We start from the raw sequence: 57,671 nt of genomic DNA on the forward strand, positions 1-57,671 counted from the left end.
GCTGCTCGCCGCGCCGAATTCCTCGACGCCATCGCCGATGAACTCGACGCTTTGGGCGATGATTTTGTCGCCGTGGTCTGCCGCGAAACCGCATTGCCAGCCGGGCGTATCCAGGGTGAACGTGGTCGCACCAGCGGCCAGATGCGTCTGTTTGCCAAGGTCCTGCGTCGTGGTGATTTCTACGGCGCACGCATCGATCAGGCACTGCCGGATCGCCAGCCGCTGCCACGTCCGGATCTGCGTCAGTACCGCATTGGCCTCGGCCCGGTGGCGGTGTTTGGCGCCAGTAACTTCCCGCTGGCGTTCTCCACCGCCGGTGGCGATACCGCGTCGGCCCTGGCCGCCGGTTGCCCGGTGGTGTTCAAGGCCCACGGCGGGCACATGGCAACTGCCGAGCAGGTCGCTGATGCCATCCTGCGTGCGGCGAAAAAAACCGCGATGCCGGACGGTGTGTTCAACATGATCTATGGTGACCGCGTTGGCGCGGCACTGGTCCAGCATCCCGCGATTCAAGCAGTGGGCTTTACCGGTTCGTTGCGCGGCGGTCGTGCTTTGTGCGACATGGCGGCGGCCCGTCCGCAGCCGATCCCGGTGTTTGCCGAGATGTCGAGCATCAACCCGGTGATCGTCCTTCCGCAAGCCCTGGCTGCACGCGCGGAAAGCGTCGCCCGCGACCTGACTGCTTCGGTGGTTCAGGGCTGTGGCCAGTTCTGCACCAATCCGGGCCTGGTGATCGGCATTCGCTCGGCGGAATTCAGCGCGTTCGTGGCGCTGGTCAGTGGCCTGATCAACGACCAGCCGCCGCAGACCATGCTCAACGCCGGTGGCCTGGACAACTACGGCAACGGCCTCAAAAAACTCCTCGGGCATCCGGGCATCGAGCATCTGGCGGGTCATCCACAACAAGGCAAGCAAGCGCAGCCGCAGTTGTTCAAGGCTGATGCCAGCCTGTTGATCGACGGCGATGCGGTGCTGCAAGACGAAGTCTTCGGCCCGACCACGGTGTTTGTCGAAGTGGCCGATCAGGCGCAACTCAGCGCCGCGCTGCACGGCCTGCACGGGCAACTGACTGCGACCATCATCGGCGAGCCGGCGGACTTCGAACAGTTCGGCGAACTGACACCGTTGCTGGAACAAAAAGTCGGGCGGATTCTGCTTAACGGTTACCCGACCGGCGTCGAAGTCTGTGATTCGATGGTGCATGGCGGGCCATACCCGGCCACCTCCGATGCCCGTGGTACTTCGGTCGGCACCCTGGCCATCGATCGTTTCCTGCGCCCGGTGTGCTTCCAGAACTACCCCGACAGCCTGCTGCCGGACGCTCTGAAAAACGCCAACCCGCTGCAGATTCAGCGTCTGGTGGACGGCCTGCCGTCGCGCGAAGCGCTGTAAGCAACCCCGTAAAACCTGTGGGAGCGAGCCTGCTCGCGAAGACGGATTGTCAGCCAACTCTGATGTTGAGCGGATGACCCCTTTGCGCGCAGGCTCGCTCCCACAGTGGTTTGTGGCGATCGGAAAATCGGGGAGAGCGGTCGGATGCGCTATCATTCCGGCTTTCCCGCCAAACGACTGATCGCCATGACCGCCGAAACCAATACCCTACTCAATGCCCTCGAAACCGCCACCATGGTGGAAATCGACGGGTTGCACGCCTTCGAGTTCGAGCTCGATGAACAGGACAACCTGCACATCGAATGCATGGACGGCCGTGCGGCGAAACATTGGGAGTTCACCATGGTCGAGATACTCGACGCGACGTTCGATGAGACGTTGCACAGCTGGCTGATCACTGGGACGTCCGGCGAACACCGTTTGGTGTGCATGGACGCCTTCAGCGGCAGCAACGACGAGGATGACACGGATGAGGATGCGTAATTTCTGGCCATTGTTGATGGCCGGCAGCGTGGGGGCGATGGGGGTGCAAGCGGCGCCCGTCGACAGTCATGAGTTGCTGGTCGGCTCGTACACGGCGGGGCAGAGCCAAGGGATTTATCGCCTGAGTTTCGACAGCCGTACCGGGCAGATCGCGAGCCAGCCCTTGCAAGTGATCAAGAGTGAAAACCCGTCCTGGTTGACGTTATCGAAAGACCAGCGCCGGGTGTTCGTGGTCAATGAAAACGGCCCCGGACAAACCGACCCGGTCGGTAAAGTCAGCAGCTACGCCATCGACCCCAAGACCCACTCCCTGAGCCTGATCAACCAGGTGCAGTCGCTGGGCAACGAGCCCACCCATTCCAGCCTGAGCGCCGATGCCTCGCATCTGTTCGTCAGCAACTATTCGGTAACGGAAGATCCGGGCGGATCCCTGGCGGTCATCCCGGTCGGCAGCGACGGCAAGTTGCTCCCGGTGGTGCAGATCAGCAGCCACCCGGCGAGTCGCGTTAACGCCGAGCGGCAAAGTTCGGCGCATGTGCATTCGACGGTGTCCTCCCCTGATGGCCGCTTTGTGTTCTCCAATGACCTGGGCGCCGACAAGATCTTTGTCTACCGCTACGATCCCAAGGCCAATCCGCAGTTGCCGCTGACACCGGCCGATCCGCCGTCGGTGCCATTGCCGGCGGGCGGCGGTCCGCGTCATCTATTGTTCAGTGCCGATGGCAAACACGCCTGGCTGACCATGGAAATGAGCGCACAGGTGGCGGTGTTCGACTACCGGGACGGCAAGCTGACGCGAAAGCAGTTGGTCGATCTCGCGGTCGATCAGCCGCAATCGGACAAGGCCGGAGCGGCGTTGCATGCGTCCGCGGACGGCAAGTTTCTATACGTCAGCAACCGTGGCACCGCCAATCAACTGCTGGTGTTTGCCATCGACGCCCAGACCGGTGAGCTGAAGGAGCTGCAGCGGCGCTCGGTGGAAGGGGATCATCCGCGAGAATTGGCCCTCGACCCGAGTGGCAAATTCGTCTTGATCGCCAACCAGAAGAGCAACCAGATTGTGGTCGTCGAGCGTGACCCCAGCAGCGGTATGCTGGGCAAGACTGTGCAAAAACTGCCGATGGACGCGCCGAGCGACCTCAAGTTTCTGCTGCGTCAATAGGCCGCAGGCCCCGGTTGCCGGGGCCTTTACCACAGTATTAATGAAGTTGATATTCGCTAATGCTACAAAGCATTTCAGCGTGCGCAGTCTCGAAGGTTAAGTTTGCTCCACGGCCCAACCGGGCAAGCAAGCCAACTGAATACGAGGACTACCGCTATGAACTTCAATCTCTTCTCCATCATCGCCGCTTCCGCCATCTCGGCGACCGTTGCCCTGCCAGCCAGCGCCAACGTCGAAATCAACAGCAAAAAATCCGGCACCCAGAGCTACACCCAGAAATACCTGCAACAGAGCGCCAACTTCTACGCCGCACTGGATCACAAAAGCCAACACTGAAAGCTACAGGCCCTGACTTTATGCAGGAGCGAAGTCACTTAGGACATCGGCCCGCCCCAGGTCGAAAACCCAAGTGATGTCGCTCCTGCATAACGTATGTACGACCGCGCAAAACCTCCCCGCTGTGTTGCTGCATTCCCCCTGATTCGTTCGCTGCCGCCCCCGTATTTGCTGGGCCGCATGCCGTACGCCTTAAGTTTTCCCGATCAATAAATCTGATGGTCACTATGGATTTTCACCGCTAACTGGCGACCGGGCATTTGAGGGATTCTGTGCCAACTGAAACACGCCCACGGAGTCTCCCCAATGGCCAGTGCAATCCTTCAATCCGCCAAACACGGCGCCTACCTGGCCATCGGTCTCTATGTAGCCATGGTTCTGGTCGTCACCCTTGGCGTGCAAGCCCAATCGTCCGTCGAAGCACCGATCGAGGTCGCCCAACCCGGCATTCAGTTCGAACACCGCGCACAAACCGTAGTGGTCGATCACAGCGAAATATCAGGAGTGGCCGGAGCATGAAAGGGCGCAGATTATGGGCGGTCGGCTTTCTCGCCTTCATGACCAATGGTGCATCGTTGCTGGGCTGCGGTGCTGGTTCGGCCGGCGCGGTGGCACGCTCGATCGAGTTCAATCACAACCTGGTGCGCAGCATCGAATTGGCCAAGGCCATCGAAGCAGCGCAACTGGCCGGCAACCCGCCTGCTCGGGAAGAGAGTGAAGCGTATTTCGGCCCGTTCGAAGTGGATTGCTCGGCATTGAACATGTGCAGCGTGTTGGCCTGACGGTTTACTTGGCCATGACCGCAACGAACAGTTCCGAACTGAGAAAACCCTGCAGCCACGCCTGCAACCGTGGATACGGCGCCTGCCCAAACCACTCGCGATCGACATGCGCAAACTGCCGCACAAACGGCAGCAGTGCCACGTCCGCCAGGCTCGGGTGATCGCCCAGCAAGTACCCGCGATGCGTCAGTAACTGCTCAAGCTTGCCGAGAAACACTTCGCCTTGCGTGCGATAGAACGGCATCGGGTGCTCGGGGTAGCGTTCAGCGTATTTGTAGCGGTTGAGGTGCAGCTTGAACACCTGATCATTCTCTTCCAGCAACGCTTCGATCAGCACCTGAGCGGCAGGATCGTCCTTGCGCAGCCAATCCTCGGGATCGTTCTGGGCCAGGGCCCAACGCATGATCTCGAGGCTTTCGTCGATCACCTGATCGCCTTCAAGGCTCAACACCGGCACCGTGCCTTTGCTCGACAGTGCGAGCATTTCCGGCGGCTTGGCCTTCAAGCTGACTTCCACCACGTTCACCGGCACCCCGCTGTAGCGCAAGGCCATTCGCGCGCGCATCGCATAGGGGCAGCGGCGGAAAGAATACAGCGTGGTCATTTCACCTCCACGGTGCTCAGGCCGTTGCCTTGGCGGCGGACCTGGATCTGCACCGGAATCCGCTCGTGCATTTCCTGCACGTGGGAAATCACCGCGACCTTGCGCCCCTGAGCCTGCAAGCCGTCGAGGGCATCCATGGCCAGTTGCAAAGATTCCGGGTCGAGGCTGCCGAAGCCTTCGTCGATGAAGAGCGATTCGATTTTCAAGGTGCTGGACGCCATCGACGCCAGCCCCAATGCGAGGGCCAGCGACACCAGGAAGGTCTCGCCGCCGGACAGCGAATGCACCGAGCGCAGTTCGTCGCCCATTTCCGTGTCCATCACCAGCAAACCCAGCATGCTGCCGCCGCGCTTCAACCGATAACGTCGCACCAGTTGCCGCAGTTGCGCATTGGCATGGTGCACCAGCAAATCGAGGTTGTAGGCCTGGGCGATCTTGCGGAAGGTGTCGCCGGTGGCGGAGCCGATCAAGGCATTGAGCCGCGCCCAGCGCTGAAACTCGTTATAAGCCTGGTCAATTTGTTGTGCGAGCGCCTGATTGGCGTTTTGCCGGCGCTGGTCTTCGGCTTGTTCGGCGCGCAGTTCGGCGCAGCGCTGTTCGCTGCTGGCGCAATGGTTTTGCGCTTCGAGTAAGGCTTCGGCCAAGGCGTCAGCGGCGAGCGGTTCGTTGTGCAACGCCTGGTGATCCGCCAGACGCTGCTCACGCTCCTGCAAACGAATCCGCGCTTCTTCAACGGCTTTTTCGCTGTGCTGCAGTTGCTGCCGAAGCTGGCTAAATCCTTGCTCGTCGATGGCCAGCAAACTGTCCAGGCCCACATCGTCGAGTTCCGGATGCTGCGCGCGCCACTCGCTGATCCGCACCGCCAGTGCTCGGTGTTCGATGTCGAGAGCTTGCTGGCGCTCGTTCGCCGCTTTCAGTTCGGCGACCAGTTGCACCAGCCGATCGCGCACGTCTTGCAGCTCCTGTTGGGCGCCGGTCAACGCCGTGCGGGCCTGCTCGACGGCATTGTCGAGTTGTTGCTGCCATTGCTCGGCGCTGCTGTGTTCGCCGAGCAAAGTCGCGAGGTTTTCCTGCGCGGCCTGCTGCTGCGCGGTAAGGGCGGTGAAGTGCTGCTCGGCCTGCTGTTGCTGTTGCACGCGGGTGAGTTGCCGGTCCTGTTCTTTATCCAGGGTTTGCTGGCGTTGTTGCTGTTCTTCGTGCTCGTCCTTTTGCTGGTCGAGTTGCTCGCGGCGCTGGCCGATTTGCTGGTCGAGTTCCATAAAGGTCGCCGCAGGTTCGGCGCGCAATGCTTGCAAAGTCGCCGCCGGCAACAGACTGGCGAAGGCATTCAGTTCCTCGTCGAGGCGCTGGCGATCGCTCTCCAGCGCCTGTTGCTGCTGCTCCAGTTGCTGGGTGCTCTGCTGCACGGCGGTTTCGGCGGCGCGCAGTTGTTGCTGCAACCGCGCAGCGTCTTGCTGCAAGGTCAGCAATACCGATTGCCGCTGTTCGTCCTGGCTGATGTTCTGCGCCAATTGGCTGTTTTGCTGGGCCAGCCAGGCGTCGCGCTTGGCCGCGTCCTGGGCCAGCAGTGCACTTGCTTGCGGGTGGGCGTCGAGGATTGGCGTCAGCGTGGTTTGCTCAGCCTGGAGTTGTTCCTGCTGTTGCAGCAGTTCCTTTTGCTGGGCGATCACGCCACCGACGTCGGTGCGCAGTTCGGTGAGTTTTTCCTTGAGCAGGTCCACGGCTTTTTGCGCGTTGGCCTGTTCGCTCTCATCGTGTTTGCCGAGACTGTGCAGCAAGGCTTCCGGTTGATGATAAGGATGCTCGGCGCTGCCGCAGACCGGGCACGGCTGGTCGTCCTGCAACTGCCCGCGCAGTTCTTCGACGCTGGCACTGCGGGCCAGGCGTTGACGCTCCAGCAGTTCACGGGTGACGCTGAGGGTTTGTTCGGCGATCGCCAGCTCAGCCTTGGCCTGCACCCCTTCGGCGGTCAGCCGTTCGCGGGCCTGCTGGGCGTCGAGCAAGCGCTGTTGCAGATCGCCGCCGCGCTGATCGAGTTGCTGCTGTTGCGCCCACAACCGCGCCAGCTCTTCCATGGCGCGCTGGTGCTTGCGGTTGTCTTGCAGCAAATCGCCAAGCAACTTGATCTGCTCAGTGACCGCTTCCGGTTCGGCGCCGGCCTCTTTGTACAACACTTCCAGTTGCTGACGTTGCGCGCTCAGTTGCGCGGCGGCCTCGTTGGCCCGTTGTTGCAGCGATGGTAACTCGCTGGCGCCTTTATTCAGACGGTTGCCGATCAGCATCAACTGCTGCAAGCGGTCGCGATAGGCCTGCCAGGCGTCGCTCAACGTGGCGAGGTCGGCACTGTGCTCCAACTGGCTGGCGATGCGCTCAAGGCGTTCGGCGACGGCTTTTTGCTGGTCAAGCAGGTTTTGAATCACTGCCTGACCGTCACGGCACGCCTGTTCGGCTTGCTGCTTGAGCGCAGCGCTGTCGCTGGCGTCCTTGACGAGGCGGGCGAGGGTGGTCTGCTGCTCAAAGGCCTGGCGCAACGGCAAGGCATTGGCGCTCTGCTGGTTTTGCGCCTCGAGCAACGCCGCTTGGGTGGTGCGTCGGCTGTCTTCCAGCGGCGTCTGGCGGCTCAGCAATTCCTGCTGCTGTGCCTGCTGTTGCTGGATCTGCGCGGCCAGCGGCGTCAATTGCGAAGCCAGCTCCCGCTGCCGGGCGAACTGATGGCGCTGCGGTGCCAATTGCTCCAGACGACTAGCCTGCAATCGCTTGGCGGCCTGGGCGTCCCACGCCTGTTGCGCGGTTTGCAGTTGCTCGGCGGCGCCGTGTTGCTGGTCCTGCAACTGGTGCAGTTCCTTAAGCCAGGTGTGCTGCAACTCCAGTTGCTTGAGTTGTGCTTGCTCAGTCTTGAGTTGTTGCTGCGCCGCGCTGAAACGCTCGTCCAGTTCAGCGCGCGCCTCCGGGGCCAGTGGCGTGACGCCAGTGGCCTGATCCTGAAACAGCTTGTGGGCTTCGCGGGCTTCCTTGGTCTTGTCGAAGGCGCGTTTGCCCAGGCGCGTGTAGAGCGCAGTGTCAGTGAGTTTTTCCAGCAGTTCGCTGCGGTCGTTGTCGTCAGCCTTGAGGAAGGCGCTGAACTCGCTTTGCGCGAGCATCACCGCGCGGGTGAACTGCTCGAAATTCAGCCCCAACGCGGCTTCCAGTTGGGTCCTGTATTCGCCTTTCTGGCTGGCGAGCAATTGATCCTGATCGATATCGCGCAGGCTCTGGCGACTGGCTTGCAACTTGCCACTGGCTTTGTCCCTGGCGCGATTGGCTTCCCAGCGCGCGCGATAGCGGCGACCGTCGACGCCGACGAAATCCACTTCGGCATACCCTTCACCGGTGCCGCGCCGCAGCAGGGTACGCGGGTCGCCGGTGCCGATTTCGCCATCGGCGTCCGGTACTTTGGCGTCGCGTCCGGTGTTGTTGAGCCGTGGCACTGCGCCGAACAGCGCCAGGCACAGGGCGTCGAGCAGGGTGCTTTTACCGGCGCCGGTCGGCCCGGTGATCGCGAACAGCCCGGCACTGGCCAGGGGTTCGGCGGTGAAATCAATCTCGAACGGCCCGGCCAGGGAAGCGAGGTTTTTCAGGCGGATGGCGAGAATCTTCATGGCTGCTCGCCCTCCATTTGCACGTCCTGCAGCAGCAAGGCGAAGTCCTTCAGTGTCTGTTCGTCGACTTCGCTGCCGTAGTTGTCGTGCCAGGCTCGGCTGAACAGTTCTTCCGGGCTGAGCTGGTCGAGTTCGATCAGCGCGCTGCCGTCGGCGCTGCCATCGCGCCTGCCGTTGCCCGCGTATTCGGCGGCGATCCGCACCAGTCGAACGGCTTTGCCTTGCAGAGCGATTTCCACTTGATTGCGCAAGTCCGGTTGCGGCTCGTCGAGCTTGACCCGTACTTCCAGCCACGGCTGGCGCTGGATATCCGCCAGCAAGTCGATGTTCGGCAACTCGGCCAATTGCAACAGCACCTCGGCCAGTGGCGCCGGGCCGAGGCGCTGCAGGTTGACCGCGCGGGGGATCAGTTTTGGTTCAACGCTGAGCAGGGTTTCGCCGTCGAGCTGGATATCGAGAATCTGGTGTTGGTAGCCGATTTCCGAGAACGACAAGGGAATCGGCGAACCGCTGTAGCGAATGCGTTCCTCGCCATTGACCTTCTGCGGCTTGTGCAGGTGACCGAGGGCGACGTAACTGATCGTCGAACCGAACAGGCTGGCGGGCAGCGCCTCGGCGTTGCCGATGATCAGGCTGCGTTCGGAGTCTTCCGAGACCGATCCGCCGGCCATGTGTGCATGGCTGATGGCGATCAGCGCCTGGCCCGGTTGGCGCTTGGCGTTGGCCGCCGCGATCAGCCACTCATGCACCTGGCCGATGCCGCGCAAATAGTCGTCACCCAAGTGTGCGCCAGTGACTTCCGCTGGGCGCAGAAACGGCAGCGCCAGGCACCAGGCGGCGATCTTGCCGTTGGCATCGGGCAACGGCAGCAACAGCCGCTCGGCATCCAGTTGTCCATCGTCGAGCCACAACACCCGGCCCAGCGCATGGGTGCGCAAACGCCTCATCAACGGCGCCGGCAGTTCGATCCGCGAGCCGGAATCGTGGTTGCCGGCGATCATCACGATGGTCAACAGCGGCTGCTGCTCGTGGGCACTGACGATGAAATCGTACAGCCGCTCCTGGGCTTTGACCGGCGGATTGACCGTGTCGAAGATATCGCCGGCAATCAGCAATACGTCCGGTTGGTCCAGCTTGAGCTGGCGCAACAACCAGTCGAGAAAACAGGCGTGCTCGAAATCACGCTCCTGGCCATGGAGGTTTTGCCCCAGGTGCCAGTCGGAGGTGTGAAACAGGCGCAAGGCAGACTCCGCTACTTGAAAAGGTGATGGCCGCGTGGACATGAAGGTGCGGCGAAAAGGGGGGAGTTTACTGGCAAAACCCGCTTTGTACTGCCTTTGTGGCGAGGGACTTTGCGCCTGCTCGGGCATTGTGGCCAGGGAGCTTGCCCTGCTCGAGCCTTTGTGGCGAGGGAGCTTGCCCCGGCTCGAGCTTTTGTGGCGAGGGAGCTTGCTCCCGCTCGGGTGCGTAGCAGCCGCTAACCGCGTGCTGTATCAGGTTTTAGGGCGGCTGCGCCACCCAGCGGGAGCAAGCTCCCTCGCCACAGAGATTTACCTATGAGCGGTGTGCCAGCCTGGATTGCGGCGTCAATTGCACCTCAGCAAAAATCTCAGTAATCGGCCGGCGTGGCTGGCGTTTGTGCAGGGCGCGGACGTATTCGCTGAGGCGTAGCAGTTCTGCGCTGGGCTTTGCCCATTGGTCTTTCGGCAGTGGCTCTGACCACTGCTGCATTACTTCAGGCAGTGCTCGTTGGCCCATAGTGTGGATGCGCCGCACTTCCCATTCGGTGATGTGGTTGGGCAGGGTCCAGAAGGTCATGACGTGGTACAGGTACCAGAAAAATCCAGAGATGCGGCTACGCGAGCCGTCGCGGATTTGTTGGTGCATGCGCGCGCGGGCGTTGTGGAACGTGTGCACGCCTTCATGGGGCGGGTCGTCGGGGCCTTGCAGGTCTTGCGGATCCTGGATTGATTTGAGGTCGTGGATTTCGTACTCCATGTAACCGCGAATCGCCTCCCAATGGCTGATCGCCAATGACAGGCCAAAGCAGGGAAACTCCACACTGGTCAGTGTTTCGCCGTGCTGAAACCCAATGCCCATGCCGTATTGGCGGTGTATGCCGTATTGAGTGGCGCCCTGGGCTTCGACGATCCAGGCCGAGAGCGATTCCCATGGCACGAACAAGGGTTCGGTGGCGCCTTCAGGCATGAAGCAGACTTCGCGGCGTTGGCGGTTGAAGCGGGTGGGGATGATGTTGATGCGTTTTTTGTGGACGTGGTGCCAGACGGCTAGGCAGATGAGTAAAGACCAAACACCTGCTATTGCTGATAATTCATAGGACTCCAAAAAAATTCCAATGACCGAATCTTTCACATCTACCCAGTCGTACCCTAATAGAACGCCCAAAATCCCGCCAATTAATGGAAATAAAAAAGCGACAATAAATGTTCCATTTAAAGGCAACCCCAATGTTACTTGCCACATAAAAATTTTGGGCGATCCCAGTGCGAAATCCATAACAACATCATTCATCTTGCCAATATGTGAACCGTGAGGCGGGAGCGGCGTAGGCAATGGTAGCGGCGCAAGGTAAGTGATTTTCCCGCTCGAAAACTGCTCCACATCACCGGCCTTTCGTAGCTGCTCAAGGTAAGGAGCCGGTAAAGGCTGATCAAGATTGTTGGGCATGGTCGGCCAGCTCCAGCAGATGGATTTCAACCCGCAACATGGGCGGATGTTTTCTCAATCCGTTCATACGCTGCGCTTTCCGCCTGATTTCAACTTCCGCACCTCAGCAAAAATCTCAGTAATCGGCCGGCGTGGCTGGCGTTTGTGCAGAGCGCGGACGTGTTCGCTGAGGCGTAGCAGTTCTGCGCTGGGCTTTGCCCATTGGGCTTTTGGCAGTGGCTCTGACCAGCGTTGCATCACCCCGGGCAGCGCTCGTCGGCCCATTGTGTGAATGCGCCGCACTTCCCATTCGGTGATGTGGTTGGGCAGGGTCCAGAACGTCATGACGTGGTACAGGTACCAGAAAAATCCAGAGACGCGGCTGCGCGAGCCGTCGCGGATTTGCTGGTGCATGCGCGCGCGGGCGTTGTGGAAAGTGTGCACGCCTTCGTGGGGTGGGTCGTCGGGGCCTTGCAGGTCTTGCGGGTCCTGAATCGACTTGAGGTCGTGGATTTCGTACTCCATGTAACCGCGAATGGCCTCCCAATGGCTGATCGCCAAAGACAGGCCAAAGCAGGGGAACTCGACGCTGGTCAGTGTTTCGCCGTGCTGAAAACCGATGCCCATACCGTACTGGCGGTGTATGCCGTATTGAGTGGCGCCTTGGGCTTCGACGACCCAGGCCGAGAGCGATTCCCATGGCACGAACAAAGGCTCGGTGGCGCCTTCGGGCATGAAGCAGACTTCGCGGCGTTGGCGGTTGAAGCGGGTAGGGATGATGTGGATGCGTTTTTTGTGGACGTGGTGCCAGACGCCTAGGCAGATGAGAAATGCAAAAAAACTTGTTTTTAACGCTAGCGGGTGTGCTTCTTGAAAAACACCACTGATGGCGTGAGCGATATCCGTCCAGTCCATCCCGAAGATAAAAAACATAAACCCTACAAATAGCGGAATTAAAATCGCAATAAAAAACGCGCCATTGAACGGTAGCCCCAAAGTTACCTGCCACATAAATACCTGTGGTGAACCCAACCCGAAATCCATAAACGCGTCATTCATCTCGCCAATATGCGGACCATGAGGTGGCAACGGTGTCGGCAGTGGTAATGGCGCCAAGTAGGTGATTTTTCCGCTCGGAAACGGCTCTACATCACCGGCCGTTCGCGGTTGCTCAAGGTCGGGAGTTGGCAAAGGCAGATCAAGGTTGTTGGGCATGGTCGGCCAGCTCCAGCAGATGGATTTCAACCCGCAACATGGGCGGATGTTTTCTCAATCCGTTCATACGCTGCGCTTTCCGCCTGATTTCAACTTCCGCACCTCAGCAAAAATCTCAGTAATCGGCCTGCGTGGCTGGCGTTTGTGCAGAGCGCGGACTTGTTCGCTGAGGCGTAGCAGTTCTGCGCTGGGCTTGGCCCATTGGGCTTTTGGCAGTGGCTCTGACCACTGCTGCATTACTTCAGGCAGTGCTCGTTGGCCCATAGTGTGGATGCGCCGCACTTCCCATTCGGTGATGTGGTTGGGCAGGGTCCAGAAGGTCATGACGTGGTACAGGTACCAAAAAAATCCGGAAATTCGGCTGCGCGAGCCGTCGCGGATTTGCTGGTGCATGCGCGCGCGGGCGTTGTGAAAAGTGTGCACGCCTTCGTGGGGCGGGTCGTCGGGGCCTTGCAGGTCTTGCGGGTCTTGGATTGATTTGAGGTCGTGGATCTCGTACTCCATGTAACCGCGAATCGCCTCCCAATGGCTGATCGCCAAAGACAGGCCAAAGCAGGGGAACTCGACGCTGGTCAGTGTATCGCCGTGCTGAAAACCGATGCCCATACCGTACTGGCGGTGTATGCCGTATTGAGTGGCGCCCTGGGCTTCGACGATCCAGGCCGAGAGCGATTCCCATGGCACGAACAAAGGCTCGGTGGCGCCTTCGGGCATGAAACAGACTTCACGGCGTTGGCGGTTGAAGCGGGTAGGGATGATGTGGATGCGTTTTTTGTGGACGTGGTGCCAGACTGCTAGGCAGATGAGCAAGGCCCAGATGCCGCCCTTAACGGCGTAGCCATAAATGGCAAAAAAAAAGTCGACGACAAATTCCCATGTGTAAAACGGGTCATACCCGAGTATCAGCCCAATGAGGCCAATAATAGGGGGGAATAAAAAGGCGACCATGAATGCGCAGCTAAAAGGTAAGCCTATTGTGACCTGCCACATAAATACCTGCGGTGAGCCCAACCCGAAGTCCATGAACACATCGTTCATTTCACCAATATGCGGACCATGAGGTGGAAGCGGCGTAGGCAGTGGCAGCGGCGCTAGATAAGTAATTTTCCCACTTGGAAACGGCTCAACATCACCGGCCTTTCGTGGCTTTTCAAGGTATGGAGCTGGCAAAGGCTGATCAAGGTTGTTGGGCATGATCGGCCAACTCCAGCAGATGGGTTTCAACTCGCAACATGGGCGGATGTTTTCTCAATCCGTTCATGCGCCGCGTTTCCCGCCTGAGTTCAAATTACGCACCTCAGCAAAAATCTCAGTAATCGGCCGGCGTGGCTGGCGTTTGTGCAGAGCGCGGACTTGTTGGCTGAGGCGTAGCAATTCTGCGCTGGGCTTGGCCCATTGGTCTTTCGGCAGTGGCTCTGACCACTGCTGCATTACTTCAGGCAGCGCTCGTTGGCCCATAGCGTGGATGCGCCGCACTTCCCATTCGGTGATGTGATTGGGCAGGGTCCAGAAGGTCATGACGTGGTACAGGTACCAGAAAAATCCAGAGACGCGGCTGCGCGAGCCGTCGCGGATTTGTTGGTGCATGCGGGCGCGGGCGTTGTGGAAGGTGTGCACGCCTTCGTGGGGCGGGTCGTCGGGGCCTTGCAGGTCTTGCGGGTCCTGAATTGATTTGAGGTCGTGGATTTCGTACTCCATGTAACCGCGAATCGCCTCCCAATGGCTGATCGCCAATGACAGACCAAAGCAGGGAAGCTCCACGCTGGTCAGTGTTTCGCCGTGCTGAAACCCGATGCCCATGCCGTACTGGCGGTGAATCCCGTATTGAGTGGCGCCTTGGGCTTCGACGACCCAGGCCGAGAGCGATTCCCATGGCACGAACAAAGGCTCGGTGGCGCCTTCGGGCATGAAGCAGACTTCGCGGCGTTGGCGGTTGAAGCGGGTGGGGATGATGTGGATGCGTTTTTTGTGGTTGTGGTGCCAGACGGTTAGGCAGATGGCGAGAGCCCAAAAACCAATAAATGACGCATAACCATAGGCTTCGTAAAAAATACCCATCACCGACTCCCAGATGTCATTCCAATCGTGACCAAAAATAATGCCGAGTACACCGGTAAATAATGGGAACAGAAACGCCATCATGAATGCGCCGCAGAAAGGCCCGCCTAGTACAACCTGCCATGAAAATACTTGCGGGGAACCTACCCCGAAATCCATATGCACGTCGTTCATTTCGCCAATGTGTGGGGCGTTAGGAGGCAGAAGTGTTGGCAGGGGGAGAGGCGCGAGATAAGTGGTTTTTCCGCTCGGAAAGGACTCAATGTCGCCCGTGTTTCGACGTTTTTTAAGGAATGACTCAGGCAACGAATGTTCAAGGTTGTTCGGCATGGTCGGCCAGCTCCAGCATAAGAGTTCCAACTCGCAACATCGTTGAATGCTCACTGACCCTGTTCATGCGCCGCGTTTCCCGCCTGAGTTCAAATTACGCACCTCAGCAAAAATCTCAGTAATCGGCCTGCGTGGCTGGCGTTTGTGCAGGGCGCGGACGTGTTCGCTGAGGCGTAGCAGTTCTGCGCTGGGCTTGGCCCATTGGTCTTTCAGCAGTGGCTCTGACCACTGCTGCATTACTTCAGGCAGTGCTCGTTGGCCCATAGTGTGGATGCGCCGCACTTCCCATTCGGTGATGTGGTTGGGCAGGGTCCAGAAGGTCATGACGTGGTACAGGTACCAGAAAAATCCAGAGATGCGGCTACGCGAGCCGTCGCGGATTTGTTGGTGCATGCGCGCGCGGGCGTTGTGGAACGTGTGCACGCCTTCGTGGGGCGGGTCGTCGGGGCCTTGCAGGTCTTGCGGGTCCTGGATTGATTTGAGGTCGTGGATTTCGTACTCCATGTAACCGCGAATCGCCTCCCAGTGGCTGATCGCCAAAGACAGGCCAAAGCAGGGAAACTCCACACTGGTCAGTGTTTCGCCGTGCTGAAACCCGATGCCCATACCGTACTGGCGGTGGATGCCGTATTGAGTGGCACCTTGTGCTTCGACGACCCAGGCCGAGAGTGATTCCCACGGCACGAACAAGGGTTCGTTGGCGCCTTCGGGCATGAAACAGACTTCGCGGCGTTGGCGGTTGAAGCGGGTAGGGATGATGTGGATGCGTTTTTTGTGGTTGTGGTGCCAGACGGCCAAGAGGATCAGTTGTACGCATAGTCCGGTTATTAGCGCATTCCCATGAGCCTCTGCGAATACGCCTACCATGGAGTCCATTATGTCCTGCCAGGAGTATCCAAAAACAACTCCTAAAAACCCCGTAAAAATGGGAAACAAGAATGCAATTGTAAAAGCGACGTTGAACGGTCCGCCAAGCGTCATTTGCCACATAAAAATTTGCGGTGGCCCCACTCCGAAGTCCATAAACACTGCGTTCATCTCGCCAATATGTGGCGCATGGGGTGGTAACGGAGTCGGCAGCGGTAATGGCGCCAAGTAGGTGATTTTTCCGCTCGGAAACGGCTCTACATCACCGGCCGTTCGCGGTTGCTCAAGGTCGGGAGCTGGCAAACGCAGATCAAGGTTGTTGGGCATGGTCGGCCAGCTCCAGCAGATGGGTTTCAACCCGCAATATGGGCGGATGCTCGGTGACAGCGTCTCGCGGCGACACCGGGTAATGGCCTTGTCCGCGAGGGTCCAAGCGAACTACGTGGATTCGAGAGACCCAGACGCCGCTGGCATTCATAGTTTGAATGCAAACCGTCAGTTCCAGGGTTTCGGTGCCAGAGTTATATTGACTGTCGAGGTCCAAGGGGGAGCGCAGGCATAACACCAGTTTATTGGGTTCGGTTTCGGCGATGCGCAGGCTTTCGACGATTTCATCGCTAATGACGGTCTTACGTTCTCGCGGAATGCTTCTACTATGCAGTGGCACGCTGATCCGGTGGGCGCCGATGCCCAGGCGCATACTCGGTTGGCCGCTTAGCGGCGGCTGGAAGTCACTGAGTGAGTATCCAGGCAATACCAGATGGATATCACTGGGCTTGGCCTTCAACAGCAGGTTTTTCAACCATGAGTCATGTTCGTTGGGCCCTAGTTGCGCATAAGGAGCCTCGACGAGGCGGGCAAGGTAATCGCGATACTTCTCCAGGGAATGGTCCCCGCGTTCTTCCCCATCTCGACTCCACGGCGTAGTCCTCAGCCATTTGTCGTGGGCGCTGAGGTTGTAGCGATTGAAGAGCCAGGTGCCGCTTAGTTCCAGTACCGTGAACAATGCGCCGGCAAGGTTGAAGCGAAAGAAGACGGTGGAAAGGCGCGTGCCGGCGGCGGCCCAAGCGGCGGTTCTGGCTGCGCTGTTATTTGCACTAAACAGGGTGTAGCCCACGTGGCCGGTGTGCCCCAATCCAAAAGCGCTAACTGTTGTCATTCCAGCTGCACCGACCGCAGCCAATGCGGCACTTCTTTGCGCTAAGTGATTGGCACTGCGTGTTGCTTGCTGCCAGTCGCGCACCTTATCGACGAGGTTTACGATTGAAGCGGAAAAACCGAAGCTGTACGTGAAAATACCTAATCCAAAATGCAACTTCCCCATCTGCACATGCACACTTTGCAGAGCATGATGCTGAAGTCCCGCAGTTAAAACCGAGCTCCGCGCCTTCAAAGCGGTATCGGCCAAACTTTGAGCCGCCGTAAACCCGGCAGCCCCGGTCGAGGCAAGTGCCGCAAAGAACTCAGCTCGTTTCTTTTGATTTTTAGTCTGTTTCATCGTTTCCCGATAAACCGCAACCAAATTCACCCCCTGCACCAACACCACCAACAACCCCATCCCCTCGCTTTTCACCAACCCAGCCTTCGGCACCTCATAAATCCCCAGCCGGATATTGCTCAGCAAACTCCTGACTTCCTGTTGCTGCGCCGGCGGAAACAGCACCGTCACACCCGCGCGGGCCGGTGTCGCGCCGTAGAGGCGCATTGATTGATCCGGCAGTTCGGCAATCGGGCTCAGTGCTCCCGCCAATCGGCCTTCGAGCTGCGTCAACTGGGCGCGGACGCGGGTGATTTCTTCATGGAGTTCCACCGCTCTCGGGGTTTTGTGGCCTTGGCGGTTTTTGTTGTGGGTGAGGCGTCCGCGTTCGCGGTTCAGACCCGTGAGGTACTCGCGTTCACTCAGCAGTTCCTTGATAGTGCTTTGTAGCGCGCTCTGTTCTGCGGCGCTGGCGACGGTGAAAGTTGCGCCGCTGGTGCGCGCGGCGTCGAGGATGCGCGCCGGCAGGGCTTTGGGCAGCTGTCGGAACAGTTGCTCAAGGTCGGGGATTTTTTCGCCGCCGAGGTCGAAGCCTTCCAGCGCACGGCTCAGGCCCAGGTTCAGCGCCGGGCTGAGGCTGTGTTGCGCGGCGTCGGCGACGGCGCGGGTGTGTTCGGGCAAGTCATCGAGCGCCGGCAAGTGGGGTTGTTCGAGGCGCCGCAGGGTGGCAAGCCAGTGGGGCAGGTTGTTGAACAGCGCCATGCCAGCGTTGGACAGCGTGCTGTATTGCGCGATCAGCTCTGGCCGCAGGCGCAGGGGCAAGGTGTAGAACAGCGGCCGGGTCAGTTCCGGGTGGGCTTCCAGATAGCCGAGCAGCTCCAGGCTGGCCCAGTCGCTGCGGCAGATGTCCTTGAAACAGGCGTACTCGGCGGTGAAAGTGTGGCCCAGTTGCTGCGTATCGTTGCCGTCGTAGTACCACGCCGAGCGGTGATAACGCCCGGCACACACCAGTTGCGTGCGGTCGGCGGTGATGCGCTCGAGCACGCGGTTCCAGCGTCCGACATCGTCGCGGTGCCGTGCCAGTACCTCGTCCATGGCCGGACGATCAATCAAGCCGTTGATGCCGCGTTTACCGCTCAATAACGAGCCATCAAGCAGGTCGAGGACGCGTTGGTCATGTTGCCTGCCCAGATTGACCAGGGTCTGCAGGTGGCGCTCGACGAATTCGGTGGGGGAGGCGTGAAAGTATTCGCGGGTGTAGTAACGCCGATCCGCCTCGGCACTGGCGCGCTCATAGGCCGAGAAGTCAGCGGTGGCGCCGTCGAAGCGGTTCAGCTCATAGGCTTTGTCGACGGCCTCCTGCCGCTCTCGCTCCAATTGCGGCGTAGGCTCGATCACCGACGGCTCGACCTTGCCACCCCGGTTCAAGTATTCGCGCAACCGGTCGCGGGTGAGTTGCCGCTGCGGTTCCGGGAGTTGTTCAAGGTCGGTAAACAAGGCGTTGGTTGCCGGGCCGTGATCGGCCTTGGCGAGTTCGGCCATGTCCTCGCCGCTGAGCTGGCTGAGGGATTCGATGTAACAGGCCAGCAGATAATCGCGTTCGTTATGACCGGTGTTGCTCCAGTCGTCGACCCACTTCACGACGCAATCCTGATACTCAGCCAGGTCGCGGAGTACACCGAGATCATCCTGCACCAGCAGAAACAGCGTGTCGTCCTGATACGCCGGGCGCACCTGCCCCAGCCATTCGCCGATGTGCGCCTGGCGAAAACGCGGCGGTTGCTCCCATAGATAGGGTTCGCGTTCATGTTCCGGGGCGTCGCTGACATGCACTGTCGGCAACAGCACGGCGTCACCCTCGGCAGCCGCTACCGGTTCAGCACCTGCGGCTAGCTCCGCCGACCAGCGTTTGGCTTGCTCGACCGTAAGTAAGTGCTCGCCACCGACCAGGCAATCGACCGGGCGAAGATCGACGCGCTGCATGAAGTATTCGCGATCCGCGACGCTGTCCAGCACTTGCGCGCATTTGGCGGCGGTCCATTGCACCTCGGCGAAGGTCACATGCAGCACGGCCTGGCGCGAGAACACCAGCGCCGGGCGTTCTTCAATGGCGCTGCGTTGATCACTGTCGACCTTTTTGCCTCGGTGCAGCAATGCGACGACCAGGCCGTCGAGGATTCGATATTCGTGCAACTCGGCACTGATGCTGTCGATGATGTACAGCCAACCATCGCGTAACAGGCGGACTCCCACCGGGCGACTGGTTAGGGCGTAGGGCACCGTCAGCTCGGCACTCGGGTCGAGGGGCTTTTCCACCAGCCCATAAGATAACGGCAGCAATTGCACATGGGTGTGCCGCAACTGGCAGGCGCCGGGTGAACCAATGGCGGTTTTCGAGGCGGCGGCAGCGGCGAGGTTGGCGGGATGGGTCATGGCTGGCCTCGTTGGGTGGCCCAGCGATGGGCGCGTTCGGCGGCCAGCGCAACGCGCTCGCCGGGTGATTGCAGGGAGGGCGTCTTGAGCAGTCGTGCGATGTCGGGGTGCTGGTCGAGCGGTGCACCGTCCAGCCAGGCCATGATGTTGGCGAAATACAGCCAATCCGACTGGCTGGCGAGGCCAAGCGCGTTGGCGTGTTCTGCCAGTTGCTCAAGCCTTGGCCAGCGCTCGGTCAAGGTTGAATGACCCAAGAAGTCGGGGAAATGTGTCCGCAAATGGCTATCGAGATCGAGCAGCGCACGACGACGATCCACGCGGTCCAGCGCCTCATTCTGCTCGGGGCTCAGGCGATAGGGCGTCGGCAAGTCTGGACAATCGGCGCCGCGTGGTCGCTGGCAGCACCAATCGGCACTGAGGCCGTCGGCGGTTACGACACAGGACAGCGGACCAAACAGCCGCTGATCGCCGCTATCGAAGAGGGCCCGCGCCACGGCAGCGTCCGCCAGGCGCAGCAGGATGGTTTGGCCCTCCGGCAGCTCAACGGTCAAGAGCTTGCGCAAGTGCCGGGCCAAGTCGTGCAGCGGCTGCGGACTGAACAACAGCAGCATGGATTCTTCATGGGCCTGTCGCATGAAGAACTGGAAGATCGGCCCGTCCGGCTGCTCGATCGGCACCAGCAGCGGTGAAATATCCCGCAGCGCGGCGAACGGAGGAACGTCGAACAGGGCCGTGGCAGTCACTGCGGGATCAAGGCTTCGCAACTGCTGCGGCAAATGTTCGAGGGTTGTGCCGTCGAACAATACATAGGCCGCGTGGTCGTTCCATGGCAGGTGCTCGGGTAAAGGGAGTACTGAATTCATGCGCGGGCCGCCTCGCAAATCAGGCACCGTGAGGCGCGGTTCGATACTAGCGCCTGCCGCTGCTGCACCGGGTCGAACGTCAGCGGTATCAGCGGCAATTCACCGGGCATCAGGGGCTCGGCGAGCATGCCGACCCCGGGTGCGCCACCTTGCTGAATCGCCACGCTACTAAAAATGCCCGCCGGCCCGAGGGTCAGCCAATGCCCGCTAGCCTTGAGCGTGAGGTTTGCGCCGCCATCGATCACCACTTGCTGACCGGCACTCAGGTTGATTTGCACGGCGGCCGTCAGTAGATGATTGGCGCTGCGGATATGCTGGTCGCCCTGCACCAGCAGATGGTCATGCTGTTTGATTTCGGTGAGGCGCTGGCCGTGGGTCAAGCGATGTTCATCGCCGTGCAACTCGTGGCTGGCCGTGCCGCCGACCACTACCGTACGTTGGTTGTCGACCTGGACGCGCTCATCGTTGCGCACCCACTGGACAAAATCGCGCTCGGCGCGCAAGGCGATTTCCTCGGCGCCCTTACGGTCCTCGATGCGTAATTCGTTATAGCCGCCGCCACCCGGACTGCTTTGGCTGCGAAACATACTTTGGGTGTGCTCGGCAGGCAGATCGAGCGGCACGGGCGTTGAGGCATTGGGCAGGCAGCCGAGAACGAACGGCTTATCGGGATCGCCCTCGGTGAACCCTACCAGTACTTCCATGCCAACCCGAGGAATTAGCACCGAGCCATAGCGATCATGAGCCCAGCCGGCGGCGACGCGCAGCCAGCAGCTGGATTTTTCGTCCAGTTCACCGTCCCGGTCCCAGCGCATTTGCACTTTGACGCGACCGTAACGATCGCAATAAATCTCTTCGCCGGGTGGCCCGGTGACCACCGCGTGCTGGTGACCGCAGATGCGTGGTTTGCGGTGTTCTAGCGCCGGGCGGAAGACTGCGTCCCACGGCGTGGCGACAAAGGTATTGCGGTAGCCCTGAGAAAAATCTCCATCACCCGGCGCATCGATCATGGCCTCTTCAAGCACTTGCGGTTGCTTCGCAAAATGTTCGATGCGGTTCAGCAGCCACAACCCATTGAAGTCTTGCCGTGGGTGGCCGCGCATATCGAGGAAGGTGCCGCTGCGCAGCAGGCGTTGATCGCTGCATCCGTGAGCCTGGCGGTAGTCGACACGGTGACGCTCCAAAGCGCGGCGTGCCAGATGCTTACCCCGTTCGCGATCCATGAACTGCCCCGGGAACGCGTAGTCTTCAAGGCGCGGAAGTTGCGCACTGCGGCTGTCGCTGTCGAGTTGCAGCCTAGGTGTCTCGAAGTTGTAATCGCGCCGACTGACGTGCGTGGTCCGGGTTTGCAAGTCGACCGTGAAACGCTGGATCACCGGTTCTTCGGCGACCATGCCGCTGTCCTGGACGTATGGGGTCGCGGCGGCGGGCCGGCTGAATACCGTCTGGTCGTCTCCGAAAACCAGGACGTGGCCCGTTGGGCTGTGTCGGAAATGAAAATGCAGGCCTTCCTCTTCACACAGGCGCTGGATGAAGGTGAGGTCAGATTCTTCGAATTGAACGCAGTAGGGGCGGGCTGGATAGGTCGCGCCGAGATGGAAACGCCACAGGTCGGCCGGCAAGCCATGGTCGGTCAGGACTTTGGCGATGATTTGCGGCACGCTGAGGTGCTGGAAAATGCGCTGGTTGTGGCGGTGACGCAGGTAAGCCAGGTGAGGCGCCAGCACCAGCGAGTAACGCGTCAGGCGCTTGCCGGAGTCACCTTGGGCGGCACGATAGACCTGCCCATGGATACCGCTGCCGTCAGGTCCGAAAGACAGATAGGCACAGCGATGCAACAGGCTTTCAAGGTCGAGTTGGGGAAGTTCGCTGACCAGTTCGAGCCTGACTTCGAATGGGTGGTTGAGCGCTTCGGTAGCGTGGAACTCGAGGACTTGGAGGTCGTAGGCAAACTCGGCGATATCGAGTTTGAAAACGACCTGATTGCCTTGGCTGAACATGCACCGGTCCCTGTGTCTTTCTGAAGGCACAGGACTTTGCGCGGATTGCCTGACGATCGCAGTCAGCCGATTCGATGTTTGCTGTAGGACATATCCTTGAAGTTAAGGCTTCCTACCGGCCTGAGTGCATTCTTTCGAGGCTACTTCGGATACAACGGCGGCAAGCCGCTGTCACCCACTGGATCCTGCACGGTCTCGGCAGTCGGAATGGCGCGGATCGCTCGCCACAGGTCCTCGCCTTGCCAGTGCTGGCCGGTTTCGCTGTACAGCGCGCCGTTGAGGCCGTCGAGGGCGTCGGACAGCGGGATGAAGCGCGCGGCCATGTCGGCCAGGGTTTCCGGTTGTTGCCGTGCCCAGGCGTCGAGCGCCTGGCGGGTGGCGTGCGGATCGTTGGCCAGACTGGCGCGTTTGATGTCGTCGAGCAAGGTCCGCGGGCTAGGGCCGGTTTGTGCGGCGCGCAGGATCGCCGGTTGCCAGCGCGCGCGCCACCACAGGCCGAAGCCGAGCAGGGTGGTGCAGGCCAGGATCAAGGTGCTGAGCTGCCACCACCACAACGACTCGTTGTCGGCGGTCACCGTCGGCGTGACGCCGGCCGGGGTGTCGACCATCAGGCTCGGATTGTTGCTCACCTGTAGCGTGCGGGCCGGCAAGTTGCTGTGTTCCAGATGATCTTCGAAGGTATTCCACCACACCACTTCCACCGGCGGCAGGTCGATCGCGCCGCTACGGTTGGGCACCAGCGCTTCACGGTCTTCACGGCTGCCGAGCACACCGCGTTCGGTGGTCTGGTTGCTCAGCACCGGTTGGTCCGGGTAACGCCGCAGGCCGGCGATTTCGGTGGCCGGCAGCGGTGGCAATTGCGCACTGGCGAGGCCTTCGGCCTTGAGCGTCAGATTTCGGGTCAGCGAGTCGCCGACCTGGCTGTGATCCGGCTCCGGGTTCCAGCTTTCGCTCAGGCTCAGGCTGCGCGCCGGCAGCCAAGGCGCGTCGGCGGGGTAGTCGGCGGGTTTGCCCTTGACCCGCAGTGACATCGCGGCAGAGCTGACGCGCATCAACTTGCCGGGTTTCGGCCCCAGTGAGGTGGTGGCGTCTGCGGCCGGTTTAGCGTCGACCAGGGTCGCGCTGAACACCTGCGCCGGAATACTCAAGGCGCCGCTTTGCTGCGGGAATATCCCGTAGCGCATTTCAATCACGCCGTGACGCACGCCGTTGATGACCTTCTCGTAGGTGCGCGACTCGCCGAGCTGTTCGATGCGCGCGTCGGGCACTTGCAAGGGGGTGAGGCTGCTGTCGTCGTACAGTGACACCGAATGGTAAATGCGCAAGGTCAGGATCGCCTGAGCCTGCACATAAACCGACTCCTGATCGAGACTGGCTTCGATAAACACCGGCGCCAGGGCGTTTTCGTTTTCCTGGCTGTCGCTCTGCACCACTTGCAAGCTGATCGGCTGGCTTTCGACCTCGCCGATTCTCAGCGCCGGGATCTCCACGCTGCCGTTGGCCCGTGGCAGCAGAGTAATGATCCAGCGGGTGGTGGCGCGGTTGTCGCCATTGATGGTGGTCAACTGGTTGACCTGCCGCGTGCCGCGCACTTCGAACAGCGGCTCGAGCGGTGCCAGGTCAGGCTTGCCGAACAGGGTAACGTCGCTGGATTCTAGGGTCAGCTCGACGGTTTCGCCGGAATTCACGCGGCTGCGGTCGACACTGGCAATCAGCCCCGAGGCTTGGGCCTGGACGGTCCACAGCAGCAGTGTGAGCAAGTAAGCGGTGCAGCGGGTCATCGCGTTTTTCCCTGATCCTGATGTTGTTGCTGTTCGTACCAGAATTTACGTCGGAGCAGTTCGCCGGGATCGTCCGGGATCTCCCGCAGCCATTGCTCCAGCGCTTGCCGGCGCTCGCCGTCGAGTGGCTGGTCGAGCCGGTGCGGCGGCGTGGTGCTCTGCTCATCCTTGAGTTCGCTGCCGGGCACTTGATTGGCGCCGGGCGCTGGCGGGGCGGTCGGCGGTGGCGCGTCCTGCCCCGGTGCCGCTGAATCGTCGCTGTTGCCGTCGTCGCTGTCGGCCGAATGCGCCGGGGTTTCAGCGGGCGGTGGCGTGGTAGGGGCGGCAGTTTCGTCGCTGTCGTCGGTGTCGGCCGGGGCGTTCGGGGGGGGCGCGTTTTGCTGTTTCAGCAGGCTTTCCACTAGCGCTTTGTTTAACAGCGCCGGACGCAGGTCAGGTTGCAGCTCCAGCGCTTGCTCATAGGCGTCGATCGCCGCGTCCAGTTCACCACTGTTGGCCAAGGCATTGCCTCGATTGTAGTGGGCGCGGGCGTCATTGCCTTCGGCGAAGCGCTGAGCGGCAGCCGCGTAGTCGCCAGCCTCATACAACGCGACGCCTTGCCACTGCCGATCCTCGAAGTGCTGCGCGGCCTCGGCGGGTTTTTGCTGTTTGAGCAGATGCAGGCCTTGTTGGTCGGGGCGCAGCCACAGATCTTCGAAACCAAAGGCGTAGCTCGGTTGCGGCAGCGCTAATAGCAGCGGCAGGCAGAACAACCAGCCACGCCGTCCGGCGCACGCGGCCAGCAGTAACAGCGGCAGCAGCAGCCAGTAACCCTGATCGGCCCAGGTGTCGAGGCGCAAGGTCTCGCCGTCGTTGCGCAACGCGCGCGGGCCGTCGAGCAAGCCGAGGCCGCGCAGGTCGCGGTCGTCCAGGCGGGCGGCGCGGTAGCGGCCATCCAGGTCGGTGACGAAGGCTTTCAGGCTCGAGCCGTCGAGGTGCGGCACCAGGATCGCGCCTTGGGCATCCTTGAGGAAACTGCCATCCTCTTGCCGCACCGGTGCGCCCTGGGCAGTGCCGACACCCAGCATCAACAACTGCGGCGCCTGGCCATTGAGTGCGCGGCGGATGCCTTGCTGTTCCTGCTCACTGAGGGACGAGCCGATCAGCAGAATCCGGCCCTGGCCCAGCGCGCCTTGTTCCAGCAGTTGGCGCGCCTTGACCACCGCCAGATCGGCACGATGACCGACCTCGGGCATGAGCGACGGCTTCAACGCTTCCAGCAGGTTGTGGCTGGTCGACAGGTCGTCGGACAGCGGCACCAGAGTGTGTGCGCTGCCGGCGTAGACGACGATGGCGGTCTGCGCATCGCTGCGTTGCTGCAACAGATCAAACAGCTTGCGTCGCGCCTGCTCCAGTCGGGTTGGCGGCGAGTCGGTGGCGAGCATCTCCGGGGTCAGCTCCAGCAGCACCACCAACGGATCGGCGGGTTTCTGGCTGGTTTGCTCGACCCGTTCCCAACTCGGGCCGAGCAATGCCAGGATCGTCAGCACCCAGGCGATACCGAGCGCCACCCACGGCAATTTGCTCTCGCGACCGCTGCCGCCACTGAGTAGCGCGGCGTGAAAGGCCGGCGGCAAAATCATCTGCCAACGCCCGGCGCGCTTCTGTCGGTGCCAGAGTTGCCAGAGCAACCAGCCCAGCAGTGGCAGGAGCATCAAGGCCCAAGGACGGAACCAGTGCGGCCAGAGGTCGGCGATCATCGACGCCTCCGCAAGCGCAGGCGCTTCAGGCGTTCGCCCCAGTCCGGGTGTTGTTTTTGCAGGAACAGTTCTTTGGTAAAGAAACGCTGCACCGGGTTGTCCGGCCAGCGCTCGCGCACCACCAGCAAGATGCTCAGCAGCAGCGCCAGGCTCAGCGGCCAGTGATACAACGCCTGGGCCGGACGGGCCTGGGTCGGTTGCTGGCTGACTGGCTCCAGTTGATCGAGGGTTTCGCGGATCGCCTGCAGTTCCTCGCCGTCGTGGGCACGGAAATAGCGACCGCCGGTGGCCTCGGCAATGGCTTTGAGCGCCGGTTCGTCGAGGTCCAGGCTCGGGTTGACCCCGAGGAACCCGGTGCTGCCGGATTGTTCCGGGTCGGCGCCGATGCCGATCGGGTAGATTGTCACGCCTTCTTCGGCGGCCAGGCGCGCGGCGGTCAGGGGGTCGATTTCGCCGCCATTGTTGGCGCCGTCGGTGACCAGAATCAGCACGCGACTTTGCGCCGGGCGCTGGCGCAGACGTTTGAGCGCCAGGCCGATGGCGTCGCCAATCGCGGTGTTCTTGCCGGCAATGCCGATCCGCGCTTCGTCGAGCCAGACGCGCACGGTACGGCGGTCGAAGGTCAGCGGCGCCTGCACGTAGGCCTGGCTGCCGAACAGGATCAGGCCCACTCGGTCGCCAGTACGTTGTTCAAGAAAGTCGCCGAGCAAATGCTGCACCAGGCTCAAGCGACTGACCTCGTCGCTCTGCCACTGCATGTCGGGAAAGTCCATGGAGCCGGACACGTCCACCGCCACCAGCAAATCCCGGCCGCTGGCGGCGATCGGCAGCGGTTCGCCGAGCCACTGCGGGCGTGCGGTGGCGATCAGCAGCAACAGCCATAAAAGAATGAACGGTGATTGCTGGCGCCATGCCGGCAGATTGGCCCGGGCACGGCGCCGCGCCAGACCCTCGAGGTCGCTAAGGAAACTGATCTTCAGCGCTGGCTCGCCGCTGTCCGCCACCGGCAGCAGCACGCGCATCAACCATGGCAGCGGCAGCAGGAGAAATATCCACGGCCAGGCGAATTCAAACATGCTTGCGAATCCAGGTATCGACGGCTTGTGTCAGGCCGGCAATGGCCTTGTCGTCGAGTTTGCATTCGGGTTTGTAGGCGCCTTCCACCAGTACCATCCACCGCGTCAGGCCCGCAGCGGGGCAGCGATTGTCAAGAAAGGCCAGCCATTTACGACCGTTGAGGGTGTGGCTCTGGCTGTAGGGATAGTGGTTGCGGCACAGCCGTTTGAGCAGTCCATTGAGCTGTTGCAACCAGGCACCGGCCGGCGCGCCGTCGTAAGGCTTGGGCATCAGCGCCAGCTCGGCCAGGGCCGCCACACGCACCGGGTCCAGAGGCTGCTCGGCGCGCACCAGCGGCCGCTTGTTCGGGATAAAACGTTTGAGCTGCCACAGCCCGAAGCCCAGCAGCGGCAGCAGCACCAGCAGCAACCACCAGCCGGGCGCGGGCGGCCAGAAAGCGATGGGCGGCGGCGTCATCAAGGGCTGTAATTGGTCGAGGCTGCTCATCGACTTTTACCCGGCTTCTGCGGATTCAGGTAATCGCGCAATTGTTCGACCATTTCCCCCTGCGTGCTCAGCGGCATCAACAGCACCCGTAACTTCTGCGCGAGCAATTCCCAGCGAGCGATGCGCGCGTCGGCCTGGGCGCGGTAGGTCTGGCGCAAATCGTAATTGAGCGTGTCGATTTCCAGTTGCGCACCGCGCTCGGCGAAACGCAGCAGGCCGGCGGCGGGCAGGGCGTGGTCGAGCGGGTCGGACACCGGCAACAACAGCAAATCGGTGTGGCGCGATAGCAGGCTCAGTTGTTGCTCGGCGCCTTCGGTCAGCGCGCGCTCGTCGCAGATGACGATGACCAGGCTGCCTGGGCGCAACACTTCACGGGCACGGCGCAGGGCCATGCCGAAGGCGTCGCGATCGGGCTCGCTTTCGGTGTGCAGCGATTGATTGACCCGCACCAAGCGGTTGAGCAACTGCAGCAGGCTTTGTTTACTGCGGCGTGGTTTGATCTCGTAATGCTCGTTGTCCCCGAACACCAGGCCGCCGACCCGGTCGTTGTGGCCCAGCGCCGCCCAGCCGATTAGCGCCGCCGCTTGTGCCGCGAGCACCGATTTGAACATCAGCCCGGAACCGAAAAACAATCGGCGACTTTGCTCGACCATGATGAAAATCGGCCGTTCGCGTTCTTCATGGAACAGCTTGGTGTGCGGCTCCTGGGTGCGCGCGGTGACACGCCAGTCGATGGTGCGCACATCGTCACCCGTCTGATAGACCCGCACCTGATCGAAATCGACGCCACGTCCGCGCAGCTTGGAGTGGTGCAAACCAATCAGCGGGCTGCGCTGGCTCGGCGTGGAAAACAACTGTACTTCGCGCACGCGATGGCGCATCTCGATCAACTCGGCGAGCGTGATGCGGATGCCCGGTTCGGGCGCGAGGCTGGCGTTCATGGGGGTCAAGCGACGGCTACGACGTCGAGAATCCGCTGGACCACCCGGTCCTGGTCGATCCCTGCGGCCTCGGCTTCGAACGACAGAATGATGCGGTGGCGCAACACGTCGAACAGCACCGCTTGAATGTCTTCCGGGCTGACGAAGTCGCGACCGGCCAGCCAGGCATGAGCCCTTGCACAGCGGTCGAGGGCAATCGAGCCACGCGGACTGGCACCGTAGGCGATCCACTCGGCCATTTCCGGGTCGAACTTGGCCGGCGTGCGGGTCGCCATCACCAGTTGCACCAGGTATTCCTCCACGGCGTCGGCCATGTACAAACCGAGGATTTCCTTGCGCGCGGCGAAAATCGCCTGCTGGCTGACCCGACGCTCGGGTTTGGTCTCGCCGTTCAGCGCCTCTCCGCGGGCCTGCTGCAGAATCCGGCGTTCGACGGCAGCATCGGGAAAACCGATTTTGACGTGCATCAGGAAACGGTCGAGCTGGGCCTCTGGCAGCGGATAGGTGCCTTCCTGCTCGATCGGGTTTTGCGTGGCCATCACCAGAAACAGCGGCGACAGCTCATAGGTGCTGCGCCCGACACTGACCTGGCGCTCGGCCATGGCTTCAAGCAAGGCCGACTGCACTTTGGCCGGCGCCCGGTTGATTTCGTCCGCCAGCACCAGGTTGTGGAAGATCGGCCCTTGCTGGAATACGAAACTGCCGGTTTCCGGACGATAAATTTCCGTGCCAGTGATGTCGGCGGGCAGCAGGTCGGGGGTGAACTGGATACGGTGAAACTGCGCTTCGATGCCTTCGGCAAGCTCTTTGATGGCCTTGGTCTTGGCCAGCCCCGGCGCCCCTTCGACCAGCATGTGACCGTCGGCCAGCAAGGCAATGAGCAACCGCTCGATGAGTTTTTCCTGGCCGAGAATCTGCGTTGAAAGAAAGGTTCGCAGCGCCAGCAGCGCTTCACGATGTTCCATCGATGACTGTTCCTGGAAAGGGTGGCCCGGCGCATTTGCACGACGCCACGGCTGGGGGCGTTACTTTAATCCATGACAGGGGGTGGCGACTAACGGCATTTTGTGGAAAAAGTGCGTTGTGGCGCTCGTTCTTGACCGTCCGGACCGTGCACGTCCACTGCTCCCTTGAAGCTATAGGCCAATGCAGCATCAATTCAACTCACTCAATACTCGCTGAATCGGCGCACGAGTCAGCAGCTCAGTCCAAGGTCCGTCGTCAATGATTTCGCCGTTGTGCATGACGATTACCCGGTCAAAGCGGTGTAAATGCTGAACGTCGTGGGTGACACAAATCAGCCCGCGGCCGGCAAAGGTTTCGAACAACAGGTCCCAAACGGGATCGGCGAGTTTCGGTTCGATCGAGGCCGTGGGCTCATCGAACAAATTAAAGCGTCCCGGGCGATTGATTAGCCTTAGGAGGGATAAGCGCTTGGCTTCGCCGCCGGAAATGTTCGAGGCGTTTTCACTGATATTGCGTTGAGCGACTACCTCAACAAGCAGCAGTTGCCGTATGGCTTCTTCAAGATGGGGTGAAGATTCGCTGCCAAACAGAACCGATTGCTCGAACGTGCCTTCCAGAAAGCGAGGTTGCTGGGGGCAGTACCTCAAGGCACTCAAGTGTGCGCGCGGCTCCAACACTGAAATCGGTATCCCATTAATGCTCAACTCACTTCGATTGAGCTCATCTAGTCCGGCGAGCATTTCAAGCAAAGTGGACTTACCGGCGCCACTTGGGCCGGTAATTGCCACGGAGTGATCTTGACTGAACATCAGCGTTTGTTTGATGGACAGTTGACGCGCTCCATCCTCCATCAATACGCAAGGCGCAAGCGCGAGAGTTGAATTAGCTTGAGAAGTGACGTTCTGTTGTCGAGCGCAATGATCGAAGTCGGGTAGCGACAACAGGCCATCCAGCCTGCTCTGGTCCGCCAGGAATTGGTCCAAGACACGATAGCCCTCGGTTAATGCGGCGATGTTGAGTAAATAGCTGCCAGCGATCGAGAAAATGGCGACCAGCTGCCCAACGCTGATAGAGGGCTGGCTCGACAATTGATCCAGCACGCCCCATCCAAGCAATCCGGCCGTGGATAGGCCGACGAATAGAATCCTGGCCGCGGTCAAAAGGCCACCCGAGGTAGTCGCGGCTATAGCTGAATCGGCGTAACGTCTAAAAGCCTCGTTCAATGGCTCCATTGCCGTGGATTCGGCACTTTCAAGTTTTATCGCTTTGCCCGCATTAAGCGTGTTGTAGAGAAGCGCGCTTAACTCGTCTTCTTGTTCGTTGACTGCATCGATGTGTTTTCTACGCCACTTGATAATTTTGTGGGTGAGGAACAGATAGATGATTCCCAGGCTTGTAATGCCGATAAAAATCTCACTGCCACCCATATAAAAAAAAGCACCGCCAACGATTAGAATTTCAAGACACATTGGCAGGCCAGCGGTGACCAGAAATGTGAGCAGTTGTTCATGAGCGGTAATTCCGCGCTCGACCGACTTTATGAAGTAACCCATTCGCCACACATTGAATTGCGCGAACTCCTTCCTCATCAAGGTAGCCAACCATTCGATAGAGGCGTTCATGACAATATGCTGAACCAATCTGGACAGGAAGTGGATTTGCACAGGAGTCATGATTGCCTGAATCACGCCTGCCGCAACCAGGCCGGCCGTTAGCATGAGGAATACGGTAGGCGCTGCAGTTTTATCACTACTCAAGGCGTCGACGATTGCTCCCAGTAAAAAGGGTGGTGCTAGCACTATGAGTTTGAGCGCTATGACTGTGGTAATGGTGAGGATCAAAAGTTTCGTATGTTTCCTGCATGCAGTGCTAATTAAGATTTTCATCGTGCCCATGCAATCACCTGTCGGGATCCGGCTGTTTGAGGAGTTTAATTGCTGCGCAGAATGTGCTGAGGAACAAGTGTCGCGAAGCGATCACCTGACTTGCGCGTTTTCGCAAGTGATTAAATTAATAGCAGCAACTTTATGGGTGGGCTATAGCGCAACTACCTACACAGGTGTGGGCCTATTCTTTGCATCCGGTAGGAAGGATGAGTGGGGCAGTGCGTTATTTGTTTAATTGTGGTGCTTCGTCTTTCTGGATCGATACTTCCAAGCGTTTAGCCTCTCCGGCAGATGGACCGGAAGGGAGCATAGTGAGCGGAGTCAGTGACTTCAGGGCGGGTAAAGCGGCAATCGCCCCTGTCTTCTTACAATTCGCTGATATAGGTCCCGATCCCCGCAAGAATATTCTTCAACGTCAACTCCACCTCCGCCAAGTCACTGGCATCAGTGCTGTGGCTGATTTCCAGCATGTCGTCGCCATTCAATGCATCGGCATCCGTGGCGGCGATTTCGATCAGGAGGCGGGTAGGGCTGAGGGTGACTTTGACGCCATCGAGGGTCGAGGGCTCGCCGTCGAGAGTGATTTCCAGTTCGTCTTCGTCGGGGTAACGGGTCATCAGGAACATTTCGCCTTCGTCGCTATGGCAGCAGAGCATGGCCATGTTGTCTTCTTCGTCATCGCACGGATTGACGATCAAGAGGGCGGTGGTCATATGCATGGCGAAAATCCTGGCTCGGTGAGCGTGGTTGAGACAATAAGGGTCGATTCTGCCAGCCTCGGTCGAATTATGCTTGGTCGCGTGTCGGACATGCGGAGTCCGTCGCGTAGCATTTTGTGCAACACGGCTGCGCCAAATACGGTCTGAAAAGCCCCAATTCCCCGCCTGCCTGCTAGTGTTGTCCGTTGCACGCGCAAGGAGTTACGTGCCGATGACCGAATATGTCGCAGCACCGCAAGCACACGCCTTGCCGCACTCGTTAAGCTGCGCAACGGACTGATACTCGCAAGGACGGTGCGGCAGAGGGTTCTACCGTCAAGTTTTTGCAGATGTTTCCTCATGGAAGGTCGATGTGACCTGAGGCTCTCGTCCAGCTTCACCCACCTGTCACCCTGTTTCCTCTGCCCGAGAATCAGGAACAGGCTGACGGGATCCCCGACAGGGGTTTGCACGCGACGCTTCCATCAATAACAAGCCCAAGCGGAGTACCACAGATGGCGTTCTTCACCGCAGCCAGCAAAGCCGACTTCCAGCACCAACTGCAAGCGGCACTGGCGCAGCACATCAGTGAACAGGCACTGCCACAAGTGGCGCTGTTCGCTGAACAATTCTTCGGCATCATTTCCCTGGACGAACTGACTCAACGTCGGTTGTCCGACCTCGCTGGCTGTACTCTTTCTGCGTGGCGCCTGCTTGAGCGCTTCGATCACACGCAACCGCAAGTGCGTGTCTACAACCCCGATTACGAACGTCATGGCTGGCAGTCGACCCACACCGCCGTCGAAGTGCTGCACCATGACTTGCCGTTCCTGGTGGACTCGGTCCGTACCGAGCTGAACCGTCGCGGCTACAGCATCCATACCCTGCAAACCACTGTGCTGAGTGTGCGTCGCGGCAGCAAGGGCGAGTTGCTGGAAATCCTGCCCAAGGGCGCCCAGGGCGAAGGCATTCTGCAAGAATCGCTGATGTACCTGGAAATCGACCGTTGCGCCAACGCCGCTGAATTGAACGTCCTGAGCAAAGAGCTGGAACAAGTGCTCGGCGAAGTGCGCGTTGCGGTGGCCGATTTCGAACCGATGAAAGTCAAGGTCCGGGAAATTCTCGCCGGCCTGGATAACAGCCAGTTCGCCGCCGATCCTGAAGAAAAAGCCGAAATCAAAAGCTTCCTGGAATGGCTGGTGGGTAACCACTTCACCTTCCTTGGCTACGAAGAATTCGTGGTCCGCGATGAAATTGATGGCGGCCACATCGTCTATGACCAGGATTCATTCCTGGGCCTGACCAAGTTGTTGCGCGCCGGCCTGACCTTTGATGACCTGCGCATCGAAGACTACGCCGTGAACTACCTGCGCGAACCGACCCTGCTGTCGTTCGCCAAAGCCGCGCACCCAAGCCGCGTACACCGTCCGGCGTACCCGGACTATGTGTCGATCCGTGAAATCGACGCCGACGGCAACGTCATCAAGGAATGCCGTTTCATGGGCCTGTACACCTCGTCGGTGTATGGCGAGAGCGTGCGGGTCATCCCGTACATCCGCCGCAAGGTCGAAGAAATCGAGCGCCGCTCCGGCTTCCAGTCCAAGGCTCACCTGGGCAAGGAACTGGCGCAGGTGGTCGAAGTGCTGCCCCGCGATGACTTGTTCCAGACCCCGGTGGACGAGCTGTTCAGCACCGTGATGTCGATCGTGCAGATCCAGGAACGCAACAAGATCCGCGTGTTCCTGCGCAAAGATCCGTACGGCCGTTTCTGCTACTGCCTGGCCTACGTGCCGCGCGACATTTACTCCACCGAAGTGCGGCAGAAGATCCAACAAGTGTTGATGGATCGCCTGAAAGCCTCGGATTGCGAGTTCTGGACGTTCTTCTCCGAGTCCGTGCTGGCCCGCGTGCAACTGATCCTGCGCGTCGACCCTAAAAATCGCCTCGACATCGACCCGGTGCTGCTGGAGAAAGAAGTGGTCCAGGCCTGCCGCAGCTGGCAGGACGACTACGCCAGCCTGGTCATCGAGAGCTTCGGCGAAGCCCACGGCACCAACGTGCTGGCGGATTTCCCGAAAGGCTTCCCCGCCGGTTACCGCGAGCGCTTCGCCGCGCACTCGGCGGTGGTCGACATGCAGCACCTGCTGAGCCTGACCGAAACCAATCCGCTGGTGATGAGCTTCTACCAGCCGTTGGGCCAGGTCTCCGGCCAGCGCGAGCTGCATTGCAAGCTGTATCACGCCGACACGCCGCTGGCGCTGTCCGACGTGCTGCCGATCCTCGAGAACCTCGGCCTGCGTGTACTCGGTGAATTCCCGTACCGCCTGCGTCACACCAATGGCCGCGAGTTCTGGATTCACGACTTCGCCTTCACTGCTGCCGAAGGCCTGGATCTCGACATCCAGCAACTCAACGACACGCTGCAAGACGCGTTCGTCCACATCGTGCGTGGCGATGCCGAGAACGATGCCTTCAACCGCCTGGTGCTGACCGCCGGCCTGCCGTGGCGCGACGTGGCGCTGCTGCGTGCCTACGCCCGTTACCTGAAGCAGATTCGCCTGGGCTTCGACCTCGGGTACATTGCCAGCACCCTGAACAACCACACTGACATCGCTCGCGAGTTGACCCGGTTGTTCAAGACCCGTTTCTACCTGGCACGCAAACTCACCGCCGACGACCTGGAAGACAAGCAGCAACGGCTGGAACAGGCGATCCTCACCGCGCTCGACGACGTCCAAGTGCTCAACGAAGACCGCATCCTGCGTCGCTACCTGGACCTGATCAAGGCCACCCTGCGGACCAACTTCTACCAGACCGACGCCAACGGCCAGAACAAGTCGTACTTCAGCTTCAAGTTCAACCCGCACGCGATTCCTGAGCTGCCGAAACCGGTGCCGAAGTTCGAAATCTTCGTTTACTCGCCACGGGTCGAGGGCGTGCACCTGCGCTTCGGCAACGTCGCACGGGGCGGCTTGCGCTGGTCCGACCGTGAAGAAGACTACCGCACCGAAGTGCTGGGCCTGGTGAAAGCCCAGCAAGTGAAGAACTCGGTGATCGTGCCGGTGGGCGCGAAGGGCGGCTTCCTGCCGCGCCGTCTGCCATTGGGCGGCAGCCGTGACGAGATCGCGGCCGAGGGCATTGCCTGCTACCGCATTTTCATTTCCGGCCTGTTGGACATCACCGACAACCTGAAGGACGGCGCGCTGGTGCCACCGGTCAACGTCGTGCGGCACGACGATGACGACCCGTACCTGGTGGTGGCGGCGGACAAGGGCACTGCGACCTTCTCCGACATCGCCAACGGCATCGCCATCGACTACGGCTTCTGGCTCGGTGACGCGTTCGCTTCCGGCGGTTCTGCCGGTTATGACCACAAGAAAATGGGCATCACCGCCAAAGGTGCGTGGGTCGGCGTACAGCGCCACTTCCGCGAGCGTGGCATCAATGTCCAGAAAGACAGCATCACCGTGGTCGGCGTCGGCGACATGGCCGGCGACGTGTTCGGCAACGGCTTGTTGATGTCCGACAAGCTGAAACTGGTCGCGGCCTTCAACCACCTGCACATCTTCATCGATCCAAACCCTGAGCCGGCGTCGAGCTTCGCCGAGCGTCAGCGCCTGTTCGACTTGCCGCGTTCGGCCTGGTCCGACTACGACACCAGCATCATGTCGCAGGGCGGCGGTATTTTCTCGCGCAGCGCAAAAAGCATCGCCATCTCGCCAGAGATGAAAGAACGCTTCGACATCAAGGCCGACAAACTGACCCCGACCGAACTGCTCAACGCCTTGCTCAAGGCCCCGGTAGACCTGTTGTGGAACGGCGGTATCGGCACTTACGTCAAGGCCAGCAGCGAAAGCCACGCCGATGTCGGCGACAAGGCCAACGACGCCCTGCGGGTCAACGGCAACGAGTTGCGCTGCAAAGTGGTGGGCGAGGGCGGTAACCTCGGCATGACCCAACTGGGTCGTGTGGAATTCGGCCTCAATGGCGGCGGTTCCAACACGGACTTCATCGACAACGCCGGTGGCGTGGATTGCTCCGACCACGAAGTGAACATCAAGATCCTGCTCAACGAAGTGGTGCAGGCCGGCGACATGACCGACAAGCAGCGCAACCAGTTGCTGGCGAGCATGACCGACGAAGTCGGCAACCTGGTGCTGGGCAACAACTACAAGCAGACTCAAGCCCTTTCCTTGGCAGCGCGCCGTGCCTACGCGCGAATTGCCGAGTACAAGCGCCTGATGAACGACCTCGAAGGGCGCGGCAAGCTGGATCGCGCGATCGAGTTCCTGCCGGCCGAAGATCAGCTCAACGAACGCGTCGCGGCGGGCCATGGCCTGACCCGTGCCGAGTTGTCGGTGCTGATTTCCTACAGCAAGATCGACCTCAAGGAAGCGCTGCTCAACTCGCTGGTGCCGGATGACGACTACCTGACCCGCGACATGGAAACGGCGTTCCCGCCGACCCTGGTCAGCAAGTTCTCCGACGCCATGCGCCGTCACCGCCTGAAGCGCGAGATCGTCAGCACCCAGATCGCCAACGACCTGGTCAACCACATGGGCATCACCTTCGTTCAACGGCTCAAAGAGTCGACCGGCATGAGCCCGGCGAACGTGGCCGGCGCTTATGTGATCGTGCGTGACATCTTCCACCTCCCGCACTGGTTCCGTCAGATCGAAGCTCTGGACTACCAGGTCTCGGCCGACGTGCAACTGGAGCTGATGGACGAGTTGATGCGCCTGGGCCGTCGCGCTACGCGCTGGTTCCTGCGTGCCCGTCGCAATGAGCAGAACGCTGCCCGTGACGTCGCGCATTTCGGTCCGCACCTGAAGGAACTGGGCCTCAAGCTCGACGAACTGCTGAGTGGTGAAATCCACGAAAACTGGCAGGCCCGTTATCAGGCTTACGTCGAAGCCGGTGTGCCGGAGTTGCTCGCCCGCATGGTCGCAGGCACCTCGCACCTGTACACCTTGCTGCCGATCATCGAGGCCTCGGACGTGACCGGCCAGAACCCTGCAGACGTGGCGAAGGCTTACTTCGCGGTCGGCAGCGCGCTGGACATCACCTGGTACCTGCAACAGATCAGCGCACTGCCGGTGGAAAACAACTGGCAGGCCCTGGCCCGCGAAGCGTTCCGGGATGACGTCGACTGGCAACAACGGGCGATCACCATCTCGGTCCTGCAACAGGGCGATGGTAGCCAAGACGTGGAAGCACGTCTGGCGCTGTGGATCGAGCAGCACCAGAGCATGATCGAACGCTGGCGCGCGATGCTGGTGGAAATCCGTGCCGCCAGTGGCACCGACTACGCCATGTACGCCGTGGCCAACCGTGAACTGCTCGACCTGGCGTTGAGCGGGCAAGCGGTGATCCCGGCCGCTGCTGAACTGGCACCTGCCGCCTAATCAGCCGTTAAATGAAAAAGCCCTGCCTTGAGAGAGGCGGGGCTTTTTTATGAATTTGGGGTTTGGGTTGTCTGGGCTGGCGCTATCGCTGGCAAGTCGAATCGTCGCATCGCAGCTCCCACAGGTTTTTGGGTGTACACACAATTTGCATACAACAATTAACCTTGTGGGAGCTGGCTTGCCAGCGATGACACCCTCATAGCCACCGCGTTACTTAATGATGGCCATGTTTTCAGTATTTAACGACAAACTACCTGTCGGCCCGGTCAGTAAATGATTGAGCGACTGGTCAAACTTCTGCAGTGCTTTAACTTGCACATCTTGCTGCTGATTAATGTCCGCCACGATGTCATCGGCATGTTGAGAGTAATTGCCCCATAATGGCGTCAATGCCCGTGCCTCATAACCTTTTGCGGTGCCGATGTAGTTCGAATGCGCATCGTAGAACAGCACACTCACGTTCGACTCGATATCCGAACTGCGTGCAGTGATCAGTTGGCTGCGGGTGTCGATCACTGCGATCACATCGGGCCGGTCAGCTTGCAGGCTAGGCATGTTGGGGTAGACCGTAACTGTCCCGAACGCCCGGCGCAGCGAGGCCATTACGCCATCCACCGCAAAGTCGGGATTGGACGTGGCGACGTAAGCATCGTGGATCGGCTGCGCCAACAGGCTCTGGCCGAAACCTGTTCCGGCGTTGGCCTGATAGTGCCGAAGGTAGGCGCGATTGGTCTCGGTGTTGCGGCTGTAGACTACGCCGAGCGTGACATTTTTGCCGCTGGCGATCTGGGTCGTGCTGGAGCGGCCCTCTGGTTGATTGAACACGCCATCGAGCGAAGAGACCGCAGAGGGCGCGGTTGGGACTGAGCAACCGGCTAACAAGGCAGTGAAGGCGAGACAACTGACAAGCACAGGTTTCATGGTGTTTCTCCGGTGAAACAAACATGTTGGGATGGCGACAGCCGACAAACGTTCGGCATACTTTTTAGACTAAACCTGCGCCCGTTAAATAAACGGCAACTTAGCGATCAGGGCAGACTTTGTCCGACTTAGAGGAAACGACTTAATTACTGAAAGTGATAAAAAGGCTCGAATAAGCAATTCGAACCATTTTATTTATGGCTGTTGCCGCAGCGATTAGTGACCAAGTTCTGGTCCTGCAACACCGTGATTTTTTCCGAGGGATCAGTGGACTCGTGGGCGAATGCGCTGGCGGGCAGCAGCAGGCTTAGGGCGATGATCGGGGTGGCCAGCAATTGAAGGGTTTTCATGGGCAGATCCTGTGGGGTTGGTCTGTCACCACAGTAGGCCCGAGCGGGGTTGGGGCAAATATCCAATTGCTGCGAAGGTGAGGAGACCACGATGAAGCAACTGCGGCGAGGAAGCGCTGTTCCTCGCCGCAGCGGTCAGCTATTGAAGTGCACACCGCTCGCCAGGTGGCTGTCGAGCAGGCCGATGAAGTCTTGCACTTCGGGGCAGTTGAAATGGTTACGCATGGCGTCCTCGGACTGCCAGCGGGCGCTAACGGTCCAACGGTTGCTGTCGTCGGGGCAACGATCAACCATATAGGATTCGCAGCCAGGCTTGCTGCGCAGGGTTTCGACGATCCTTTTCAGTTGCTCGCCCAGTTCCTCCGAGCGGCCTGCGAACGCCTGCACCTCGACCGTGTTGATCACTTCTTTGGTCATTGCTTACGCTCCTGAATCAAGCCGGATGGGTCTTGCTCATTGAGATTTAACGCTTGCACAGAATAGGCCGCCGCACCGAGACATCCAACGACCAATCGGCAGATAAACCTGCATACCAATACCGCTTAAATCACTTGCTGCAAGATATCGCGCAAGCGGTCCAGAGCGGTGTCGATGTCCAGGGTTTCGATGGCGCCGAAGCCCATCAGCAAGCCCAGTCTAGACGGTTCGCGGAAATAAAACGGATCCAATGGGTACAGCCCGACTTCGACTTTGCGCGCCAGCTCGATCAGCAGCGGCAAGTCCACCGGCACTTTGAACAGCAGCACCATGTGGAAACCGGCATCGGTCGGAATCGCTTCCAGCCACGGCGAGAGGTCGGTCGCGACCCGCGCCAATAGCCGTTCGCGACGCCCGGCGTAGATCGCATGGCAGCGGCGGATATGCCTGAGCAGGCAGCCCTCGGCGATGAACTTGGCCATCGCCCATTGCGGCAGGGTGGACGTGTGGCGGTCGGTAAGCTGTTTGGCGCGGATCACCGCTTCGAGGATCGCGGGCGGCAAGATTGCATAACCGAGGCGTAACTCCGGCAGCAGGGTTTTCGAGAAGGTCCCGACGTAGGCGACGATGCCGCGCTCGTCCAGGCTTTGCAGCGAGTCCGTGGGCCGGCCCTCGTAGCGGAACTCGCTGTCGTAATCGTCCTCGATGATGATCGCGCCCAGCTCATAGGCGCGTTCGAGCAGCGCCACGCGTCGCGCCTGGCTCATCGGCATGCCCAGCGGAAACTGGTGCGACGGCGTGACGTAGATCATCCGCGTACCGTCGGGAATCTTCTCCACCACCAGGCCTTGCTCATCCACCGGCACCGCCACCACCTCGGCGCCATGGGAACTGAACAGTAGCCGTGCCGGCGGATAACCGGGATCTTCAATGGCCACCCGGCTGCCCGGTTGATTCAGCACGCGGGAGATCAGGTCCAGCGCCTGCTGCGCGCCGTTGCACACCACCACATCCTCATCCTGGCAGTTAACGCCACGAGAGAACGCGATGTGCCGGGCGATCGCGTTGCGCAGCGCTGGCAAGCCTTCCGGCACGCTGTAAAAACCCTTGGAGCCGCCGATCTGCCGCAGCGCGTGGGCGGTGCAGCGGCGCCAGTCGTCATGGGGGAACTGGCCCTTGCTGGTGGCGCCGCCGATAAAGTCATAACGCAAAGAGCCTTCCAGGGCCGGGTGGCGCAGGAAGTCCGGCATATTGCGCCAATACTCGATCACCGCCGAGCTCGCCAGCTGCGTGTGGCTCTGCTTGCGCACGATCTGCGCGGGCCGGGCGTTGACGTAAGTGCCTTTGCCGATCACCCCGGTGAGGAAATTTTCATAGGTCAGTTGGGCGTAGGTATCGGACACGGTCTTGCGCGAAACACTCAGTTGTTCGGCCAGCAAACGGCTCGGCGGCAGTTGCGTCCCGGCTGCCAGGCGGCCCGACTCGATGGCACTGCGCAACTGCTGGTACAGCTGGCCCGCGAGGTCTTTACGGCCGTTGATGACAACATGTAATTCCATACCCGCGTGGCTCCTGGCTGGTAATCAAGGCGCGGTGTGCGTCGCGCGCGGTATAGGTTACCTGTAGAGCCTAGCCTTGATGAAGTTGCGCGGAGCAAAACCGGCAAATTGGACTCACCGTGAGAAAGGGCGATGGACTGGCGATTTATCGTCGGATTGGATCTGTTCGCCGTTCGTACCGAGATTTACTGTGGAATCAATTTCACTCGTTTCAGGAACCGTCATGAGCCCCCGTCTGGATTACTACAACGCCTCGCCCAAAGCGATGAAAGCGATGATCGCCATGGAGGCCATGACCAGCAACCTGAGCATCGACACCGCGCTGCTGCATCTGATCAAAATCCGCGCCTCGCAAGTCAACGGCTGCGCCTTCTGCACCGACATGCACTCGGTGGACGCCCGGCGCCTGGGCGAAACCGACCGGCGCCTGTACGCCATCGCCGTATGGCGCGACAGCGGCTTCTTCACCCCCCGCGAACGCGCCGCCCTGGCCTGGACCGAAGCCGTCACACTGCTCGCCGACAGCCTTGTGCCCGACGACGTCTACGCCCAGGCCCGCGAACAATTCAGCGAAGAAGAACTGGTCGACCTGACCGTCGCCGTCAGCACCATCAATAGCTGGAACCGGCTGGCGGTGAGCTTTCGGCAGACGCCGAGCGGCTGAGTCGTTCTGCGTCATCTTTCTCGTATATCAATCACTGTTGTTTTGGATGTTCCAATATATGCGCGCGTGCCATCACTGCTGATAACGGTCGCAAACGAACCTGTGTTAATCGTATCGATGACTTGGTGGGTTGCTACATCGATTACAGTGATTGAATCAGCGCCGCAAGCGTAAATTCGACTGCTGTCGGTACTGGACGCAAAATGAGTAATCCCAGCAATCGACAATCTTTTAATCACAGTGTTTGTTGCAGTTTCAATGATTGACAGTCTTGGAGAGGGCCCTGAAACGTACACAAATGCATCATCTGGTGTGATTATTACTTGATCTGTAGTGTGTCCAAGGCTGATATCTTGCAGTTTGACGTTGTTTGTTGTGTCAACAACTGATAAGAAATGGTTTTCTCGTGAACATACATATAGACGCGCTGCTGCATTGCTAATGGCTATGTTGCCGGCGCCCGTTGGGAAAGGAACAGTGGCTACCGTTTCTGTTGTGGCGGTATCTATGACGATCACACCCCGATCTGTGGTTCCGAAGTGAAATATAGCTACGTACAGCCGAGAACTGTCAGGGCTCACAGCCAGTCCGCCAAATCTGCTATGAGGAACGATGTTTATCGTCTGAGTGAGAGTGTTACTTGCTGCGTCAATGACCTGAATAGTAGAGTCAATGCCGAGGTAAAAGCTTGACTGGTCGGGGGAAATTGCCAATGGGTTATGGAAGCCGTACAGCCTGGATGTCGCTATTTTGGTTATAAGTGTATTGGTTGCTGTATCTATGACATCGACATTTCCTCCGTCTGGCATTAAATCTGCACCATAAACGCGCGTGCCGTCGGGGGAGATGGCTAAAAACATTGAGCCATTTGATTCTGGGATATCACCTACGGGACCTTGTGCGGAAACTGATAATAACGCAGTCGCCATTTGTGTATCGCTGGCGGCGTTCAATATATAAGGGCCAGCAGTCTGATGCACTGTAACCCCGTGCACGCTGGCAATGCCGCGAACGTCCGTATGGAAGTCGCGATTGCCACTGCCGCCGTCGGCGTAATTGACTCCTGCGGGCAATGTCAGGGTGACACGGGCATTAGGGACGGGTGTGTTATCGGAATGAGTTAGCAGTAGTTCAATAGGTTTGACCCGGCCTCCAGGAGCTACAACATAAGGAGAGCGAGTGAAGGATAATTTTTCATCTTCGGCAACGCTGACTGTATAGATGCGTAGAGGGAAGCTTACTGCCGTGGCTCTGCTAGGTACCTTGTCAAAGTTGACCATGAAAGTAATGGTCAGAGTCGAACCTTCCTTCAGCGTTTTCAACCAATCAACCGGCGCTAATGTTTCCAGTCCTGACGACGAGTTATGACTCGGGCCCTCCCAGATAATCTTTTTATCCGTTGCTCCGCTTTCCAGCATTCCTTGATATTCCAGCCACACCCGTTGACCACTGAGTTGCAAGGGCCATTCACTAATGGTCAGCTGCTCGTCACCCTTCATTGCTGCGACGTTCAGATCCCTGGCCGTCACACCGGCGATGGTAGGGATGCTGGCTTGCAGATCGTCGCCGGCAAAATTTTGCACAGCCAAGGCCAGGGGCAACGAGGGTCTCGCTGGCTCACTGTCACGAGTTACGCGGTAAGTCACGGTCACTCGTTTGCCCAAGCTGAACGCCACTAGCGAATTGGGTAGGGGCACGTCTTTCGGGCTGATGCTCAACACTTCCACCGGAGCCGTAGTATGCGAACCTTCGGCAGGGGAGTCGGGGCCTCCGGTCCAAGTCATCGTAATTGAGTCGCCAATGGCCATGTCATCGTAGTCCACCACTGCGGTTAACAGGTCTTTCGCCATGACTGGATTGAGGCTGGTGCCATTCGGGGCTTGTTTGATAGCAGGTGACTTCAGCGCCATCGCCGTACCCACACCAAACACCAACGCATCCGAGTAACTAACCCGCGCCGGCGGCCCGACCCTGGCAATCTCGTACCACACCGTTACCTCGCCATCGCGGTTCGGTTCGATGTGCTCGGCGACAAACCGGGCATTGAGGCTGAAGTCCACTTCCTGGTCGGCGTTGTGCGAGCTGATCTTGATACTGTCGCGGGTCCTGCCGGTCTTCGAACCGACCCAGGTGTAGGTGACGAGGTCGCCGGGGCAGGTGGGTTCTGCGGCGCGGGGCACGGTCAGCCGGCTCATGCCATCGGGCAGTTCGTCGGGGTCCAGCACGCCGTTTTCTTCGCCGGCCACCTGCGGTTTATCCAGCTCCACAATGGCCTCGCCGATATTCAACAGCGCCGCCGGACGGGACCCGCGCCGGACGATTTCGCCTTCGTTGTCGAGCAGCAGAAGGTTGTACGACAGGGCCAGGGTGCCGCCTTCCAGAATCTTCAGGTGCCTGCCGTCGACGCTGATCAGCAGGTCGGCTTTGGCGTCGATTTCATCGGTCGTCGGGATGTACAAGTCCAGCTCCGGTTCGTAGCTGCCACCGCCGGGCGGCGCCTGGGTGCCGCTCCATTTCAGTTCGATAGCCATTTCATGAACGAAGGCCTCGTCGAACGGAATGCGCACCCAAGTGAACGGCAAGTCCGGGTCGATCGCGCCTTGTCGTTCATCGTCGGCAATCGGCGCCGCGAGGCGTTTGGGCTCGCCCAGGATGTTGACGAAGCGGCCCTTGGAGCGCTGGATCACCGTGCCGTCGCGCTCCAGCTCGTAGGCGAACACCGCTTGGGTTTTGGCCAGTGCGCGGACGTCGGCGTTGCGCAGGGAAACCATTTCCACCGTCGGGGGCGTCTTTAGAATTTGTTGCCTGACCTTGACGTCGACGGCTTCGCCTTCGAGCGGCGTGCCTCGCAAGTTCATGATGATGAAATCGTCCTTGGCAAACTCATCGATGGATTCGGCCCACACCTGCGCCACGATGTAGTCGTCGCCCACCAGCTCCAGGTCCAGGTTATTGCCATTGGTTTTGGAGATGATCGGCGCTTCCAGCCGTGAGTTGCCGGTGTCGACCACGATGCGCGTTTCCTGGCACCAGTCTTCGGACTGGTTGTTCACCAGGTCCCTGATCATAAAGGTCACGGCCAAACCCGCAGGGCCGGTGTCCTGCGCATCGAGAATGGTTTTTTCATCGGCGGTGATGACGATGGGATGGCCGGCAGGATCGTCGATCTGTTCCTGGGTCACGGGTGCCGAGCGTACGAACTGGCCGCCCCAACTCAAGGTGCAGACATCGCCCACGGCGATGTTCGGGTAAGGCTGCGGGCTGTCATTGCCGGGTTTGGCCCGGACGGTAATCTTGACCCCAGCCCTGGCAATGTCCTTGTCGACCCCATCGAGGACAATCTGCGGATCGATGTACTGATACAACGCGGAATGCTGGCCCTCCACCGGGTCCAGGTCCTGGCCGCCGGGGAGTTCGAGTTTGACGTAAAGCCTGAGCGGCGGGGTGAAGGTTTCAGGCGCCTGGTTGCGCCGTGTCACTCGGTAGCTCAAGGTATAGGAACCGCTGGGCAAGCGCCCCGGAGCCACCCACAAAATCGTCGGCTCGGTGATTTCGGTGGGGTCGCCGATGCTGTGTTGATCCACCGTGGCGTTATTGAGCAGCAGCTCGACCTTGTCGCCCAGGTCTTTGGTGGACCAGATTGGAATCTGCACCTTCAACCCCCGGTCCGGAAAATTGCCCCGGGCGGCAGCGAAGTTGATGCCCCACTCGCCGGACGGCAACGCCGGCTCGGTGCGACCGGGGATCAACGGTTCGAGCAGGACCTTGGGCGCCAGCTGTTTGCGCGGTTGAATGAGCATGATGAATAACCTGGTCGGTGGCCGTGGATGACACTTTGAGTTAATGACTGCGGCACTCACGGTGGCTACTGTCAGATCTGACAGTGGCGACGAATGGTGGTGTACTAGCTTGCGGAGCGCGCTAGCCGTGCCGGACACCGCCAGTAACGCCCGACCGTGCCGCCAACCAACCATCGACACAATTGACTTGCACGGCCGGCGTCGGCTTCTGCCATGCTCAACGTCCGCGACACCGCTCCTACCAAAGGAACACCGCAATGGACAACGTTCAGCAATTGGGTGAGATGCTTCGCCATTACGCAGACAGCGAAGCGCACAAGAAGCAGCAGTTTGAGAGCCAGGCGCTGGTGTGGGCCGCCCGCATCGGTGAGTTGTTCGACCAGATCCAGCAATGGCTGGCGCCGGTGCAGGCGCCGGGTTTGCTGGAGGTCAGGCGCGAGGCTTATGTAGCATTCGGGCCCAGCGTGCCGGTGGAAACTTCGACCTTCAAGACCGAGAAGCTGAGCATTGTGATCGCTGGCAAACCCGTGGAGTTCGTGCCGGATGTGATGGGCGCCGGCGGGCAGATTTCCCTGGCGGTGATGGGTTTGACCGCGGCGCGCTACGGCAGTATTTCCCTGGTGTGCCAGCCGCCGTCGACGAACTGGCAATGGCGCAAGACCAACGGTCTGAAAGACCCGGATACCTTCGCCTTCGATGCGAATTTCCTCGCCCAGCAGTTGCAGGGGTTGATTCCCCGCGAGCGTGGCTGATCCCCGCTGACGGGCATCCCGGTGGGAGCGAGCCTGCTCGCGAAGGCATCCGTTCAGTCAGCCCATCGGGGCCTGACACGGCGCTTTCGCGAGCAGGCTCGCTCCCACCCAGTCATTACATTTCCATATTGATCCAGCCGCGCTTGGGTTCCTCGGGCGCCACCGCATTAACCGGTTTGCCGGTGGCCGCCTCGACCCGACGTGCCACATCCGGGTCGTCGGCGAACGGCATCATGCTCGCCTCATCCAGGCTCTGGGCCGTTTGGTGGCGCAGGCAGTAGTAGATCGCCAGCCCCAGACTGAGCATCCCCAACAGATCCAGCATCAGGTCGATCATGCGATCTGCGCCTCGCGCTCGGCTACCTGCAAGTCCGAGACCCGCACCGTGCGCCACACGTTGTACGCCATCAGCAGCATGCCGCTGAGGAAGAACACGCCGCCGGCGAAGCGCACCACGAACCCTGGATGGCTGGCCTGCAATGCCTCGACAAACGAGTAGGTCAGCGTGCCGTCGTCGTTCACTGCGCGCCACATCAGGCCCTGGGTAATGCCGTTGACCCACATCGAGGCGATGTAGAGCACGGTGCCGATGGTCGCGAGCCAGAAATGCGCGTTGATCAGCGCGGTGCTGTGCATCTGCTCGCGGCCGAAGATCTTCGGCACCATGTGATAGGTCGCGCCGAAGGTGATCATCGCTACCCAGCCGAGGGCGCCGGCGTGGACGTGGCCGATGGTCCAGTCGGTGTAGTGGGAGAGGGCGTTGACGGTCTTGATCGCCATCATCGGCCCTTCGAACGTCGACATGCCGTAGAACGCCAGCGACAGCACCAGGAAGCGCAGGATCGGGTCGCTGCGCAACTTATGCCAGGCACCGGACAAGGTCATCATGCCGTTAATCATCCCGCCCCAGCTCGGCGCCAGCAGGATCAACGACATGGCCATGCCCAGCGATTGTGCCCAGTCCGGCAGTGCGGTGTAGTGCAAGTGGTGCGGACCGGCCCAGATGTACAGGGTAATCAGCGCCCAGAAATGCACGATCGACAGGCGATACGAATACACCGGCCGCCCCACTTGTTTCGGTACGAAGTAATACATCATCCCGAGGAACCCGGTGGTCAGGAAGAAACCCACCGCGTTATGGCCGTACCACCACTGCACCATGGCGTCGGTGGCGCCGGAGTACACCGGATAGGATTTGAACCAGCCCACCGGGATCGACAGGTGATTGACCACGTGCAGCATGGCGATCACCACGATAAACGCGCCGAAAAACCAGTTGCCGACGTAGATGTGCTTGGTCTTGCGCTGCACCACGGTGGTGAAGAACACGATGGCGTAGGCGACCCAGACCACCGTCATCCACACCGCGCCGCTGAATTCGATCTCGGCGTATTCCTTGGTGGTGGTGTAACCCAGTGGCAGAGTGACCAGCATGATCACGATCACCGATTGCCAGCCCCAGAACGTGAACGTCGCGAGCCAGTCGCTGAACAGCCTTACCTGGCAGGTACGCTGCACGGCGTAATAGCTGGCGGCGAATTGCGCACTGCCGGCGAAGCCGAAAATCACCAGGCTGGTGTGCAGCGGTCGCAAGCGGCCGAAGGTGGTCCACGGCAGGTCAAGGTTCATCTGCGGCCACACCAGTTGCGAGGCGATCCACACGCCCATCGCCATACCCACTACGCCCCAGAACACGGTGGCGATGACGAATTGGCGCACCACTTTGTAGTTATAGGCCTGTCCGATTGTTGCTGTGCTCATGCTCGGTCCTTCCACGGTTGCATAGGCTGGCCAGTCCACGGGATTTGGCCTGAAAGCATCGTAGAAAGCCTTTGGCGAACAAAACAGACTCAGAGAAAACTCATAGTTGCGGATCAGAACGCGGCTGCGTCCATCTGCCACAGGGTGATACGGTTTTTTACGGTTTAGCTGAATCTGTAATGCAAGGAGCGCACGGCTCATAGTCAACACCAAGCGATGTACCAGTGTTGTGCCTGAGCCCTGATGAGGTAACCGATGTATCAATACGATGAGTACGACCGGGCGCTGGTGTTTGAGCGGGTCGCGCAGTTTCGCGATCAGGTCGAGCGCTTCCTCGCGGGTGAGCTGAGCGAGGAGGAGTTCCTGCCGCTGCGCCTGCAAAACGGCCTGTACCTGCAAAAGCATGCCTACATGCTGCGCGTGGCGATCCCCTACGGCACCCTCGGCGCCGAGCAGTTGCGCACCCTGGCGAGCATCGCTCGGGATTACGATCGCGGTTACGGTCACTTCACCACCCGGCAGAACATGCAATTCAACTGGATCGAACTGGCCGAAGTGCCGGACATCCTGCAACGCCTGGCTGAAGTCAACATGCACGCGATCCAGACCTCCGGCAACTGCGTGCGCAACATCACCACCGAGGCATTTGCCGGAGTGGCGGCGGACGAGCTGATGGATCCGCGCCCGCTGGCGGAAATCCTTCGGCAGTGGTCGACCATCAACCCGGAATTCCTGTTCCTGCCGCGCAAATTCAAGATCGCCATCTGCTCAGCCGAGCAGGACCGCGCGGCGATCATGATGCACGACATCGGCCTGTACCTTTACCCCGGTGCTGATGGGCAGAAGCTGCTGCGGGTGATCGTCGGCGGTGGTCTGGGGCGCACGCCGATCCTCGGTTTGCAGATTCGCGAAGGCTTGCCGTGGCAGCATTTGCTGTCGTATGTCGAGGCGGTGCTGCGGGTCTATAACCGCCACGGTCGGCGCGACAACAAGTACAAGGCGCGGATCAAGATTCTGGTCAAAGCCCTGGGCATCGAGGCCTTCGCCAAGGAAGTCGAAGAAGAGTGGCAGTACCTGATCGACGGCCCGGCGCAACTCACCGACGCCGAGTACCAGCGCGTGGCCAGTGCCTTCGTGCCGCCGGTCTATCGCGAGCTGGACGATACCGACCTGGCATTCGGCACGCACCTGAGCGAACACCCGGACTTCGCCCGTTGGGTCAATCGCAACGTGCAAGCGCATAAGATGCCGGGCTACGCCAGCGCCGTGCTGTCCACCAAACCAGGGGCAGAAGCCCCGCCAGGGGACGTGACCGCCGAACAAATGGACGCCGTGGCGGATTGGTCCGAGCAGTTCGGTTTTGGTGAGATCCGCATCGCTCACGAGCAGAACATCGTACTGCCGGATGTACCCAAGACGCAGCTGTACGCTTTGTGGCGCGCGGCCAGCGCGCAAGGGCTGGGCTGCGCCAACGTCGGTTTGCTGACCGACATCATTGCCTGCCCCGGCGGCGATTTCTGTGCCCTGGCCAACGCCAAGTCGATCCCCATCGCCCAAGGTATCCAGGCGCGTTTCGACGATCTGGATTACCTGCATGACCTCGGTGATATCAGCCTGAACATCTCCGGCTGCATGAACGCCTGCGGTCATCATCACATTGGCAATATCGGCATCCTCGGGGTCGATAAAAACGGCAGCGAGTGGTACCAGATCACCCTCGGCGGCGCTCAGGGCAAAAACAGCGCGCTGGGCAAGGTGATCGGGCCATCGTTCAGCGCTGCGGAAGTGCCCCAGGTGATCGAGCGAATCATCGACACCTTCGCCTGCTATCGCGAGAGTGAAGAGTTGTTCGTCGACACCGTACAGCGCATTGGCCTGGAGCCGTTCAAGGAAGCGGTGTACCCGAAGACGCTGGAGGTCTCGGCATGAACAATCTGCTGCGGCTGCATCAAGGCGTCGCCACTTTGGTGGAGCACGACCCGTGGACCCTGGTCAGGGAGGGTGAAGCGACGGTAGGGGCGCTGATTCTGCCGCTGGCGGCGTGGCTATTGCGCCGGGCTGAACGGCCGGAAGAGAACCACGCCGTGTGGTTGGGGCCTGACGACGAGGTGGAAGGCCTGCGCCCGTGGCTGGCGCAGATTCCGCTGATCGCCGTGGACTTCCCGAGCTTTCGCGACGGTCGCGGTTATAGCCAGGCCTACCTCTTGCGTAGCCGACTGGGCTGGCAGGGTGAGTTGCGTGCGATTGGCGATGTGCTGCGCGATCAACTGAGCCTGATGCGCCAATGCGGTTTCGACAGTTTCGCCGTGCGCGAGGATAAATCCGCCGAGGATGCGCTCAAGGGCCTGGCCGGGATGAGCGTGCTGTATGGACGGTCAGTGATTGAACCGCGGCCGTTGTTTCGGCGGCGCTGACGATTGGGATCTGTGTTGGCTCTGTTGACGTCATCGCGGGCAAGCCAAATCGTCGCACCGTCGCGCGTTAGGATTCACACCCAATCAACCTGTGGGAGCTGGCTTGCCAGCGATGGCGGCCTTATGGGCACTACAAAACCCCAGGTCAGTCACTTCAACGCTGGATCACCCATGTTCATTTTCTTCCAGCCCTGCAACAACACCTGGGCCTTGGGTTCCTGGCCGTTCTCCAGGTAGAACTGGATCAGCGACAGCCGCGCATTGCGATTGGTCGGTTGCACTTTAAGCAAGGCTTCCAGTTGCTGGCAGGCCTGGTCGACGTGGCCGGCATCGTGCAGGGCCACGGCGTAGACATAACCGAATTGCCCGCTCTGCGGTTCCAGTTCGGTGGCTTTGCGCAGTGATGCGAGCGCCTGAGTTTTGTTGCCCGAGCGGATCAGCGCCAGCCCTTGGGTGTGATGCAGCAACGCCGCGTCCGGATGCGCCTGCAAACCCTGGTCGAGCACGGCCTTGGCCTCGTCCGCACGGCCATTGGCGCCGAGCCACTGCACCAGCGTCACCAGCGCGGGGTAAAAGTCCGGGTCGCGCAGCAATGCCGTGCGCAGCGACGGTTCCACCAACGTAGTGCGGCCACTGGCCTGGTATAGCATCGCCAAGTTGAGGTTGGCTTCAGCCCGTTCGCCGAGACTGTTTTGCACCGCCTCGTATTCAGCAATGGCGCTGTCCCAGTCGGCCTCGGCATTGCCCAGCGCGGTACCGGCGACACTCAGCAGATCCCGCGCCACGCCGATGCGCACGGCTTTCACCGGGTCCTTGAGCAGCGGAATCAACAGCGGCGCCCGTTCCGCCGGCGGCAGGAAGGCACTGATGGCCCGCGCCGCCAAATCGCGCACTTGCGGCGCCGGGTGAGTCAGGTCCTTGGTCGCCAGTTTCAGCGCCTGTTCGCTGGGGTACAGCGGCAATTCCGCAAGCAGCGTCGCCCGCTGAATCGCCGGCAAGTTGCTGCGCTGCAATTGCTGATACAGCGCGTCGGCGGCGCCAGGCTGACCGCTGCGGATCAGCCAAAGGCTGTCATCGTAGCGCGGTGCTTCGAGGGGCAACGAATTGGCCGACCACAGTTTGAACTGCTCGGTGACCTTGTCCCCGGCCTTGCCCTGGTGGCAGGTCAGGCAAGCATCCGGCGTGCCCAGTTTCTTCGCCCGTTCCGGGTTGGGAATGCTGAAACTGTGGTCATGCCGGAAGTCATTACCCATGTAAAACTTGCCGGGCATGTGGCAATCGATGCACTGCGAACCCGGTTGGCCCGGCGCGTGGCGAGTGTGCTCGAGGCTGTCGTAGTTCTTCGCTTGCAAACCACGCCCATCGACCGTCTCGACCGCGGTTTTGCCCGCGGTATTGTGGCATTGCAGGCAGACGCCGTTGCCCGGTGCCTTGAGTTGATTGCTGTGCGGGTTGTGGCAATTGCTGCAGCGCACGCCCTTGTCGAACATCTTGCTCTGGGCAAACGAGCCGTGTTCGAAAACCTCGTCCTTGATCTTGCCATCCAGCGCATACAACTCACGGGTCAACACGCTCGGCAGGTAATCATCCATCAAGCGTTTGCCAACGGTGTAACCATCCCCCAGCGGCGCGCGACGGGCGTGGCAGCGGGCGCAGGTTTCGATTTCCACCGTGGCGTTCTTGTCCTTGAGGTCGACGGCAAAACCGGCGTGGATCAGGTCGGTTTTCTTGGCGGTCCACTCCAAGTGATTGGACGCCGGACCGTGGCACGCCTGGCAACCGACGCCAAGGCTGTTCCACTGACTGTTGAAGGTGTTTGTCGCCGCGTCGAAATTGCGCTTGTAACCCGTCGTGTGGCATTCGACGCACATGAAATTGGCGTTCTGGCTCGGCTTGCTCCAGTGCAACGGGTTCTTGAAATTCACTCCCTGGCCCGGATACAGATGAAACCAGCGCTGCTTCTCGGTATCCCACGCCACGCCCAGGGCCTGCAAGCGACCTTCACCGACTTCGATCAGGTACTGCTGCAACGGCGCGATACCGAAGGTGTACGCCACTTTGAAATCGGCGGGCTTGCCGTCGATCCCAGGCGTATTGACCCAGAACTCATTGCCCTTGCGCAGAAACCGTGTGGTCTCGGTTTCCCCTTTGAAACTGACGTTGTCGAAATCCCCGAGCATCGTATCAGCGGTGGCCGGTTGCATTGCCAATTGGTGGTGCGAGCCTTGCCAGTCCTGGGCCTGTTGTTGGTGGCAGCCCTGGCATTGCTGCTCGTCGACCAAGGTTGCGGGCGGTTGTCTGGCGGGCAGGGCGGCAGGCGCCGCGACCTTGGCGATCGGCGCTGGCGCCGGGACCAGCGGCGGCATCGGTTTGCTGCTGCCGAGGAAGAACCACAGCCCGGCGAGTACCAGCAGCAACACCGTGGCAGCGACAGGGTAGAAGTAGCGAGTCAACGAAGGAGAGCGTGAATCTGGGGCGGGTTTGACGACTTTTTTAGTGGGCTTGCGCATTGCGACTTCCGATGTCCGAGTGCGTTGGCCCAGTGGGCGCGCTTGAGGCTGTATGCAGCTTTGCCGCATGACCGGCGTCTGTCAAATGCGCGGTCGCGCACGGGTATGAATATTCCGTGTCGGCCCGGCAAGTCGCTGATTGTTGGCTATAACTAAGGGTCTGGATTTCCTTCCCGTGGTCGGCTGTCTGACAGGAGTTAGCGCATGAAACTTGCCTTAATGATGAGCACCTTGTGCATTGCCTCGCTCGGGGTGGTGGGGTGCGCCAGCAAAGTGGTCGAGCCCGACCAATATTCAGGTTTTCTCAAGGACTACAGCCAACTGAAAGAGGCGAAGTCACCGTCCGGCGCCGAGGTGATGCGCTGGGTCGATCCGAAACTCGACATCAGTCGGTTCACCAGTGTCTACGTCGAACCCACGCAGCTGTATCCCAAGCCACAAGCCACGGTGAAGATCCCGCAAGCCACGCTGAACGGCATCACCGGTTATTACGACCAGGCGCTGAAACGCGAAATCAGCAAGTCGCTGCCATTGGCGGCGGGCCCTGGGCCAGGGGTGATCGTGGTGCGCGCGGCCATTACCGCGGTCACTAGCAAAACCGAAGGTCTCAAGCCCTATGAAGTGATCCCGATCGCCTTGGTGGCCGCCGCCGTCAGCACCGCCAGCGGCATCCGTGATCAGGAAACCACCCTCGCCACCGAAGCGGTATTCCTCGACGGCCGCGACAACCACGTGATCGCGCAAGTGGTGCGCAAAGGCACCGGCAAACCGCTGTCCAACGACTCGCAAGTGATGAAAGCCGATGACGTCAAAAGCGTGATCGACGGCTGGGCGGCGGACATGCACCAGTCGTACCTGAACCTGAAGAAATAATCGTCTCCGTGGGAGCGAGCCTGCTCGCGAAAGCGTCGGTCAGCCAACTTCAATGCTGCATCTGATGGCCTCTTCGCGAGCAGGCTCGCTCCCACAGGTTTTGCTGTGGGGTTAGAAATTCACCCGTGCCAACCGGTTGTAGTGGCTGATCATCGAATCGTAGCCGCGAGTGATCGCGTAGTAATCGGCGCTTAGGCGCTGCGGTTCAGCCTTGTTGCGCCAGTCCTGGTCCAGTGTCCGCAGGGCATCGAGGTATTTCTGCGTCGGCCCGGACAGCTCGTTCCACAAGTAACGCGCGTCCTCGCCGCTCTTGCTCGGTAGCAGGCTCCTGCGAAATTGCTCCTTGGCCTGCCAGGCCTGTTGCAGTTGCTCGGTGGTCGCGGTCAGTTGTGCCGGGTTCAGTGATCGGTTTTTGACCCCGTCGCTGACCAGGTTCAGCGTGTCCCGCGCCTGAATCATGTACGCCAGCAAGTGCCAGTGAATGTCGTGGCGCAGTCGGCTCTCGATCAACGACAGTTGCCCGCGACGCTGCTCAAGGTCGAGCCGTTCGACCTGTTGGCGTAACGGGTTCGACGCATTGAAGTAAGCCTCGGCCTGGGGTTGCCACAAGTTGTCGCCGATCGCCGCCGCTGGCCCGCCGGCCGCCGAGCGTCTGCGCTGGTATACATCAATGCCGGCGGTGAGCGGCGCCACGTCTTTCAAGGTTTGCACATACTGATCGGCGAGCGTCGCCAGCGGTAAGTCGTACTGCAGAATGTTCAGTTTGTCGCTGATCCGCGTCGAGCAGTAATCCGCTTGCAGCGTGCGCAACTCATTGGAACTGTCATCGGCGAAATCGCGACTGTCGGCGATCCATTCCTGTACCGATTGTTTGCTGCGCTGGGTGGCATAGGCCTCATAGGACAGGCGCCAGCGCACGTCAACCCGGTTCAGGCATTCCACCAGCGGGTTGAGGGCGTTGGCCTGCGCGGTGAGGGGCGCTTCGCGGTGATCCAGCCACAGGTCGACCCGGGCAATCGGTTTGCTGGCGCCGGCCAGGCCCATCAAGGTCAGCATCAGCACTAGACCGACGGGTAACAGCCAATTGGGGGTCATCGGCGATTCTCCTGTGGGTACCACTGTTCATCGGTGGCCGGGGCGTTGCATTCGGCGGCGTCAACCGGCATTCGGCTGCACAGGCGCTCGGCCCAGGCTTGCAGACCCTGGTTGCGGTTCACCGAGCCTTGGTTGGACATCACTTTGGCCACGCCCAGCCCCGCCACCAGCAGCAACACGCCGACGCCGATGGCAATGCGCGTGAGCCACGGGCTCGGGCGTTCCCAGGACAACCCCGGGGTGATATCTCGCCGTCGCAGCAGCCCGACACCGATCACCAGCGTCAGGTAGGTGGCGCCCGCCACGGACCCGAGCAACACGCCCAGCGCCACACTGAGGATCAGTGTCGGTACAGCCTCGCGCAGCAGTCGGAACGGCGGATCGTCCGGGCTGAATCCCGGCAGCAGGCGCCCGCTCAAGCGTTCGTCCAGCGTCCACCACGGGTGCACCAGACGTCGGGTCGCCCAGTCGAGCGCTGCGCCGCCGGCCCCGAACAACAACGACCAGAACACCGTCACGCCCAACAACTCACCGAGGCGAATGCCCGCCGGCGCCTGATTGACCGCGGTGCCGATCAAGCAGGCGAGGACGATGCCCAGGTACATCGGCCAGGCGTCGAAATGCGGTTCCCAGTCACGCCAGAAGAACGGCGTGCCGCCCGGCATGTCGGCGCTGATTTGCGGGTGGCTGGCGTACAGCTCGGCGCTGAGCGTGCGGCAGGCGCTCCAGTCGTCGAGGTCGAAGCGCCGCGCCATCGCCCGGCGCTGACGAAACTTCATGGGCCCCAGCAGAAACCGCGCCGCTCGCCGTTGCGCGGTGGACGGTGGCTCCTGCGCCAGTTGCCGCTGCAAGGCAATGAATTGTGGGGCTTGGTGTCGACGCAGCAGGCGCTCCCAATCCTGTTTGCTGCAGCGATTGTCAGGCCCCGACTGCCAGCCTTGAGCAGCGCACACCGCCTCGAAAATCTCCGCCGACCAATGCGGACTGTCCAGCAACAGGCGGGCCAGCAAGCGGTTGAACCAGGGGTGATGATCGAGGCTTTTAAGCCAAGGCTGTTGCTGATAGCGCCGATAGAGGCGCAAAAAGCGTTCAGGATGGGCCAGCGCGTCGCGCAACTGTGCTTCGACACTGGCCTGGCGTTGTTCCACCAAGACCTCGATAAGGTATTCCGGCAGCGCCAGCCGTTGCCACGCGGTGAGCCACTGGAAGCGTTCCATGCACCATTCCACCAACGCTTCCGGCTCGTGGGTGTGCAGGGTGCAATGGCGCAGCAGCGCGGTTTCGAAGTCAGCGGCAGTGCCTTGTTCGGTCGCCTGTTGGTAAGCCTGTTCGACCTGCTCCAGGCTCATCTGGGAAAAGCCCTGAACCACCGTCGGCCGCTCGATCAGCGTCACGCCACCCTCGGCGTCCGGCTCGATCGACCAGCCTTCGAGGTCCGCCGCCTGTTCCAGGGAATGCCAGGCCAGCGCTTGCTCATACGCCTCGCGCAAGCGCTGAAACCCGACCGGATCCTCGTCCGGGCGGGTCTGTTTAAGTAATTTGGCGTATTGGCGCTTGATACTGCGAGTGTCGGCATCATCTGGCAGGCCGAGCAGGGTCCAGCAACTCATTTCGTGTGCAACTCCATGAAATCCTTGGCATCCATCAGTGGTGGCACATTGATGTCGCGCAGCCTACCTCTTTCAGCACAAAAAGTCCTCTATGCAACGTCCGCCACTGTCACTGGCCTCCAAACCAGCGGAAGTACGGATTGCCGCCGTCCCCGGCCATCACCTCTCGCATGTCCCGGGCCCAGGCGTCGCGGTCGCCATCGTAGGCATGCAGGCTGGCACGGTAGAACTGCATCAGGCGTTGTTGGTGAGTGGCCATGCGGGTAGTGAACAAAGCGTCGGCATTCACCAGCGGCGGCGCACTGCGCAGGTCGAGCAGTGCCGGCAGCACGCGGGTGATTTCCTTGGCGCGAACCCAAGGCGCGTATTCGATGCGTGGCCAGTCATCGGTGACGGCCGGGGCGTCGGCGGCAAAGCGTTGCAGCCCTTGGCGATCGGTGACCCAGGTGGCGAGCAGTGCCGGAGCCGAGCCGACGCCAACGTCTTGCAAAGTGCTGCGCACTGACTCTTGCTGGAAGCGCCGAGTGATCCGCGCCGCATCCAGTTCGATCGGCTGCAGCGAACCCACCAGCAGCATTTCGTGAAACTCGCTTGTCCACAACGTCGCGTAGGGAAAGACATCCAAAAAGCTGCGCACCAAGGCGCGGGAATCATCGATATTTTGCGTCGGCAGCGGCAGCCACTGCGCGACCAGGCCTTGAGGCTCGAGGCGACTGGCCGCCAACTGATAGAAATCCCGGGAGTACAGATTGACCACGCCGGCGGCGGAGGGCGGCGGTGGCTCCAGGGTGATCAGGTCGTAGCGTTGCGTGTTGCGCAGCAATTCCTGGCGGCCGTCGCGCAGCCGCACGTCGACGCTCGGATCGGACGCGGCGTTGAAATTGCCCTTGAACAGCGGCGCTGCTTGCACCACCGATGGCAACAGTTCGGCCACCACTCGCTGCTCCAGACCCGGATAGCGGGTCAGCGCACCGGCGGTGATACCGGTGCCGAAACCAATCACCAGCGCCGAGCGCGGTTCGCCGTTGTGGATCAACAGCGGCAGCAACGCCTGAATCCGCATGTAGCGCAGCGACGGCATGGCGTCGCCGGTGTTCGACACACCCTGAATGTACAAGCGCTGAAAGCTGTTCTGCCCGCGTCCCTGAGTGACCACCGCCACGGTGCCGCCGCGACCTTCGTGGTAATACGCCAGTTTGCTGTTTTGCGCGCCAGGCAACAGGCCGGCAAATTTGTCCACGGGAGTCAGCCACGCCACGACAACCGACAGCAGCGCGATAACGATCACCCCGTGACGTCGACCTTTTTTCACCCCGTGGCCCTGGCGCACCGCGCAGTAGCCGATGGCCGCCGCGATGATTGCCAGCAGGCCCAGGGTGCGTACCAGACCCAACCAAGGAATCAGCAGGAAACCGCAAAGCATCACGCCGACGATCCCGCCCAGGGTATTGAACGCCACTACAGCGCCGACATCCTGACCGATGTGCTCACGGCCGACGCTCAAGCGCAGGGCCAGGGGAAACGCCGCGCCGAGCAGCAGGGTCGGCACGAACACCATGCACAGTGCAGCGACCGCGAAGCGCGTGCTCATGCCCAGCAGTTCGCTGGCGCCGAGGCTGAGCACCCAGGCTTCGGCCACACTCTGGGCGAGCACCAGCC

At 60.5% G+C, this 57,671-nt stretch carries 42 protein-coding genes (2 of these 42 cut by a window edge); 12 read left to right on the forward strand and 30 right to left on the reverse strand.

The features are described from left to right. From RG836_RS14935 to RG836_RS14960, 6 genes are all read left to right on the forward strand, one after another. Positions 1–1,392: the 3' portion of an aldehyde dehydrogenase (NADP(+)) gene (locus tag RG836_RS14935; protein ID WP_310846800.1), read on the forward strand. The gene continues 189 nt to the left of window position 1, outside the view; 1,392 of the gene's 1,581 nt are visible here — the last part of the coding sequence; its start codon lies beyond the left edge, outside the window; its stop codon occupies positions 1,390–1,392. Between the two features lie 186 nt (positions 1,393–1,578). Continuing rightward, a complete protein-coding gene (locus tag RG836_RS14940; RefSeq protein ID WP_310846928.1) occupies positions 1,579–1,875 on the forward strand; it encodes a DUF5629 family protein in 297 nt (98 codons plus the stop codon). After that, on the forward strand, positions 1,862–3,037 hold the full coding sequence (locus tag RG836_RS14945; RefSeq protein ID WP_310846802.1) for a lactonase family protein: 1,176 nt from the start codon (positions 1,862–1,864) through the stop codon (positions 3,035–3,037). The genes RG836_RS14940 and RG836_RS14945 overlap by 14 nt, the downstream gene beginning before the upstream one ends. A gap of 156 nt (positions 3,038–3,193) precedes the next feature. Further along, positions 3,194–3,373: a hypothetical protein gene (locus RG836_RS14950; protein ID WP_310846803.1), complete on the forward strand. Its 180-nt coding sequence runs from the start codon at positions 3,194–3,196 to the stop codon at positions 3,371–3,373. A gap of 306 nt (positions 3,374–3,679) precedes the next feature. After that, positions 3,680–3,892 carry a hypothetical protein gene (locus RG836_RS14955; protein ID WP_310846804.1) on the forward strand — a complete coding sequence of 71 codons (213 nt, stop codon included), beginning with the start codon at positions 3,680–3,682 and terminating at the stop codon, positions 3,890–3,892. Further along, positions 3,889–4,155 carry a hypothetical protein gene (locus RG836_RS14960; protein WP_310846806.1) on the forward strand — a complete coding sequence of 89 codons (267 nt, stop codon included), beginning with the start codon at positions 3,889–3,891 and terminating at the stop codon, positions 4,153–4,155. Before RG836_RS14955 ends, RG836_RS14960 begins: the two co-directional genes overlap by 4 nt. A gap of 4 nt (positions 4,156–4,159) precedes the next feature. On the opposite strand, the gene RG836_RS14965 is transcribed toward RG836_RS14960, so the two are convergent. The 19 genes from RG836_RS14965 to RG836_RS15055 form a co-directional block, all read right to left on the reverse strand. Continuing rightward, a complete protein-coding gene (locus RG836_RS14965; RefSeq protein ID WP_310846809.1) occupies positions 4,160–4,759 on the reverse strand; it encodes a glutathione S-transferase in 600 nt (199 codons plus the stop codon). Beyond that, positions 4,756–8,397 carry an AAA family ATPase gene (locus RG836_RS14970; RefSeq protein WP_310846812.1) on the reverse strand — a complete coding sequence of 1,214 codons (3,642 nt, stop codon included), beginning with the start codon at positions 8,395–8,397 and terminating at the stop codon, positions 4,756–4,758. The genes RG836_RS14965 and RG836_RS14970 overlap by 4 nt, the downstream gene beginning before the upstream one ends. Continuing rightward, positions 8,394–9,638: an exonuclease SbcCD subunit D C-terminal domain-containing protein gene (locus tag RG836_RS14975; protein ID WP_310846814.1), complete on the reverse strand. Its 1,245-nt coding sequence runs from the start codon at positions 9,636–9,638 to the stop codon at positions 8,394–8,396. The genes RG836_RS14970 and RG836_RS14975 overlap by 4 nt, the downstream gene beginning before the upstream one ends. Before the next feature lie 313 nt (positions 9,639–9,951). After that, positions 9,952–11,085, reverse strand: coding sequence for a hypothetical protein (locus RG836_RS14980; RefSeq protein WP_310846817.1), 1,134 nt, complete (start codon positions 11,083–11,085; stop codon positions 9,952–9,954). 63 nt (positions 11,086–11,148) lie between these two features. Then, positions 11,149–12,279 (reverse strand): hypothetical protein, encoded by a 1,131-nt coding sequence (locus tag RG836_RS14985; protein WP_310846819.1) that lies wholly within the window; start codon positions 12,277–12,279, stop codon positions 11,149–11,151. Between the two features lie 63 nt (positions 12,280–12,342). Continuing rightward, positions 12,343–13,473, reverse strand: a complete 1,131-nt coding sequence (locus tag RG836_RS14990) for a hypothetical protein (RefSeq protein WP_310846822.1) — start codon at positions 13,471–13,473, stop codon at positions 12,343–12,345. Positions 13,474–13,536: 63 nt separating this feature from the next. Next, positions 13,537–14,667 (reverse strand): hypothetical protein, encoded by a 1,131-nt coding sequence (locus RG836_RS14995; protein ID WP_310846824.1) that lies wholly within the window; start codon positions 14,665–14,667, stop codon positions 13,537–13,539. Between the two features lie 63 nt (positions 14,668–14,730). Beyond that, the gene (locus RG836_RS15000; protein ID WP_310846826.1) at positions 14,731–15,861 is read right to left on the reverse strand and encodes a hypothetical protein; all 1,131 of its coding nucleotides are present in this window, start codon (positions 15,859–15,861) and stop codon (positions 14,731–14,733) included. Continuing rightward, entirely contained in the window at positions 15,845–19,444 is a 3,600-nt protein-coding gene (locus RG836_RS15005) for a toxin VasX (RefSeq protein ID WP_310846828.1), read from the reverse strand. Before RG836_RS15005 ends, RG836_RS15000 begins: the two co-directional genes overlap by 17 nt. After that, on the reverse strand, positions 19,441–20,307 hold the full coding sequence (locus RG836_RS15010; RefSeq protein ID WP_310846831.1) for a DUF4123 domain-containing protein: 867 nt from the start codon (positions 20,305–20,307) through the stop codon (positions 19,441–19,443). The genes RG836_RS15005 and RG836_RS15010 overlap by 4 nt, the downstream gene beginning before the upstream one ends. Continuing rightward, positions 20,304–22,307: a type VI secretion system Vgr family protein gene (locus RG836_RS15015; protein WP_310846833.1), complete on the reverse strand. Its 2,004-nt coding sequence runs from the start codon at positions 22,305–22,307 to the stop codon at positions 20,304–20,306. Before RG836_RS15015 ends, RG836_RS15010 begins: the two co-directional genes overlap by 4 nt. A gap of 140 nt (positions 22,308–22,447) precedes the next feature. Continuing rightward, positions 22,448–24,088, reverse strand: a complete 1,641-nt coding sequence (locus RG836_RS15020) for a BatD family protein (protein ID WP_310846835.1) — start codon at positions 24,086–24,088, stop codon at positions 22,448–22,450. Further along, the gene (locus RG836_RS15025) at positions 24,085–25,827 is read right to left on the reverse strand and encodes a vWA domain-containing protein (protein WP_310846837.1); all 1,743 of its coding nucleotides are present in this window, start codon (positions 25,825–25,827) and stop codon (positions 24,085–24,087) included. Before RG836_RS15025 ends, RG836_RS15020 begins: the two co-directional genes overlap by 4 nt. Continuing rightward, positions 25,824–26,903, reverse strand: a complete 1,080-nt coding sequence (locus RG836_RS15030; RefSeq protein WP_310846839.1) for a vWA domain-containing protein — start codon at positions 26,901–26,903, stop codon at positions 25,824–25,826. Before RG836_RS15030 ends, RG836_RS15025 begins: the two co-directional genes overlap by 4 nt. After that, positions 26,896–27,390: a DUF4381 domain-containing protein gene (locus RG836_RS15035; protein WP_310846840.1), complete on the reverse strand. Its 495-nt coding sequence runs from the start codon at positions 27,388–27,390 to the stop codon at positions 26,896–26,898. The genes RG836_RS15030 and RG836_RS15035 overlap by 8 nt, the downstream gene beginning before the upstream one ends. Then, positions 27,387–28,331 carry a DUF58 domain-containing protein gene (locus tag RG836_RS15040; RefSeq protein ID WP_310846843.1) on the reverse strand — a complete coding sequence of 315 codons (945 nt, stop codon included), beginning with the start codon at positions 28,329–28,331 and terminating at the stop codon, positions 27,387–27,389. The genes RG836_RS15035 and RG836_RS15040 overlap by 4 nt, the downstream gene beginning before the upstream one ends. A gap of 5 nt (positions 28,332–28,336) precedes the next feature. Further along, a complete protein-coding gene (locus RG836_RS15045) occupies positions 28,337–29,296 on the reverse strand; it encodes an AAA family ATPase (RefSeq protein ID WP_003218556.1) in 960 nt (319 codons plus the stop codon). Between the two features lie 189 nt (positions 29,297–29,485). Continuing rightward, on the reverse strand, positions 29,486–31,192 hold the full coding sequence (locus RG836_RS15050) for an ABC transporter ATP-binding protein (RefSeq protein ID WP_310846846.1): 1,707 nt from the start codon (positions 31,190–31,192) through the stop codon (positions 29,486–29,488). Between the two features lie 356 nt (positions 31,193–31,548). Beyond that, positions 31,549–31,902: a hypothetical protein gene (locus RG836_RS15055; RefSeq protein ID WP_310846849.1), complete on the reverse strand. Its 354-nt coding sequence runs from the start codon at positions 31,900–31,902 to the stop codon at positions 31,549–31,551. Between the two features lie 494 nt (positions 31,903–32,396). Here RG836_RS15055 and RG836_RS15060 point away from each other — a divergent pair, with 494 nt between their 5' ends. Beyond that, positions 32,397–37,286: an NAD-glutamate dehydrogenase gene (locus RG836_RS15060; protein WP_310846851.1), complete on the forward strand. Its 4,890-nt coding sequence runs from the start codon at positions 32,397–32,399 to the stop codon at positions 37,284–37,286. A 210-nt stretch (positions 37,287–37,496) separates the two neighbouring features. Here the strand turns inward: RG836_RS15060 and RG836_RS15065 are convergent, their stop codons facing one another. The 4 genes from RG836_RS15065 to pdxR all read right to left on the reverse strand — a co-directional run bounded on the left by RG836_RS15065 (position 37,497) and on the right by pdxR (position 40,533). After that, positions 37,497–38,207, reverse strand: a complete 711-nt coding sequence (locus RG836_RS15065; RefSeq protein WP_310846853.1) for an ATPase — start codon at positions 38,205–38,207, stop codon at positions 37,497–37,499. Positions 38,208–38,398: 191 nt separating this feature from the next. Continuing rightward, entirely contained in the window at positions 38,399–38,557 is a 159-nt protein-coding gene (locus RG836_RS15070) for a hypothetical protein (protein ID WP_310846855.1), read from the reverse strand. A gap of 135 nt (positions 38,558–38,692) precedes the next feature. Further along, positions 38,693–38,974: a putative quinol monooxygenase gene (locus RG836_RS15075; protein WP_310846856.1), complete on the reverse strand. Its 282-nt coding sequence runs from the start codon at positions 38,972–38,974 to the stop codon at positions 38,693–38,695. A 125-nt stretch (positions 38,975–39,099) separates the two neighbouring features. Next, entirely contained in the window at positions 39,100–40,533 is a 1,434-nt protein-coding gene (gene pdxR, locus RG836_RS15080) for a MocR-like pyridoxine biosynthesis transcription factor PdxR (protein ID WP_310846857.1), read from the reverse strand. Between the two features lie 223 nt (positions 40,534–40,756). On the opposite strand from pdxR, the gene RG836_RS15085 reads away from it, so the two are divergent. Continuing rightward, the gene (locus RG836_RS15085) at positions 40,757–41,197 is read left to right on the forward strand and encodes a carboxymuconolactone decarboxylase family protein (RefSeq protein WP_310846859.1); all 441 of its coding nucleotides are present in this window, start codon (positions 40,757–40,759) and stop codon (positions 41,195–41,197) included. An 11-nt stretch (positions 41,198–41,208) separates the two neighbouring features. On the opposite strand, the gene RG836_RS15090 is transcribed toward RG836_RS15085, so the two are convergent. Then, positions 41,209–44,997, reverse strand: coding sequence for a YncE family protein (locus RG836_RS15090; RefSeq protein ID WP_310846863.1), 3,789 nt, complete (start codon positions 44,995–44,997; stop codon positions 41,209–41,211). Between the two features lie 257 nt (positions 44,998–45,254). Here RG836_RS15090 and RG836_RS15095 point away from each other — a divergent pair, with 257 nt between their 5' ends. Beyond that, on the forward strand, positions 45,255–45,749 hold the full coding sequence (locus tag RG836_RS15095) for a hypothetical protein (protein WP_310846865.1): 495 nt from the start codon (positions 45,255–45,257) through the stop codon (positions 45,747–45,749). A gap of 115 nt (positions 45,750–45,864) precedes the next feature. On the opposite strand, the gene RG836_RS15100 is transcribed toward RG836_RS15095, so the two are convergent. Both RG836_RS15100 and ccoN read right to left on the reverse strand, forming a co-directional pair. Beyond that, entirely contained in the window at positions 45,865–46,086 is a 222-nt protein-coding gene (locus RG836_RS15100; RefSeq protein WP_310846867.1) for a cbb3-type cytochrome c oxidase subunit 3, read from the reverse strand. After that, complete coding sequence (gene ccoN, locus RG836_RS15105) at positions 46,083–47,510, reverse strand: cytochrome-c oxidase, cbb3-type subunit I (RefSeq protein WP_310846869.1); 1,428 nt, start codon at positions 47,508–47,510, stop codon at positions 46,083–46,085. The genes RG836_RS15100 and ccoN overlap by 4 nt, the downstream gene beginning before the upstream one ends. A 255-nt stretch (positions 47,511–47,765) precedes the next feature. Between ccoN and RG836_RS15110 the strand changes: the two genes are divergently transcribed. Beyond that, entirely contained in the window at positions 47,766–49,439 is a 1,674-nt protein-coding gene (locus RG836_RS15110) for a nitrite/sulfite reductase (protein WP_310846871.1), read from the forward strand. Next, on the forward strand, positions 49,436–49,924 hold the full coding sequence (locus tag RG836_RS15115; RefSeq protein WP_310846873.1) for a DUF934 domain-containing protein: 489 nt from the start codon (positions 49,436–49,438) through the stop codon (positions 49,922–49,924). The genes RG836_RS15110 and RG836_RS15115 overlap by 4 nt, the downstream gene beginning before the upstream one ends. 149 nt (positions 49,925–50,073) lie before the next feature. On the opposite strand, the gene RG836_RS15120 is transcribed toward RG836_RS15115, so the two are convergent. After that, a complete protein-coding gene (locus RG836_RS15120) occupies positions 50,074–52,434 on the reverse strand; it encodes a tetratricopeptide repeat protein (RefSeq protein WP_310846875.1) in 2,361 nt (786 codons plus the stop codon). 204 nt (positions 52,435–52,638) lie between these two features. Here RG836_RS15120 and RG836_RS15125 point away from each other — a divergent pair, with 204 nt between their 5' ends. Continuing rightward, on the forward strand, positions 52,639–53,307 hold the full coding sequence (locus RG836_RS15125; RefSeq protein ID WP_310846878.1) for a DUF3313 domain-containing protein: 669 nt from the start codon (positions 52,639–52,641) through the stop codon (positions 53,305–53,307). 111 nt (positions 53,308–53,418) lie between these two features. Here RG836_RS15125 and RG836_RS15130 read toward each other — a convergent pair whose 3' ends face one another. The 3 genes from RG836_RS15130 to RG836_RS15140 all read right to left on the reverse strand — a co-directional run. Beyond that, positions 53,419–54,402, reverse strand: coding sequence for a DUF3829 domain-containing protein (locus RG836_RS15130; protein WP_310846880.1), 984 nt, complete (start codon positions 54,400–54,402; stop codon positions 53,419–53,421). After that, a complete protein-coding gene (locus RG836_RS15135; RefSeq protein WP_310846883.1) occupies positions 54,399–56,012 on the reverse strand; it encodes a molecular chaperone DnaJ in 1,614 nt (537 codons plus the stop codon). The genes RG836_RS15130 and RG836_RS15135 overlap by 4 nt, the downstream gene beginning before the upstream one ends. Before the next feature lie 109 nt (positions 56,013–56,121). Beyond that, on the reverse strand, positions 56,122–57,671 hold the 3' portion of the coding sequence (locus tag RG836_RS15140; RefSeq protein ID WP_310846886.1) for a fused MFS/spermidine synthase. 967 nt of this gene lie beyond the right edge of the window; the window shows 1,550 of its 2,517 coding nt (coding positions 968–2,517); its start codon lies beyond the right edge, outside the window; its stop codon occupies positions 56,122–56,124.

This window comes from Pseudomonas rhizozeae, from assembly GCF_031583775.1.
Taxonomy (GTDB): domain Bacteria; phylum Pseudomonadota; class Gammaproteobacteria; order Pseudomonadales; family Pseudomonadaceae; genus Aquipseudomonas.

What these genes read in the sequence shown, in the direction of transcription:
- RG836_RS14940 (WP_310846928.1), top strand. Translation starts at nt 1,579, where the DNA reads ATGACCGCCGAAACCAATACCCTACTCAATGCCCTCGAAACCGCCACC.
- RG836_RS14945 (WP_310846802.1), top strand. Translation starts at nt 1,862, where the DNA reads ATGAGGATGCGTAATTTCTGGCCATTGTTGATGGCCGGCAGCGTGGGG.
- RG836_RS14950 (WP_310846803.1), top strand. Translation starts at nt 3,194, where the DNA reads ATGAACTTCAATCTCTTCTCCATCATCGCCGCTTCCGCCATCTCGGCG.
- RG836_RS14955 (WP_310846804.1), top strand. Translation starts at nt 3,680, where the DNA reads ATGGCCAGTGCAATCCTTCAATCCGCCAAACACGGCGCCTACCTGGCC.
- RG836_RS14960 (WP_310846806.1), top strand. Translation starts at nt 3,889, where the DNA reads ATGAAAGGGCGCAGATTATGGGCGGTCGGCTTTCTCGCCTTCATGACC.
- RG836_RS14965 (WP_310846809.1), bottom strand. Translation starts at nt 4,759, where the DNA reads ATGACCACGCTGTATTCTTTCCGCCGCTGCCCCTATGCGATGCGCGCG.
- RG836_RS14970 (WP_310846812.1), bottom strand. Translation starts at nt 8,397, where the DNA reads ATGAAGATTCTCGCCATCCGCCTGAAAAACCTCGCTTCCCTGGCCGGG.
- RG836_RS14980 (WP_310846817.1), bottom strand. Translation starts at nt 11,085, where the DNA reads ATGCCCAACAATCTTGATCAGCCTTTACCGGCTCCTTACCTTGAGCAG.
- RG836_RS14985 (WP_310846819.1), bottom strand. Translation starts at nt 12,279, where the DNA reads ATGCCCAACAACCTTGATCTGCCTTTGCCAACTCCCGACCTTGAGCAA.
- RG836_RS14990 (WP_310846822.1), bottom strand. Translation starts at nt 13,473, where the DNA reads ATGCCCAACAACCTTGATCAGCCTTTGCCAGCTCCATACCTTGAAAAG.
- RG836_RS14995 (WP_310846824.1), bottom strand. Translation starts at nt 14,667, where the DNA reads ATGCCGAACAACCTTGAACATTCGTTGCCTGAGTCATTCCTTAAAAAA.
- RG836_RS15000 (WP_310846826.1), bottom strand. Translation starts at nt 15,861, where the DNA reads ATGCCCAACAACCTTGATCTGCGTTTGCCAGCTCCCGACCTTGAGCAA.
- RG836_RS15005 (WP_310846828.1), bottom strand. Translation starts at nt 19,444, where the DNA reads ATGACCCATCCCGCCAACCTCGCCGCTGCCGCCGCCTCGAAAACCGCC.
- RG836_RS15010 (WP_310846831.1), bottom strand. Translation starts at nt 20,307, where the DNA reads ATGAATTCAGTACTCCCTTTACCCGAGCACCTGCCATGGAACGACCAC.
- RG836_RS15015 (WP_310846833.1), bottom strand. Translation starts at nt 22,307, where the DNA reads ATGTTCAGCCAAGGCAATCAGGTCGTTTTCAAACTCGATATCGCCGAG.
- RG836_RS15020 (WP_310846835.1), bottom strand. Translation starts at nt 24,088, where the DNA reads ATGACCCGCTGCACCGCTTACTTGCTCACACTGCTGCTGTGGACCGTC.
- RG836_RS15025 (WP_310846837.1), bottom strand. Translation starts at nt 25,827, where the DNA reads ATGATCGCCGACCTCTGGCCGCACTGGTTCCGTCCTTGGGCCTTGATG.
- RG836_RS15030 (WP_310846839.1), bottom strand. Translation starts at nt 26,903, where the DNA reads ATGTTTGAATTCGCCTGGCCGTGGATATTTCTCCTGCTGCCGCTGCCA.
- RG836_RS15035 (WP_310846840.1), bottom strand. Translation starts at nt 27,390, where the DNA reads ATGAGCAGCCTCGACCAATTACAGCCCTTGATGACGCCGCCGCCCATC.
- RG836_RS15040 (WP_310846843.1), bottom strand. Translation starts at nt 28,331, where the DNA reads ATGAACGCCAGCCTCGCGCCCGAACCGGGCATCCGCATCACGCTCGCC.
- RG836_RS15045 (WP_003218556.1), bottom strand. Translation starts at nt 29,296, where the DNA reads ATGGAACATCGTGAAGCGCTGCTGGCGCTGCGAACCTTTCTTTCAACG.
- RG836_RS15050 (WP_310846846.1), bottom strand. Translation starts at nt 31,192, where the DNA reads ATGGGCACGATGAAAATCTTAATTAGCACTGCATGCAGGAAACATACG.
- RG836_RS15055 (WP_310846849.1), bottom strand. Translation starts at nt 31,902, where the DNA reads ATGCATATGACCACCGCCCTCTTGATCGTCAATCCGTGCGATGACGAA.
- RG836_RS15060 (WP_310846851.1), top strand. Translation starts at nt 32,397, where the DNA reads ATGGCGTTCTTCACCGCAGCCAGCAAAGCCGACTTCCAGCACCAACTG.
- RG836_RS15065 (WP_310846853.1), bottom strand. Translation starts at nt 38,207, where the DNA reads ATGAAACCTGTGCTTGTCAGTTGTCTCGCCTTCACTGCCTTGTTAGCC.
- RG836_RS15070 (WP_310846855.1), bottom strand. Translation starts at nt 38,557, where the DNA reads ATGAAAACCCTTCAATTGCTGGCCACCCCGATCATCGCCCTAAGCCTG.
- RG836_RS15075 (WP_310846856.1), bottom strand. Translation starts at nt 38,974, where the DNA reads ATGACCAAAGAAGTGATCAACACGGTCGAGGTGCAGGCGTTCGCAGGC.
- pdxR (WP_310846857.1), bottom strand. Translation starts at nt 40,533, where the DNA reads ATGGAATTACATGTTGTCATCAACGGCCGTAAAGACCTCGCGGGCCAG.
- RG836_RS15085 (WP_310846859.1), top strand. Translation starts at nt 40,757, where the DNA reads ATGAGCCCCCGTCTGGATTACTACAACGCCTCGCCCAAAGCGATGAAA.
- RG836_RS15090 (WP_310846863.1), bottom strand. Translation starts at nt 44,997, where the DNA reads ATGCTCATTCAACCGCGCAAACAGCTGGCGCCCAAGGTCCTGCTCGAA.
- RG836_RS15095 (WP_310846865.1), top strand. Translation starts at nt 45,255, where the DNA reads ATGGACAACGTTCAGCAATTGGGTGAGATGCTTCGCCATTACGCAGAC.
- RG836_RS15100 (WP_310846867.1), bottom strand. Translation starts at nt 46,086, where the DNA reads ATGATCGACCTGATGCTGGATCTGTTGGGGATGCTCAGTCTGGGGCTG.
- ccoN (WP_310846869.1), bottom strand. Translation starts at nt 47,510, where the DNA reads ATGAGCACAGCAACAATCGGACAGGCCTATAACTACAAAGTGGTGCGC.
- RG836_RS15110 (WP_310846871.1), top strand. Translation starts at nt 47,766, where the DNA reads ATGTATCAATACGATGAGTACGACCGGGCGCTGGTGTTTGAGCGGGTC.
- RG836_RS15115 (WP_310846873.1), top strand. Translation starts at nt 49,436, where the DNA reads ATGAACAATCTGCTGCGGCTGCATCAAGGCGTCGCCACTTTGGTGGAG.
- RG836_RS15120 (WP_310846875.1), bottom strand. Translation starts at nt 52,434, where the DNA reads ATGCGCAAGCCCACTAAAAAAGTCGTCAAACCCGCCCCAGATTCACGC.
- RG836_RS15125 (WP_310846878.1), top strand. Translation starts at nt 52,639, where the DNA reads ATGAAACTTGCCTTAATGATGAGCACCTTGTGCATTGCCTCGCTCGGG.
- RG836_RS15130 (WP_310846880.1), bottom strand. Translation starts at nt 54,402, where the DNA reads ATGACCCCCAATTGGCTGTTACCCGTCGGTCTAGTGCTGATGCTGACC.
- RG836_RS15135 (WP_310846883.1), bottom strand. Translation starts at nt 56,012, where the DNA reads ATGAGTTGCTGGACCCTGCTCGGCCTGCCAGATGATGCCGACACTCGC.